The following is a 55,974-nucleotide window of genomic DNA, read 5'->3' on the forward strand; positions in this document are numbered from 1 at the left end:
TTCTTCGGAGGATGGTATGGTCTATCATGGTCCTTGCCTTTCTTATGGCAAGGAGCCCCTTGATATCCGCCAAGATAACTGAGGGGGCTCCTTTTTTATTCCCCCACGTATCTTGTCAAATATCTCTGCTTTTTCCATCAATTTTTTTGGCCACGCTCAGAGGATGCTCTTTCCAGAACATCTGGATGACAATTCCATAAAAAGAACTGATCGTCGGCATCGATACCCCCTCAAACAAACTAAAACAAGTGATATTATAGCACTCATTCAGATGAACAACAATTCTTCGTCACATCATCAAACAATGTCCCGCTAAACCAGTCCAATCATTGCCACCAAGTCACCTAGAGCACCAAGAAAAGCTTGGGGGTAAAGGCATAAATGCGGGGACACAATACCAATAAAGAGCCTATTGGTTTATGTCCCCGCATTTATCCTAAATAAAACAGCCCTGCTGCCGAAAGGCAACAGGGCTGTTGGTTGTGCTTGAAATTAACTTCTTAAATAAGGATTAGAAGTTAACGTTCAGGTTGAAGGCCAGGATCTGCTTGGCATCGTCTTCCAAGGTGCCGTTAACCTTCGGCTTGGCATAGGAGTAGACGGTGTCCAGGTTGGTTCTGGCGGCCAGCTGATAGCGAGAAGAGATGTTAGCATAGGTGATGCTCTTTACGTAGTCGGTGCCAATCTTCTCGTCAGGCTGGCCGTAGCCAACATTCATGTGGACGCTGAGGGGATCCATGACCTTGGCACGAACATAGCCTTGTACCAGACGGGAACCGGCACTGGCAGTAGCGCTATGGCTAATTCTGAAGATTTGGTTGTTAGAACGATACAGCGGGGTAAATCCAGCAGTAAAGAAGCCATTGGTTTCCGGCATGAAGATACCATTGGAGCGACCAGCGCCATTAGCATAGGCATCATTGGTAAGGTTGGATACCTGGACTTTGTCGTCATAGCCCTTGGCATAGGCCAGAATCAGGCCAGCGTTGACGGTTTCAGTTACTTTCATGCCGATATCAGTAAAGACCTGGAGACCGCGGTACTTTTCGCCACCGGAAATGTCTTCTTCGCCAGTGAAGTAGTTGGCTTCAAAGTTGATGTTGACCGGGTCGAGCTTGAAGTTGGCCTGGGTCCCAACAGCGTAAGTGCTAGATTTAGTTGTATTGGTAGGGGAGCCACCGTCGCGCAAGAGACCGCCGAAAACTACGGCATTGTACATATCGGTCTTGTGGCGAACAGCCAAAGTATAGAAGTCGAGATCGTCATCTTTGGCAACATCGTTCTCCTCTAATTTGAAGTAGGCAAATTCTACCGGAACCGCACCTTTAAGGGTAAATACGGCACCCCCAGCAACATGGTCAGCAACAATAGCATTGCCAATACGGTAGTACATTCTACCAGCTTTGATGTTGAACATCCCTTTATCAACATTGAGCCATGCTTCTGGTCTTGTGCTGGTGCTGGGTGTGCCTTTACTTTCATCCCAGGTTCCGGTTGAAAAATCCTGACGGAAGTGGACGGAAACGCCCTCAGCCGCAGCGATGTTGCCAAAGAGCCGCAGGCGCTGGTTGAAGGTTGAGGTGCTTTTTGCGTCTGTATCAAACCCGGGGCCATCGGTGTAATAACCACGTACCCGCATCTGGCCGGAGAGGCTCAGGCGCTGCTCTGCAAGAACTGGTGTTGCTACCGCGATCGCCAGCAGGACGATCAAAAGACTAACTAATCTGCTCATTGGTGTTACCTCCTAAGGTAAAGTTTGTGCCGAATCCAATTCGGCGGCTTAAGTTCTGCTCAACTTAAAGTGTTCCGCTCATGTCATCACACTTTTCATTTGGGTGAAACGAAGTCTGAGGATTAAATTAACAGCAGTATCTGTGCCAAACTTCGGGTGTTTTGCCTATGTTGACCTAACTTACCATTTTTTAAATGCTTATCGGTTTTAATGTTGCGCCGGAACAGATGGTGCCGCGGGGCCTTTGTGGTTGCCGTGCAACATGTTGCTGTAGGTTTTTTGCCACAGCGCGTATTCATCGGCCTTAAATGCGGATGTTTTTTTTCAATGTGTCGGCTCGTCCCTGGTTAGCAGTGGATACGTCTTGGAGTTCCTGGTGCTTACGGATGCCTGCGTCTATGCGTATGCGAGTCGTAACGGGTTGAGCGGTTGCCGATCTGACAACGCTGGTTAGTATAGTTATCTTTCTTTTAATGTCGATAAAAATTAGGTATCTGTTCAGCACCGGGCCTTTGAATCCTATGTCAAGGGACGCTTTTCGTCATCCATGACCGCTTTTTGTCGCCGTCCATGGCGACAAAAACCCTTGCCACAGGATCCAAAGGCCCTGCGCAAGAATAGAGCTGAATAGTTACAAAATTAGAAGGATAAATGACTATAGCCGGGGGATAAAAAGCCCCGCTGTCAGCGAACAGCGGGGCTTTTTAGGTTTGTATCAAGATTCAACTAAAGATCGGCTATTAGAAGCGGACGATCAGGTTGAAGGCCAGCACCTGCTTGGCATCATCTTCCTGTGCAGCAACCCGTGCCTTGGGCTTGTAATAACCGTAAACACCACGCAGGTTGGTGTTGGCGGCCAGTTGGTAGTTGGCTGAAGCCACACCGTAGGTCATGCTCTTGAAGTTGGACTCACCCTTTTCGTCAGGTTTGGCGTAACCAACCATGGCGCGCACACTAAGGGCATCGATGATGCGGGCATGCACGTAACCCTGAACGGCACGGGAACCGGCATTGCGGTCACCGTCTTCAGCAATACGGAAAATGGCGTTATCGCTGTCGGCCCAGGAATCATAATCGGTTTCAAAAAAGCCGTAGGTTTCAGGCAGAAAGCTACCGTCATCGGTAAAGCTGGTGACCTGAGTTTTGTCGTCATAGCCCTTGGCATAGGCCAGTACCAGGCCCGCACTGATCTGCTCGCTTAAGGCCGTGCCGACATCGGTAAAGAGTTGCAGACCGCGATACTTTTCTTTGGTGCCAGTGTTCAGATTGTTGTTATCATCTTCGCCGGTGAAGTAGTTTAGCTCAAAATTCACACTGACCGGATCAAGGTTGAAGTTGGTCTGGACGCCTGCAACATATTTTTTTGATCCATCGTTGCTGCCGGAGGTGCCGCCATCACGCAGGAAGCCACCAAAAACAACGGCATTGTACAGGTCGGTGCCATGCTTGACGGCCAGGGTGTAGAGATCGACATCGTCATCTTTGCTGGCATTGTTTTCTTCAAGTTTGAAATAACCAAACTCAACTGGAATAGCGCCATTCATGGTGGCGACAAAGCCGGTTCCAAGGGTATCAATAGCGATGGCGTTGCCGATGCCATAGTACATTTTACCAGCCTTCAGGTTGAACATCCCCTTGTCAACATTCAGCCAGGCCAGGGGGCGAGTTTCCGTTGATGAGGTCTCCCATTTACCGTTGGAGAAGTTCTGACGGAAGTGAACGGAGACGCCATCAGCTACGGCGATTTTGCCCAGGATGCGCAGGCGCTGATCAAAGTAGGACTCACTGCTGTCATTGCTGTTTTTGTCAAAGTTGGTGTTGTCAATGTAGTATCCACGGACGCGCATGTAGCCGGACAGGCTCAGGCGATCTTCCGCAAGTACCGGTGTTGCCACCGCGATCGTCAGCAGGACGATCAGTAAACTTACTAATCTGCTCATTGGTTTTACCTCCTAAGGTATTAGTTGTGCCGAAGCCATTTCGGCGGTTTCAAATTCTGCTCAACTTAAATTCTTGCTATTTAACATTCCATGGCACTTTTCATTTGGGTGAAGCTGGTATGAGATTAACAGCAGCATCTGTGCCAAACTGCTGGTGTTTTGTTCGGTTCTGCTTAACTTGTCAATGTAGCGTTGTTTATAGTTTTTAATCCGGCACCACCGCAGCGCTCTGAATTATTCATTTGTGGTTACTGTGCAACAGTGGGCTGTAGGTTTTTTGCTACAAAGGGCTTTTATTTGCCAACTGACCCTCTGCGCAAATGGTAACAGGCACAGCCGCTGTCCGTCTTTCAACGCAGGTTAGTATAGTGATCGCGGTTTTAATGTCAATAAAAAGTAGGGATTAAATCTGGATGCAGTATGCGGTATGCAGGATTTAACGGAGAGGCGCAGGAGAGGGGCTGGGTCAAGGCCAAACCTGATTCAAAGGCATGTTGCCGCGATGAACATCTATGAACATCTGTGACAAACTGAGGGTAAAACCTTTACTGCTGGAATCTCTGGTTGTGATTGAATTTTTTAACGCAGAGACGCAAGAGAAGGAGAGGTGGAGAGAAAAACAGTGATTTACCCCAGATTTTTTGCCCTTCTTGGAGTTCTTGGAGTCTGGGCGGCAATTTTTTTTAGAATCCGCCACCAAGGCTCCAAGTACACCAAGAAAAACAAAGGCTTGGGGTAAAAGCAAAGCCTGAAGACTATTTTCTGCGTTAGCGGTGGGTTGTATTACTTTTCGCGGACGCGATAGATGTTGTGGGCTTCGGTGTCGGCGCGGTGGGCGCTTAGATCCGCGGCGACGGCATCAATTTTTTTGTTGAGCACTTCGAATTTGAAGTCGACCAGATCAAAACGTTCGGTGGTGCGTTTGTCGAGATTGTCGATGGCTTGACGCAAGCCGACGTGCCCTTCCAAAATCAAGTCAAACTTGCTGTTCATATCTTCATGGATAATTTCCAAATGCTCTTTTTCCATGTTGTGCCCCTCCACAGGTCAGGTTGTGAAAGGGCGATTTTAGCCGAAGGTAAGATATATTCCAACCGGAAAAACTTATAAATAATTTAACGCAGAAGAGTCAGAGTGAGGGGTAAAAATCTGCCCCTTCTCAGTTGTCGGAAAAGTCCTTTCGGTCCAGCCCTGACTGTCTGACAATTGACTGGAATGTCCCGTAGGGAATCTCTTTTTTGGGGTGTGGCACAATGACAATCCTATTATCAGAACGCAATTGTACCTGACTACCCCTTTGCGATACCTGCTGAAATCCGTGTTTGAGAAGAATCGCAATTATTGCCTTTGATGAGTACATATCAGGCATTGATGACAGTTTCTCCGATGAGCGCATCACCAACATGCAGATAATGCTGGTCGCCGACTTCATTTTCAAAGTAAAGGGCCACCGCTTCCTTGAGATTTGATACCGCCTCGTCGATAGTTGAGCCGAAACTTGACACATCAACATTCAGGCATTGTGATACGAAATATTTGCCCTCCTGAAAAACAACATATTTGAGATGGCGCATCGTATTACCTCCCTGGAACGGTTTTATGGTCAACATCTTTAAACTTCTTTTTTCGAACGCAGATAAAGGCTTGCCGCGATGAACATCTATGACAAGCTGAGGGTAAAACCTTTACTGCTTGAATCTCTGGTTGTGATTGAATTTGTCATACCTTGATAGACCTTGATAGATGTTGATTGCGGCAAAAAAATGGTTTTTCTCAGCGTTTCTCCATCTCAGCGTTAATCGATTGAGTTTTGTCAGGTTTCGCGGACGCGATAGATCGTGTGGGCTTCGGTGTCGGCGCGGTGGGCGCTAAGGTCCGTGGCGATGGCGTCGATTTTTGAGCCGAGGCTTTTCTCAACGCCATCGATTCGGTCACTGAGGCTTTTTTCGACTCCGTCGATTCTTTTCTCAACGCTGTCGATTCGGTCACTTAGGCGTTGATCAACATTGTCGATCTTTTTGTTGAGGGCTTCGAATTTAGGGTCGACCAGATCAAAGCGCTCGGTCGTGCGCTTGTCCAGATCGTCGATGGCCTGACGCAATCCGACATGGCCTTCAAGGATCAGGTCGAATTTGCCGTTCATATCTTCAAGAATGATTTGTAAATGCTCCTTTTCCATGTTGTGTCCCTCCGTTGATCAGGTTGTTAGCTTGTGATTTTACGTGAAGGAGACCTGTCTGCCAACCGGAAAAACTTATGAGAGGTTTAATGCAGAGGCGTAAGAGAAGGAGAGATGAAGAGAAAGACCCTGAATTTTTGCCCTTCTTGGAGTTCTTGGTGTCTTGGCGGCAATTTTTTTAGAATCAGCCACCAAGGCTCCAAGTACACCAAGAAAAACAAAGGCTTGGGGTAAAAGCAAAAACCTGATTCAAAGGCATGTTGCCGCGATGAACATCTATGACAATCTGAGGGTAAAATCTTTACTGCCAGGATCTTTGGTTGTGATTGCATTTATTAGATTTTGATCGATGTTGATTGCGGCAAAAAACAGGTTTTTCTCTGTGGCTCTGCGGTAGAACCTTTATCGCAGAACCACAGAGACTTACTGTGCTTCCCGCTCCTTGCAGGTCTTGGTGTAGCTGTCGAGCAGGCGTCGAATCATTTTCTGGTAATGGGTGTGATTTTTCTGCGCTTCGTGTTTAAAAAAATCGACACTCTCACGGCTCAGGGCGAGGGTGACTTTGACCGTATCCTCTTTAAATGACAGCTCTGCGGGGGATGGCAGGAAGTCGGAAACAATCCTTACCGGGCCAATCGGTTCATCAGTGTAGACTATTTTCTTGCTCATAAATTTGCTTCCCCTTTCTCCAGTATCCTGCTCCGATAATTCGAATGCGCTGATGCCGGTAGGTAAATCGCACCGTCATGATGCCGTTACTGGTTTGGCCAAAGCAGTAATACCTTTTTTCGTTGGCACTGTGTGCCACATCTTCAGCAATGATACGGTGTTCATCCATGAAGGCATGTTGTGCCTCACGAAAAGAAACTCCATGCTTTTGTTGATTGAGCAGATCCTTGTCCGGATCCCATTCAAAAGAGACTTTGTGCATATGATGATCGTATCATGGATATGGAGTTTACGCCATACGTCGATATGGCTAAGAAAGCATTTTAACTTAGAGGCGTGGAAGGTTTTACTTAACCCAACCATTTTGCCCCTCTTGGAGTTCTTGGTGTCTTGGTGGCAATTTTTTAGAATCAGCCACCAAGGCTCCAAGTACACCAAGAAAAACAAAGGCTTGGGGTAAAAGCAAAAACCTGATTCAAAGGCATGTTGCCGCGATGAACATCTATGAACATCTATGACAAACTGAGGGTAAAACCTTTACTGCTGGAATCTCTGGTTGTGATTGAATTTATCAGACCTTGATAGATGTGGCGTGGAAGGTTTTACTTAACCCAACCATTTCGCCTCTCTTAGTGCTCTTGGTGCCTTGGTGGCAATGGATTGATTGTGATCTTGAATCAGCCACCAAGGCACTAAGTACACCAAGAAAAACAAAGGCTTGGGGTAAAAACAAAAACCTGATTCAAAGGCATGTTGCCGCGATGAACATCTATGAACATCTATGACAAACTGAGGGTAAAACCTTTACTGCTGGAATCTCTGGTTGTGATTGAATTTATCAGACCTTGATAGATGTTGATTGCGGCAAAAAATGGTTTTTCTCTGCGTTTCAGCGTTAATCGATGGAATTTTGTCAGGTTTCGCGGACGCGATAGATCGTGTGGGCTTCGGTGTCAGCGCGGTGAGCGCTTAGATCCGCGGCAACGGCGTCGATTTTTTCGCTAAGCCGGCTCTCGACATTGTCAATTTTTACGCCCAGGGCATCAATCCGCACATTGCACAGGGCAATGTCTTCTTTGAGTTCAGCCCTGAAGGTATCGATCTTGCGGTCGAGGGTATTGTAGCCTTCAATCACCAGATCAAACTTACTGTCGATCGATTCCAGTATTACTTCCAGGTGTTCTTTTTCCATGCGGTGCCCCACCTTAGTTCAGGTTGTGAGAAGGTGATTTTAATCAAAGGAGCAATATCTGCCAACCGGAAAAACTTATGAGAGGCTTAACGCAGAGAGCGAAAGATTTAACCACTAATCTGAATTCGTTTTATGCTGCTCCAGCAGAACTGCAACGGCATGTGCCAGTGGTGCGAGATCCTGATGGATGGTTTCCCAGACAATGTCGAGGTCGACACCAAAATATTCGTGAATCAGCTTATTGCGCATGGCGCTCATTTCGCTCCATGGAATATCTGGATGTTGCTGACGGATCTCTTGAGGAATTTTTCGGGTTGCTTCACCGATAATTTCGAGACTACGAATGACAGCATGGCTGGTTTTTCGGTCATTGACAAAGTTGTCATAGGGCAATTCGCTAACGAATTCGAGAATATCGCTGATGGCAAGGGCAATGTCTTCGAGGTAGTCGCGGATATCACGCGTGGCGCACATGGCGGGTTTCTTTCAATATCTGTTTGCCGATGTGGGGTTTGAGGGCTTTACGGGTAACCAGGTCGACTTTGCGGCCAAGAAGTTCTTCCAGCCGTTGTTCAAGCCGCAGAAAAGCGACAAATCCAATGGGTTTGGTAAATTCAACGAGAATATCGACATCACTGTCAGGGCGCTGGTCACCCCGAGCGAACGATCCAAACAGAGCCAGGCCGGCAACCGCATGTTGCTGTTGTAGTTCCGGCAAATGCTGGTGGAGGAGATCAGTAATATCTTCGCAGGTTTTGGTCTCTTTTATGTTCATTTTATATTTATAACATGGGGTAGCCTATGCCGTCAGCAGGTAAATGAGAGAGTCAAAAAATCCAAAGGGGTTTTGTCTCCGTCTCTCCCTCTCCTGCGTCTCTCTGTTAGAGCATTTGACTGCGCCCCTCCGTTAGGTTTTTTTTTCAGTGCCCACACTGGCAGATTTCGGTCAGCACACCGCCGGTGACTTTCGGGTGCAAAAAGGCGATGAGGCTGTTGTGGGCGCCTTTTCTTGGGGCTTCGTCGATGAGGCGGACGCCGTCGGCTTTCAGGCGTTGCAGGGTGGCGATAATATCATCAACCTCGTAGGCCATGTGGTGGATCCCTTCGCCGTTTTTGGTGAGAAATTTTGCGACGGGGGAATCGTCAGCGGTGGCTTCAAGCAGCTCGATGCGGCTTTCCCCGACGAGGAAAAAAGCGACCTTGACCTTCTGCTCCTCGACGACCTCGGTGCCTTCAAAGGTCATGCCGAGCTGATCACGGTAGAAGGGGATGGAGGTGTCGAGACTGTTGACGGCGATACCGATGTGGTTGATTTTGGTTAACATAAAAGCTCCTTAAACTTTGATAGCCACCAAGGCTCCAAGGGCACCAAGATAAGCAGGACATGGATTTTTAAAGCGAAAATCTTTGTATGCCGGACTTAAAAAGCAAGGTGTTGAAATTGATTAAATACCCCAATTTGATCTCTGTCATTTTCATGTAGCTGAGTATTTGGGCCTGCCAGATCGGATTGAATTTCTCAACAGCCTTAATCTCAATGATGACGCAGTTATCTACAAGGAGGTCAATTCGAAAACCCTCATCAAATGTCAGGTTTCGATACTTCACTGGAATCGCTTTCTGTCGTAAAACCTGATGGCCTCGTGATTCAAGTTCATAGCTCAGGCAGGTTTCATAGATTTTTTCCAGCAAACCTGGGCCAAGATCTTGTCGTACTTTAAAGGCAGCATCGACGATAGCTTTGCCGATTTGATCAGTGCTCTGCATTGCCCCCCCCCCATCTATAGTTTGGATTAAATAATTGCGGTAAAGAACAATTTGCCACCAAGACACCAAGGTCACCAAGAAAAGCAACAGGTTAAATTGTTAGAGGCAAAAGCTTTTGATTTTAAGCATAATTATTGTCTCTCTTGGAGTTCTTGGTGTCTTGGCGGCTATTTTTTAATGTCTTTTAAATGCCTCCAGTAACCGCTGCGCTGCTGCTCCGGGGGTGGTGGTGCCGGTGCTGACGGCGGTTTGTAGGGGGTCGATTAAGGGGGCGACCTTTTTGTCGGTCATAAACAGGCTTTTCAGTTCATCCATGACCTGGGCCCACATCCAGTCGCTGGCCTGGAGGCGGCGCTTCTGTTCGAATTCGCCATGCTCGCGCATGGTGTCGACAAACTCGAGAACGGTCTGCCAGGTTTCAGTGATCCCCTGGTGTTTAAGGGCGCTGCACAGCAGCACCGGGACAATCCAGTTGCGGCTCTTGGGTTTAAGCAGGTGCAGGGCGTTCTGGTACTGCTTGCGGGCCAGTTCGGCGCGCGGGCGGTTGTCCCCTTCAGCTTTGTTGATGATGATCGCGTCGGCGATTTCCATCACCCCTTTTTTGATCCCCTGGAGTTCATCACCGGCGCCGGTAATCTGCAGCAGCAGGAAGAAATCGACCATCGAGGCGACGGTGATTTCCGACTGACCGACGCCGACGGTTTCAACGATGATGACATCAAAGCCGGCGGCTTCGCACAGGAGCATGGCCTCGCGGGTTTTGCGCGCGACGCCGCCGAGGGTGTCGCCGGCCGGGGAGGGGCGAATAAAGGCATTGTGTTCGCGGGCGAGCTCTTCCATGCGGGTTTTGTCGCCGAGGATCGAACCACCGGAGAGCTGGGATGAGGGGTCAACAGCCAAAATGGCGACTTTCCGGCCGCGACCAATCAGGTTCATTCCCAGGGCTTCGATAAAGGTGCTCTTGCCGACGCCGGGTACCCCGGAGATGCCGACCCGGATGCTGTTGCCGGTATGCGGCAGCAGTGAGTCAAGCAGCTCAGTGGCCTTGGCCCCATGGTCAGGATTGCGGCTCTCGATCAGGGTAATGGCCTTGGCAAGGGAGCGGATATTGCCGGAACGTACGCCGGCGGCGAGGTGAGTGGTATTAGTCGGCATAAAACCTTTTTTTGGCCACCAAGACTCCAGGGACACCAAGAAAGTCTGAAATCTTTTTTGTTAAAGGCTAAAAGGCCTGTTTAAGCTAAGATTTTGGTTATGTTTTTCTTTGAGCACCTGGTGTCTGGTGCAGTTTTCTGGTTGTAATTGATTTATTTGAGCCACCAAGACTCCAGGGACACCAAGAAAGTCTGAATACTTTATGATTAAAGGCACAAAGCTTTAAGCCCAGATTTTTTCTTTGTCCCTCTTGGAGTTCTTGGAGCCTTGGTGGCTAATTGTTATTTCCCTTCAATCGCATCCAGGGTTTGCATCCCGGATAAGGTAATCGGGGTGCCGGGGCCGAAGATTTTGGCGGCGCCGGCGGCGTACAGGGCGTCGTAGTCCTGGCGCGGGATGACGCCGCCGCAGACGATGGTGATATCATCGGCGCCGAGTTTTTTCAGCTCAGCGGCCAGTTGCGGCACCAGGGTCTTGTGGCCGGCGGCGAGGCTGGAGACGCCGACGACATGGACGTCGTTTTCCACTGCCATCTTGGCAGCTTCGTCCGGGGTCTGGAACAGAGGGCCGACATCGACATCAAAACCGGCATCGGCGTAGGCGGTGGCCACCACCTTGGCACCCCGGTCGTGGCCGTCCTGCCCCATCTTGGCGATGAGGATGCGCGGCCGCCGTCCTTCTTTGGCGGCAAAGTCGTCGACCCGTTTTTTCAATGCGGCAAAATCACTGTCTTCACTCACAATCGATCCATAGGCTCCGGAAACTAGTCTGATTTCGGCCCGGTGGCGGCCATAGACCTTTTCCATGGCATCCGAGATTTCCCCGACACTGGCACGCAGGCGGGCAGCGTTGACGCAGAGCTCGAGCAGGTTACCGGTTTTATTTTCCGCTGCCGCGGTGATGGCGTCAAGGGCGCTTTGGCAGGCGGCTTCGTCGCGTTCGGCGCGCATCTTGTTGAGGCGGGCGATCTGGCTGTCGCGCACCGCCGCGTTATCGACATCGAGGGTATCGATGGGGTCTTCCTTGGCGAGTTTGTACTTGTTGACCCCGACGATGACGTCGCGGCCGCTGTCAATAGCGGCCTGCTTTTTGGCGGCCGATTCTTCGATGCGCAGTTTCGGCATGCCGGTTTCAATCGCTTTGGTCATGCCGCCAAGTTCTTCAACTTCATTGATAATGGTGCGCGCTTCTTCGATCAGGGCGTTAGTCAGGGACTCCACATAGTAGGAGCCGCCCAGGGGGTCGACAACATTGCAGATGCCGGTCTCTTCCTGGATCACCAGCTGGGTGTTGCGGGCGATGCGCGCGCTGTGGTCGGTCGGCAGGGCGATGGCTTCGTCCAGGGCGTTGGTGTGCAGGGACTGGGTGCCGCCTAAGACTGCTGCCATGGCTTCGATGGTGGTGCGCACCACGTTGTTGTAGGGGTCCTGCTCGGTCAGGCTCCAGCCGCTGGTCTGACAGTGGGTGCGCAGCATCGAGGATTTGGGGTTTTTGGGATGGAATTGCGCCATCAGCTCGGCCCACAAGAAGCGCGCCGCCCGCAGTTTTGAGGCTTCCATGAAGAAGTTCATACCGATGGCAAAGAAGAATGACAGGCGCGGAGCAAAGGCGTCAATATCAAGCCCTTTGGCAATGGCAGTGCGCACGTACTCGAGACCGTCGGCGAGGGTAAAGGCCAGCTCGAGGGCGTTGTTGGCCCCGGCTTCCTGGATGTGATAGCCGGAAATGGAGATGGAGTTGAACTTGGGCATGTACTTGCTGGTGTACTCGATGATGTCACCGATGATGCGCATGGAGGGTTCGGGCGGATAGATATAGGTGTTGCGCACCATGAACTCTTTAAGGATATCGTTCTGAATGGTGCCGGCCAGCTGCTGCGGGGTGACCCCCTGCTCCTCGGCGGCGATGATGTAGTTGGCCATGATCGGCAGCACCGCACCGTTCATGGTCATGGAGACCGATACCTTGTCCAGCGGGATGTCGCCGAACAGGATCTTCATGTCCTCGACCGAGTCGATGGCGACCCCGGCCTTGCCGACATCACCGACAACGCGCGGATGGTCGGAGTCGTAGCCGCGGTGGGTGGCCAGGTCAAAAGCGACCGACAGCCCCTGCTGGCCGGCGGCGAGATTGCGCTTGTAGAAGGCGTTGGACTCCTCCGCGGTGGAAAAACCGGCGTACTGGCGCACCGTCCAGGGCCGCCCGGCATACATGGTTGCCATCGGTCCGCGGATGAAGGGAGCAAGACCGGGCAGGGTATCGGTGTGGGGAAGATTGGCGGTGTCAGCGGCAGTATACAGAGGCTTGACGTCGATACCTTCCGGTGTCTGCCAGGTCAGGGCGGAAAGGTTGTCGGCTTTGAGCTCTTTTTTTGCCTGAGCTTCCCAGTCCGCAACCGTCTTCTTTTCACAATGGCTCATGGTTTTGGGCATCCTTCCTTAAAAATGGAATGTTCTGGGCACAATCTTTTTTAGCCACCAAGGCTCCAAGACCACCAAGAGAAACAAAAAGACTGATTTGTTAAAGGCAAGAACTTTTGTTTTTAATCCTATTTTCTTTGATCTTCTTGGAGCTCTTGGTGTCTTGGTGGCTATTTTTTTAACGGGTCACCACCGCAAGAACCTGAACGGTCTCGCCATCCTTGGCGAGCAGTCGGTGTTTGACGGTGGAATCGAAATAAACGGCATCCCCTTCTTCAAGGGAAAAACGCTCGTCATTGAGAATAATCTCGGCATTGCCCTTTAAAATCAGCAAAAACTCCTCCCCCTCGTGATTATAGAGGGTCTCCTCCTGGGCGCGCTCGGTGACGGTGAGGACAAAGGGCTCCATCTTTTTGTTGCGCTTGCGGTAGGAGAGGGTCTCGTAGGTGTAGCCGTGACTGGTGCCGTCCTTGGAGATAACGCGACTGACAATGCGTCGCTCGCCGCGGCGGACAATCTCGTAGCGGTTAGTCTCTTCCCCTTCCTCAAAGAAATGACTCATCTTGATATCGAAAAAACGGGCGATTTTCGACAGGGTGGCGATGGGAGGGGAAACATTGTTGTTTTCGATCTGGGAAATCAGTGCCGGTGAAAACCCGGTTTCAGTGGCGACATCCTGCAGGGTCAGCTTGCGCTGCTTGCGCAGGGTTTTGATTTTCTGGCCGATGTTGAAGTCCATGGGTTTCCTTGCAGTTGCGGCAATATAAAGCTGTTTTGTTCCCGTTTCCTATAGCGAACATGGTCAAAAATGTCAACCGGAATAACTTTATTCACAGTAAAAACAATGAAAGAATTATGCCCCTCCTGAAACGCCGAACCTGCCGATTGTACCGGCGATGTTCTCGATCTTTTGGGGGTGCTGTCAGGGGTTGAGGGGAATATTGTCGAACGGGTTTGATTTAAGTCTGCCTTAAATATAGGCCCGTTGCCAATTGCTCCGGCAGCCCCTTGTGTTTTTTTGCTTGACAATCGTGGAACAGGGATTATTATTACCCGTTGTTAGCACTCGATTGGGTTGAGTGCTAACAAGAGGAAAGGAAGGGTCGGACGCAACATCATGCCCGATTCCGGCTTTGTTGACAACTGTTGCGGATAAAATTTTCCGCGGATTGAAGCTTGAAAGGAGAACACAACGTATGAACATCAGACCAATGCAGGATCGTATCATCGTCGAGCGTGTCGAAGAAGAAACCAAAACAGCCGGGGGCATCATCATCCCTGACACGGTTTCCAAAGAAAAACCCCAGGAAGGTAAAGTTGTAGCTGCCGGTAAGGGGAAAGTGACCCCCGAAGGCAAGGTGCTGCCCCTCGATGTTAAAGTCGGTGACCGGGTGCTGTTCGGCAAGTATGCCGGTAGCGAAATCAAGGTTGACGGCAAGGAATATCTGATTATGCGTGAGGACGACATCCTAGGCGTTCTTGGTTGATTTAACGCTTCGTGGCAAAGATGATTGACGATCAGCAATCAATACAACTAAATAACTAATCAAATGGAGGATATAAGAAATTATGGCTAAACAATTGTTATTTTCACAAGAAGCTCGTGCCAAGATTCTGGACGGCGTCGCTGTTCTGGCTGACGCGGTTAAGGTAACCCTCGGTCCCAAGGGGCGTAACGTCGTGATCGACAAGTCCTATGGTGCTCCGTTGATCACCAAGGACGGTGTGACCGTGGCCAAGGAAATCGAACTCGAAGACAAGTTCGAAAATATGGGCGCTCAGCTGGTCAAGGAAGTCGCTTCCAAAACCTCCGATGTCGCCGGTGACGGAACCACCACCGCAACAGTGCTGGCCCAGGCGATTTATCGCGAAGGGGTCAAGCTGGTGACCGCCGGTCATAACCCGATGGAGCTCAAGCGCGGCATTGACAAGGCGGTGACTGCTGCGGTTGAAGAACTGCAGAAGATCTCCAAGCCGGTCAAAGACCACAAGGAAATTGCCCAGGTTGGTACGATCTCCGCCAACAGCGACGAAACCATCGGCAACATCATTGCCGAAGCTATGGAAAAAGTCGGCAAAGAGGGCGTTATCACGGTTGAAGAAGCTAAGTCGATGGAAACCTCGCTGGAGACGGTTGAGGGGATGCAGTTCGACCGTGGTTATCTTTCCCCTTACTTTGTTTCTGATGCCGAGCGCATGGAATCTGTCCTTGATGATCCCTTGATTCTGATCCACGACAAGAAAATCAGCAACATGAAGGATCTGCTGCCGGTTCTTGAGCCGGTCGCCAAGCAGGGTCGTCCGCTGTTGATTATTTCTGAAGATGTCGATGGCGAAGCGCTGGCCACTCTGGTGGTGAACAAGCTGCGTGGCACCATCAACGTCTGTGCCGTTAAGGCTCCCGGCTTTGGTGACCGTCGTAAAGCGATGCTCGAAGATATCGCGGTGCTGACCGGTGGCCAGGTGATTGCCGAAGAAGTCGGCTTCAAGCTCGAAAATGCGACCATCGATATGCTCGGAACCGCTAAGCGGGTCGTTATCGACAAGGATAACACCACCATTATTGATGGTGCCGGCGACGAGGTTTCCATTGAGGGACGCGTCAAGGTCATCCGTGGCCAGATTGAAGAGACCAGCAGCGATTACGATCGCGAAAAACTGCAGGAACGTCTGGCCAAGTTGGTTGGTGGCGTTGCCGTGGTCAAGGTCGGTGCGGCTACCGAAACCGAGATGAAAGAAAAGAAAGCCCGGGTTGAAGATGCCCTGCATGCGACTCGCGCTGCGGTGGAAGAAGGGATTGTCCCTGGCGGTGGGGTTGCTCTGGTTCGTTGCCTGCCGGCCCTGAAGAAGCTCAAAGTTGATGGCGAGCAGAAGTTCGGGGTTGATCTGGTGATCCGCGCCCTTGAAGCTCCCCTGCGTCAGATCGCGATCAATGCTGGAGTTGAGGGTGCCATTGTTGCCGATAAGGTGCTCAACGGTAAAGGTGCTTTCGGTTTCAATGCTGCCAGCGGTGAATACTGCGACATGATCGAGGCCGGCATCATTGATCCGACCAAGGTAACCCGCAGCGCCCTGCAGAATGCCGGTTCCGTTGCCGGTCTGATGCTGACCACTGAAGCGATGATTGCCGACAAGCCGGAAGATAAAGATGCGATGCCGGCAATGCCTGGCGGCATGGGCGGTATGGGTGGCATGGGTGGTATGGGCGGCATGATGTAAGCCCAAAAGCCTCACCTGACGTTAAGCAAAAACACCAAAGCCCCCGTCGAGAACGAACCCTCGGCGGGGGCTTTGTGTTGTCACTGATTATCTAAAAACTTTTAGCCACCAAGGCTCCAAGGACACCAAGAGAAGCAAAAGCTGGTTTTTGGTTAAATCAATAAACTGATTTGTTTGGTTTATCTTGGAGACCTTGGTGGCTTGGTGGCTATTTTCTGGTCATGATTTTTTTGCCACCAAGACTCCAAGTGAAGCAGGCTGACTAAATTGTTGTGGGCTAAAAATTTTGATTTTAAACAACAATTTTTTCTCTTCTTGGTGCTCTTTGTGTCTTGGTGGCCAACAGATTATGTATGCTTTGATGTGAGATTTTCAGCGCAACAGCATCCTGATCGATTCTTCCCGGCGCATGGGGGGGACGGTCAGGCTTGAATCGCCCTCCTGAGCAAAACAGAGGACCTCTACCAGTGGTTCGTCTTTGCCCTGGCCGTAGGATGCGACAATGGCGGCCGCACGCTCCAGGGTGGTCTGCTCAGCGTCACCACAGAGTACGCCCAAGGGACCACTGAAATTGCGGCAGCGCAGCAGTCGTCTGGACTCTGTCAAAAAAGCTTCCAGCGCCTGATTGTCTTCCTTGTTTCTGCCCACTACCAGTTTGGTGGTGGGATTAAGGCGGAACTGGCGACCAATCTTGAGCAGTTCGACATCGCTGACATCGGCGTCGCCATGATGGCTGAGCAGATCCCGCAGTTGATTGGAAAACCCCCGTTCCGTCAGTAAGCAGCCCCCGGCAACGGCAGGAAGCTCTTGCAACCCCCATTCTCCGGCCAAGGCTTGCTGACGTTTGCGCGAGCGCCCCTGGATATTGAGCAGTTGCCGGCGATCAACCAGGCCGTTTTCTTCCATCACTGTTGGCGGCAGCAGGCGCGCACTTAAGGGACGCAAAATCCGCTCAGGAAAACCTGAGTGTTTAGCTACCGCCTTCAGGGCGGTAGCGTTCTGGCTCATGGGACGCTGACCTAAGACCTCACCGGAAAAGAGAAAATCAAAGCCACCTTCCTGCATTTTTTCCCCGGCGAGACGGAACATCATGGCATGGCAGTCGATGCACGGGTTCATATGGCGCCCGTAGCCATATTGGGGCTGCTTGAGCATTTCCAGATGAATGATACTGATGTCGGCAATGATCAGCGGGTGACCAATGGCTGCGGCGGTTTTGCGCGCTTTATCGGCCCCAAAAAAGGGGGTGACAAAGGATATGCCGGTCACCTCGATCCCCTGACGCATCAGGACCATGGCAGCGAGGGTGCTGTCGAGTCCTCCCGACATGAGGCCCAGTGCTTTGGTCATTGATTTGTTCTCCTGTGTGGTAAATGAAAAACCCCGCCGGTTAAGGGGCAGGGTTGGTTGTTGGTGGTCGTGGGTAGTGGGTAGTGGGTAGTGGGTAGTGGGTAGTGGGGGGTCAGGATTGTTTGTCCTGTTCTTTTTCTTCTTCCTTGATCTCTTTTTTCTTCCGGTCGGCGACGTCTTCGATGTCCCCTTCTTCGATGTCCTCGTCGCTGTCGTTCACCCCTTTTTTGAAATTGCGCAGCCCTTTGCCCAGAGCGCTGCCGACCTGTGGCAGTTTGCCGGCACCGAAGATGATCATTACCAGTACCAGGATGATGAGCAGTTCCTGTGTTCCCAGTCCGAACATGGCGTTCCTCCTTGTAGATACAACCGTTGCTCTTGCAGTGATTCAGACCCATGACGTTACACCGGCTGAAGGAAAAAAACAATCACCCATAGCAAGCAGGAACCGATTTCTTTTGCTGCTGCTGGGTGCTTAAGGTATTTTGTGTCAGGGTGTTTTCAGCTTGGACCATGATGGGAGTGAATATGATGAAGCGTCAACTGATTGAAGTGGTTTATCCTGATGGAACCAGTGGTCAGGTCAGTAACGATGTGCTTGATGTATTGATTGCTACCGGGAAAATACTGAAATTTCGCCGTGCCGCCGGCTGGGTCGATATTATTCGTGATCAGGCGTACTTGCGTGACTACCGCAACGGCGGAGGCTTCAGCGGTCAGGATCGGCGTACGCCGTGGCAAACAGCAGGGACGGACCTGAATGATTAAGCGCGAGCCCGTCCCTGGCGGTCTGGTTTAACCGATGCGCTCGAGACGTTCCTGCTCGGTTTTACATTCGATGCACAGGGTCGTCACCGGGCGGGCGCGTAGACGCTCCGGACTGATTTCAACATCGCAGCTTTCGCAGTGGCCGTAGCTGCCGTCGTCGATACGCTCTAAGGCCTGACGAATCTTGCTGATTAATTTCCGTTCGCGGTCACGAATGCGCAGCTCAAAATTGCGGTCCGATTCAAGCGATGCGCGATCGGTCGGGTCGGCAAAGTTGACATTTTCCTCATTCATTTCCGATACGGTTTTGCCGGCTTCCTGCAGCAGTTCCTCGAGCTGAAGGTTCAGCAGCTCCCTGAATTCCCCCAATGTTTGCTTGTCCATAGATGTCCCCTTGTTGTTCCTTTTGCGGACCGGCTCGGCAGCCGTTAAAAGGTTACGGTTAACGATGGTTAAAAAATACTTCGCAGTTGTACCGCGATGACCAGCAACAGGACGGCGACAGCGAGCCAGGCAGAGAAGATATCGCTGCATTTGCGCGGCGGATCAGCCGCCAGTTCACGGGCTTCATTGCTTAAGGTTGGTTGCGGCACCAGGTCAATCAGCCGGCGAACCAGTTCGTCGAAACGGTCGTAGCTGTTGGAGATGATCATAAAGCTGTTTTCGGTGGTCAGGCTGATAAAAACGCGTTTGCGAACCCTGACCGCGTCGACCGAGGTCAACTCGCTGAAGAGGAGCTGTTTTTTGCCGAGGGTTCGTTCCATCAGGATATGATCGTTGTGCAGATGCACCCGCCGGCGGCTGCTCTCAATGAAAATTAACAGGGCTGGAGCGATAAAAGCAGCAAGCAGATAGAGACGACCCGCCGGCAGTTGTACTGCCATGCCGATGAGCAGCAATGCCACGCCAAGGACAACGGTGATTGCCATGGGGATCAGAAAACCTTTGCGGATTCTGTAGGTGGTACTACTATTCATAGGGTGTTCCCTTGTGCCGGGAGAATCAACCGGCATTGCGCTCAAAGGTACCGCTTTTGCCGCCGGTCTTTTTCAACAAGCAAATCTGCCCGATTACCATCTCCTTGTCAATTGCTTTACACATATCGTAGATCGTTAGCCCCGCTACCGAGGCTGCCGTGAGAGCTTCCATCTCGATTCCAGTCTGGCCGGTGACCCTGGCACTGGCTCTAATGGTAACAATGCCGGCTGCTGGATCGCTGGTGAAATCGACCTCAACCGAGGTCAGGGGCAGGGGGTGACACAGGGGAATCAGGTGTGCGGTCTGCTTGGCGGCCATGATGCCGGCCAGGCGGGCGACTGCAAAGACATCCCCTTTTTGAATTGACTGGTCAAGAATCCGCTGCAGGGTTTGGGGTTTCATCCGCACTTCTGCCCCGGCAACAGCCTGGCGGTGGGTGGCCGGCTTGGCGGTAATGTCGACCATGATCGCCTTGCCGTCATGATCAAAATGGGTCAGTTGATCGCTCATCTGGTCTCCTCAAATAAAAATGATGTCGAGGGCCTCGCTGACCTGGTCGATGCCGGTCAGGGTGATCCCCTCGGGTACCTCGAGATTTTTGATGCTTTTGCGTGGCAGGACGCATTCAGAAAAACCCAGCCGCGCAGCTTCCTTGACCCGCAATTCCGGCTGGGTGACGGCTCGCACCTCACCGGTCAGGCCGACCTCGCCGAAGATCACCAGTTTGGGGTTGATGATGCGGTTGAGGTGACTGGATGCCAGCACTGCCATCGCCGCCAGATCGATGGCCGGTTCATCAAGACGTACGCCGCCGGCGACATTGAGAAAAATATCCTGCCCGGCCAGGGACATCTCGACTTTTTTTTCGAGGATGGCAATCAACAGGGCAATACGTTTGTGGTCGATGCCGATGGCGGTGCGCTGGGGGGTGCCAAAGGAACTGGCCGAGACCAGCGCCTGCAGCTCAACCAGGATCGGTCGACTGCCTTCAAGGGCGGGCACCACAACGCTACCGGCGCTTTTATCGGGACGTTCAGCAAGGAACAATTCCGACGGATTGGTAACTTCACGTAACCCTTGTCCGCGCATCTCAAAGACACCAATCTCGTTGGTTGAACCGAAGCGGTTTTTTACCGTGCGCAGAATGCGGTAGGGATAACCCGGATCGCCCTCAAAATAGAGGACGGTATCGACGATATGTTCCAGCACGCGCGGTCCGGCGATGGCGCCGTCTTTGGTGACATGGCCAACGATAAAGGTCGGTAGTCCCAGGCTCTTGGCCTGGATCATCAGTTGGCCGGAACATTCCCGCACCTGGCTGACGCTACCGGGGGCAGAATCGAGGTTGCTGGTAAAGATGGTCTGGATCGAGTCGATGACCAGAAAGGCCGGTTTGAGTTCAACAATGCGTTGTTTGATCTGCTCGAGCGAGGTCTCAGCCAGCAGGTAAAGATGCTCTGTAGCGATGTCGAGACGGTCAGCGCGCATTTTGACCTGACGCACCGATTCTTCAGCGGTAACGTACAGAGCAATGCCGTTGGCGGCAAGGTGAGCAAATGCCTGCAACAGCAGGGTCGATTTACCGATACCGGGATCGCCACCGACCAGGATCAGGGAGCCGGGCACGATACCGCCACCTAAGGTGCGATCAAGTTCACCCAGGCCGGTACGCAACCGGTCTTCGGAGCGACAATCCACCGTGGCCAGCTGGATCGGACGCCCCGGTTCAGCCAAGGCACGGCTGTGAGAGGTCACCGGCAGCGACTGCTCTTCGACCAGACTGTTCCATTGTTGGCAGTCAGGGCAGCGTCCGTGCCATTTGGGACTCTGATAGCCGCAGTGCTGACAGCTGTAAACAGTTTTCGCGCGTGCCACAATAACTCCCGGTGCGGGTGCCTGCCAAAAGGAGTCGCCATCCTATTCTTAATGACCTGAAGGTGTCAATTGATGGGTGTTGATCTTGTCTGATTGTTTGTGTGACTCTTTCTTTCCTGAGAGGAGTGAACCTATAATGTTCATTTGTGGTTAAACCCTTCACTCGCACGATGATTCGGGCTCATCAAACATTGACCACAAAGGCACAGAGGCACTGGGACGTTCATAAAAAAACCAGTGTTCTCAGTTCTCCCCGTGTCTCTGTGTCTCCAGTGAGCGAAGCGAGCGGGTGGTGACATAATTTAGAATCTGTTCAGCACCGGGCCTTTGAATCCTATGTCAAGGGACACTTTTCGTCATCCATGACCGCTATCCGGAAGAGCAGCTGCGTGAGCAGTGTTATAGTGAGAATCTGTGGGCGGCGAAATAAGCGTTATTTCACACAAAAAGCCTGTAGCCAGGTGACCGTTGTGTGGTAACCTGACCAACTTTGTCAGAAGGTACTTTGTATCTATTCAGCACCGGATCCAAAGGCCCGGTGCTGAATAGATACCTTTTTTATTTAGGTGGATGATGTGAAGAATGATCAAACAGCCGCGCTGACCGAAGTCAGTCGCCCCTCCCGCTATACCGGGGGCGAGTTGGGAAGTATATGTAAGCCCGACGAACAGGTTGACGTGCGCATGGCGCTGGCGTTCCCCGATGTCTACGATGTCGGCATGAGCCATATCGGTTTTCCGATCCTTTATACTATCCTTAATCAGCTTGAGGGGGTTGCCGCCGAGCGGGTGTTTTCCCCCTGGACCGACATGGAATCCTGGCTGCGTGAACAGGATCAGCCCCTCTGCTCCCTGGAATCCCAACGGCCACTGGCACAGTTTGACATCATCGGTTTTACCCTGCAGTACGAGCTCAGTTATACCAACCTGCTGACCATACTCGACCTGGCCGGTGTGCCGCGTCGCCGCGAGCAGCGAGGTGAGGACGCCCCGCTGGTGGTGGTGGGCGGGCCCTGTGCTTTTAACCCGGAACCGCTGGCCGATTTTTTCGATGTGGCGCTGATCGGTGACGGAGAAGAAGCGGTGGTTGAGCTGGTCGAACTGGTCCGTAACCGTCGGCATTCCGGCTGGTCAAAAACGCGTCTTTTAAGTGAACTGGCGCGCCTCGAAGGATTTTATGTTCCTGCCTTTTATCAGGTTGATTACTTAAAAGACGGGCGGGTGAGCTCCATCGTTCCGATCACTGATGAGTTTCCGTCGCGGGTGCGTCGCCGTTTTCTTGCTGATCTTGATAACGCGGTGTTTCCGACCAACCCCATCGTTCCTTTTCTGCAGACGGTGCACAACCGTGTGGCGGTGGAAATAGCCCGTGGCTGCACCCGTGGCTGCCGTTTCTGTCAGGCCGGTTATATCTATCGCCCGGTGCGCGAGCGTGAACCGGAGACCATCCGTCGGTTGATCAATGAATCCCTCGACCAGTCGGGCTTTGAGGAAGTTTCCCTGTTGTCCCTGTCCACCGGTGATTACAGTTGCATTGAGCCCTTGCTGCAGCGCCTGATGCGCGAGCATGCCGGGGAACAGGTGGCGGTCTCTTTGCCCAGTTTGCGGGTCGGTACCCTGACCCCGGAGCTGATGGATGAGATTAAAAAAGTCCGCAAAACCGGCTTCACCCTGGCCCCCGAGGCCGGCAGTGAGCGCTTGCGTCAGGTCATCAATAAAGGGATCCGGGAAGAGGATTTGCTGACCGCCACCGCCCAGGCCTACCAGGCCGGTTGGCGCTTGATCAAACTCTATTTTATGCAGGGGTTGCCGACGGAAACCGATGCCGACCTTGAAGCGATTATCGCTCTGGCGGCGGCGGTTAAACGAAGCGGCAAGGGCACCGGCGGCAATGATGTCAATGTGGCGGTATCAACCTTTGTCCCCAAGCCTCATACCCCGTTTCAGTGGGAGGCGCAGATCGGCCTTGATGAGACCCGCCGCCGCCAGTCGTTGCTGCGGGATGGGTTGCGGCAGAAAAAACTGCGCTTTAAGTATCATGAAGCGGAGCTGTCTTTCCTCGAAGGGGTCTTTGCCCGGGGTGATCGGCGCCTGGGCCGGGTGATTGAGGTCGCGACCGATCTGGGCTGCCGTTTTGATGGCTGGCGCGAACATTTCAACTTTGGCCGTTGGCAGCAGGCCTTTGCCACCTGTCAGCTGGAGCCGGAGTGGTATCTGCGTCGGCGTGATGAGGATGAAGTGCTGCCCTGGGACCATATCGACTGTGGACTGCCCAAGGATTTCTTCAGTGCCGAGCGACGTAAGGCGCTGGAGTTGGCACCAACCCTTGATTGCCGCGATGGTGATTGTCACGCTTGCGGGGTCTGCGACTTTGAGCAACTGCGCATGCGTTTTGCGCGTGGCGCGGCGCTTGAGTCGGCTGCTGCGAGGGTCGAGGTTGCCACCCCCCGGGAGGAACCGGAGCGTTTTACCCGGGTTCGCTTGACCTTGAGCAAGCTGGGGAGGGCGCGCATGATCGGGCATCTGGAATATCTCAAGATGTTTCAGCGGGCGCTGCGCCGGGCCCGCTTGCCGCTGCGTTTTTCGCAAGGATTTCACCCGACCCCGAAGGTTTCTTACCTGGAAGCACTACCCCTTGGGGTTGCCAGCCAGGCCGAGCTGATTGATCTGGAACTGTTCTACCCTGTCCCGATTGACCAGATTGTGAGTGATATCAATGTTCAGCTTCCCGAAGGGTTCAGAATTATTGATGGTGCTGTTATCCCCTGGAAGGCGCCGTCACCCTCGGCGGCGGTGGCTTCCAGTCGTTATCTGGTGCCGTTGCCGGAGCGCCCACCGGAGGACCTTGAACAGCGGATCAACAACCTGCTGGCAGCGTCACAGCAACTGGTGACGCGGATGAAAAAAGGTGAACCCCTTGCGGTAGATGTGCGGGAGTCACTGGTCGCCATCGCCCTGACCCCGGAGGGGCTGGAGATTGAGTTGACCAAAGGTGGGCCGCTGCTCGTTGCGGCTTGGTTGCTCGACCTGGAGGTGGAGCAGGTGCGCCGCCTGGGAGTGGTGAAAACGGGGAATAAGCTGAGAGACTGAAATACTGAATTCAGAATATAGAATATAGAATATAGAATATAGAATACTACAAGTCAGGAGCGAGTATGACCAAGGAGCTGGTAATCAATACCACCTCCCACGAAACCCGGGTCGCATTGTTGGAAGGGGGGCATATTGCCGAACTTTATATCGAGCGGGAGCGGGAACGGGGGATGGTGGGAAATATCTACAAAGGGCGGGTGATCCGGGTATTGCCGGGGATGCAGGCGGCCTTTGTCGATATCGGGCTGGAGAAGGCGGCATTTTTGTATGTTGCCGATGTTTTCGATGAAATTGAGCAGGTTGAACGCCACATCGATGGGGATGAGATGGTTGCCGGACAGAGTGACGGGGAAACCTCTTCGCCACTGCCCCCTATTGAGGATCTGCTCAAAGAAGGGCAGGAGCTGCTGGTGCAGGTGTCGAAAGAGCCGATCGGCACCAAAGGCGCCCGTATTACCTCCCATGTGTCCCTGCCCGGGCGGCATCTGGTGTATATGCCGACGGTGGATCATATCGGAATTTCGCGCCGGATTGAGTGTGAAGCCGAGCGTGAGCGCCTGCGCAAGGTGGTTGAAGAGATGCGTGAGCCGGGGACCGGCTTTATTGTCCGGACCGTGTCGGAGGGCAAAAGTGCCGATGATCTGCGTCAGGACATGGAGTTTCTGGTCGGCCTGTGGAAGAACATCAGTCGCGGGGTTGACAGTGTCAGTGCGCCGGAACTGATCCACTCGGATCTGGATGTCACCAGCAAGGTATTGCGTGATATCCTCACCGAAGAGGTACAGCGTATCGTGGTTGACGACCTCGATGAGTACAACAAGATTCTTCGTTTTCTGCGTACTTTCATGCCGCGCATCAACTATCGTGTTGATCTGTACGAAGCAGAAGAGCCGATCTTTGATGCCTACGGACTGGAAGTTGAGATTTCACGCGCCTTGGGGCGCAAGGTCTGGCTGAAAAGTGGCGGCTCGATTATCATTGAACAGACGGAAGCGTTAACCGCCATCGATGTCAATACCGGCCGCTATGTCGGCAAGCACAATCTTGAAGATACCATCCTTAAAACCAATCTCGAGGCGTTAAAAGAGATCGCTTTTCAGCTGCGTCTGCGCAACATTGGCGGCCTGATCATTATCGATTTTATCGATATGGAAAAAGAGGCCCACCGCGAGAAGGTGCATGCGGCGCTGGAAGAGGCGCTAAAAGGGGATAAAAACAAAACCAACATCCTGAAGATTTCGGAACTGGGGCTGGTAGAGATGACCCGCAAGCGGGTGCGTGAGAGTATTGGTCGCACCCTCTGTGAGCCCTGCCCTTATTGTGAGGGAAAGGGGTATGTCAAGGGGAAGCTGACCATTATTTATGAAATTCTGCGGGAACTGCATCGTGAGCTTGCTGATCTGCCGACCGGCCCGGTGACCCTGCTTGCTCATCCACGCATCGCCGGCCTGCTGGTGGATGAGGAGCGCAGCGGTATTGATGTGCTTGAAAAGCGCTTCAAGCGCTCGGTCCAGATCAATCCCCACCCGGAGTTTCATATTGAGCAGTATGAGATTCAGCTGGGTTGATGCTGTTGTTGTGGCGATTAAATATTGAAACGTAGGGGCAGGGTCACCCTGCCCTGGGAGCGAAAACCGCGCCCCTACACCACCGCATAATTCCGCTATTTGTACACCGGCTTTGATTTAAACGAGACATTCCCTTTTTGACAACAGGGTTGATGATGGCACGTAAACCGCGACTGCATTTTCCCGGCGCTATCTACCATGTGAGCCTGCGCGCCAATGGTGCTCAGCAGGTCTGTACCGATGTCGCTGATTACACCCGGTTGTTGCTGCTGATACAGGAGGGGATAGAAAAGTTCGGCCACCGGGTTCACGCCTACGTGCTGCTGCCGACGGAAGTTCGGCTGGTGGTGGAGGTTGATGACGTGCCCCTGGCGCGGATAATGCAGCAGCTGGGATTTCGCTACACCCGTTGGTTTAATGATCGTCATCAGCAGCAGGGGCATCTGTTTCAGGGGCGCTACAAGGCGATTTTGATCGATCCGGAGCGCTATCTGCTGTCTTTGGTGCGTGATCTGCATCTGGCGGCGGTGACCGGCGCGGTTGATAGTGATCCGATGGGTTATCCGTGGAGCAGCCATCGTGCCTATTGTGGCCGGGAGCAGGTGCTGTGGCTGACCCGGACCCTGGTATTCTCTCACTTTGAAGAAACCGGCATCCGCGCCCTGATGCGTTTTCATGCCTATGTCAATGAGGGTCTGGTTGAACCGGCAGGGTTGAGTTTTTATTGCGGTGGGGACTATGATCCGCGGATCCTGGGAGATAAAGATTATGCCCGCAGTGCCCTCAAGCTGGCACGCCAGATCTGCCCTCCGGAGGTTGAGCCGGAACGGTTGCTGGCACTGGTGCTGAGGGATTTTGGTCTGACCGAAGCAGAGCTGGCGGCGGCCGGCAAGAACCGTCAATGCGCGCAGGCACGGGCCTTTTTAGGCTGGCTGTGTCTGGAAACGGCCGGTATGACCCTGACCGCTCTGGGTCAGCGGCTGGGCCGCGACGTCTCCTCATTAAGTTCGGCGATCCGCCGTTTGCAACTGGCAGCAAAAACAGATACACAGCTGCTCGAGCGTTATCAATACTTGTATGAAAAATCCCTGAAGCCATAGCCCTGCACAGCACTCTATCGTTCAGCTTTCTTCCTCCTCCATCAGTTCTTCATCTGCTTCTCTGAAGTCGAGCAGGATCATGCCGCTGAACATACTGCCGCGATAAATTTCGAGCCGCAATAAGCGACCGCTGCGATCAACCGAGCCCTTGTCCCCTTCAATCGGGGTCGCCAGATCGGGCCACTCTTCCCCATGTCCGGCCAGGGTGAACCGATAATCGGGCAGGGGTTCAATCCGGACGTGGGAACTGATCGGCAAAATGGTGCCCGGGATGACCTCCAGCTGGTTGCCGTCGATGATCATGGGGATCTTTGTGAGATCGGCGGCAATCTCTATCGGGCGCGGGTGGAGCAGGGCCAGACGGTTGTTGCCGTAGTGGATGCGATAGCCCTCCCCTTCGGGCTGCAGGGAAATCAGCGGATTGACCACGCTGATGCTGGTCTGGGGATTGACGGGCAGAGGAAAGTCATAGAGGTTGCGGTTCATCTGGTTCAGATCAAGGTGGATGCGTCCCTGCGCCAACGTCATTTGAGCATCTTCGCGGATAACCCGGGCAACGGCCTGGGGGGTCAGTTCAAAATCCCGGCTGAAGGTGATACCGAGCTGGTTCATCAAGGCTTCGAGGGCCAGCAGGTGATAGTAGGTGCGGAGACTTACCGGGTGGGTTTTGCTGGCTTCAAAGGAGAGGGCCGGCTTGCCGTGGCGCAGGGCAAACCAGCTTAAGGACTGACGGGTTGCAGCGTCATGCTCCAGGGTGGCAGTACGCATATTCTTGATTTCAAAAAGGTCGTCGGCGCCAAGGACCTGGGGTTCAATGTGGGCGGCAACAGCCGCAGCCAGCCGCTGCAGCTCGCCGAAACGGGTGCCGGGCAGGCGTTCCTGGTCGATCACAACCGACTGTCCCCAGCTGTCAGGATTCTTCAGTCGGCTGATCCGTTCGGGGTGGTAGAAACCACTGCCGTCATGGAGGTTGACGAGTAAGTCGACCTGCTGATCCAGCACCATCTCCTTGATTCTGGCGATGCTGTCATAAAGGGGATCGCTGCGCTCGATGTGGGCAAACTTCAGATTCATCTCGCCGCGCTCGCGCAGCAGGATAGCCCGGGGGTGAAGATCAGGGACAACCCACAGCTGGCCGGATGTGATCTGATAGCGGGTGATCAGGGTTGCCGCCGCATGGATACCACCGGGCTCATCGCCATCGATGCCGGCGGTGACCAGCAGGGTCGGCCCGGGGGCAACCCCGGAGTTGCGGACAAAGGAAAAATCTGCCGAAGCCGGTGCCGTGCAGATAAGGATGAGCATGAGGGCGCACAGCAGGTGGTGCATATCGGCTGCGACAGGTGAAGTTAACGGGCGCATGGACGATTCCTTCGTAAGTAAGCGGGGAACGAAGGTCTATCCTAGAGAAGGGAGCGGGTCCCTGTAAAGATGATTTATCATCACCCGGAGAGATCGACAGGTGCTCGACCTCTCCGGGCTGTTGGCTTGCTGCCTTAAGGCGTTATTGCAGCCCAGGCCGGGATGACATTGATGGTAATGTCAAAAATCGGAATGGCGAGCAGATAGGTGAACACAACCGCAATAATAATGCTGAGGATATTCAAACCAAAACCGCTTTTGGCCATCTGCGGAATGGTGACATAGCCGGAACCGAACACAATGGCATTCGGTGGTGTCGCAACCGGTAGCATAAAGGCGCAACTTGCAGCGACCGCGGCCGGAATCAGCAACAGCATCGGGTTCTGTCCCAGTCCGATGGCAATGGCAGCGAGGATCGGCATGACCATGGCTGCTGTTGCCGTGTTGGACGTCAGTTCGGTGAGAAAAATAATCAACGCGGTCACCGCGATAACCAGCACCAGAACCGGTGCATTTTCCAGCAAGGTTACCTGCTGACCGATCCATTCCGCCAGTTTGGTGACCTTAAAGCCCTCCGCCAACGCGAGACCGCCACCAAAAAGCACCAGAACCCCCCAGGGCATTTTGCTCGCCCAATGCCAGTCCATGACAAAGATATTTTTCTTTAAATTGATGGGGATCAGAAACAGAACCAGAGCGCCGGTCATGGCGATGGCCGCATCGGTGATCATGGCCGGATCGGGAAACAGAAAACCAAGTTGTTTGCGAAAAATCCAGGAGAGCGCGGTCAACCCAAAAACCAGCGCTGTCCAGCGTTCCCCGGCATTCATGCTGCCCATTTTGCGCAATTCTTCGGTGATCAGATCGCGACCGCCGGGAACTTTTTTCAATTTCATCGGATTGGCAACCCGGGTCAGCCACAACCAGCACAGCGGCAGCATGATAACAACCAGGGGGACGCCAAAGCTCATCCAGGTGGCAAAAGTGATTTCATAGCCGTAGGTCTTGTTCAGATAACCGGCCAGAACCGTATTCGGGGGGGTGCCGATCAGGGTCGCGACGCCGCCGATAGATGCAGCATAGGCGATACCGAGCATCAGGTTGAGGCCAAAGTTAAAGTTGCCTTGGGAAAAATCGATGGTTTTGTCGAGCCCCTCTTTTTTTCCCTCGTCGATCACATGGGCAATGATCGCCAGGCCGATCGGCATCATCATGACGGTGGTGGCGGTATTGGAAACAAAAGCCGAGAGGGCGGCGGTGGCGACCATGAAACCGAAGATCAGTCGGGGTGGTGAAAAGCCGACGACCTTAACGATATTCATGGCAATCCGTCGATGCAGGTTCCAGCGCTGCATCGCCAGAGCGATGATAAATCCACCCATAAACAGATAGATGAGATGGCTGGCGTAAGGGGCGGTGGCCTTGCCCGTCGCCATAATCCCCATCAGCGGAAACAAAGCGATCGGTAACAAACTGGTGGCGGGTATCGGCAATGATTCACACATCCACCAGGTGGCCATCAAAAAAGCGATTGCGGCCATTTTCTGGGCGGTTGGTTCCATCCCCGCCGGGGTTGGAATAATCAACATCAGCGCAAACAACAATGGTCCCAGCCAAAGGCCGATCATCTGGCGGCGGTTGTATTCACGGGGGTCCCCTTCTTCAATCCCCCCCGGTCCCGATTTAAGCCGAGAAGAATGCTCAGCCGGGGCTTCTTCCAGCTCATCAGCAAGGTCAGCATCGCGCTCCAGTTGGTTCTTGCTGAACAGCAGATGTTCTTTAGTCAGGCGCCTGGCCATCGCTTTCGGACTGAAAACAAACAGGGATTTGGTTTCATCGTGCATTCGCCAGAGGCGATCCCATACAGGTGCGATCATTGATTGAACTCCTTTGTGGCAGGTTAAGGGCGCGAAAAAGCGCTCAGATAAAATTTGAAAAGCCATCCACCTTCAGCAAAAGCGGCGCCAACGCTGTCAGTAGAACAATAGATTAGTTTGAATCTGGAGCTAAATGACTGATATTGAATAAGTTAAAAAATAATGGGAACGGCTATGCCGGTGGCTGGATAACGCTGTTAGGCACCAGTGATCATAGCTGCCCCGAGGTGGATTTGCGCAATATATGGCTAAATTTAGCCATAAGTGGTTGGCGCCGAGTGTGCAGGGTAAAGTTAAAACGTTAGTTGAAAAATGGACCAGGTATCTGATCAGCATAAGGGCCGAAGGTCCGGTGGTGATTTCGACAGCTTGGGGGCTGAGCCTTTGGTAGGTGGCGATACCTGTGAAAAAAAGTTGTAGATTCGTAATCAGCTGCGCGCGGGGAAGTTTTTGCCGGCAAATTTCTTGACAGGGTCCTGGTGTATGGTTATAGTCCTGCGTTGCGGCGCAATTCCTGCGTTTGCAGTATGAAGACTTTTCAAGAGGAGAATGTCAACAATGTATGCGGTGATCAAGACCGGAGGAAAACAGTACAAAGTTTCCGAAGGCGACCTGTTCAAGGTCGAAATGATCGATGGCGCGGTGGGTGATACCATCGAGCTCGATCAAGTCCTCATGGTCGGTGGCGCAGAGGTTAAACTCGGAACACCTCTCGTACCAGGTGCCAAGGTTAAGGCACAGATCGTTGCCCAGGAAAAAGACAAGAAGATTCTGGTCTTTAAATCCAAGCGACGTGGAGGTAATCGTAAGAAATACGGCCACCGTCAACCCATTACCCGGCTTAAAGTCGCGGCGATTGAAGCTTAAGGAGGCGATCTCATGGCTCATAAGAAAGCTGCCGGTAGTTCGAGAAACGGCCGGGACAGTGCAGGTAAAAGGCTCGGTGTCAAGCGCTTTGGCGGCCAGCAGGTAAGCGCCGGTTCAATCCTGGTGCGTCAGCGTGGTACCACCTTCCACCCCGGCAACAATGTCGGTTGTGGTAAAGACTATACCCTGTTTGCTCTTGTTGACGGGGTGGTGACGTTTGAAACAAAAGCCAAAGGACGGAAACAGATCAGCGTTTACGCGGCCTGATCCTTTTGCGTGATCACTGGTTCTGAAAAACCCGGTACTGCCTGTCAGTTGCCGGGTTTTTCAGTTTGAGCACAGGTCTTCGGGTGCGGGTTAAGGCGATATGAAGTTTGTTGATCAGGTAAAAATTGACGTCAAGGCCGGCGATGGCGGACGCGGTTGTCTGTCGTTCCGGCGCGAGAAGTTTATCCCCAGAGGTGGCCCTGATGGCGGCGATGGCGGTCGTGGTGGCGACGTGGTATTTATTGTCGACAGTGGCCTTTCGACCCTGCTTGATTACCGCTATATGCGTCATTACCGGGCGCAGAACGGCGCGCCGGGGATGGGAAAAAACATGCACGGCAAGAGTGGTGAACGGCTGGAGCTGAGGGTGCCGCCGGGAACCCTGATCTACGATGACGCCAGCGGAGAAATCCTGGCTGATTTGACCGATGAAAATACCGAATTGCTGCTGCTTAAGGGTGGCCAGGGGGGGCGTGGTAATGCCCGTTTTGCCACCAGCACGAATCGTGCCCCGCGACATGCCCAGCCGGGCATCGCCGGCGAGGAAAAAACCCTGCGGCTGGAACTGAAACTCCTTGCTGATGTTGGCCTGGTCGGTCTGCCCAATGCCGGCAAGTCGACCCTGATTTCAGCCATTTCTGCCGCCCGCCCGAAGATTGCCGATTATCCATTTACCACCCTGATTCCCAATCTGGGGGTTGTGCGTTATGGTGGTTACAAGACACTGGTAGTGGCCGATATCCCCGGCCTGATCGCCGGCGCCAGTCAGGGGCAGGGGCTGGGTACCCGCTTTTTGCGCCACGTTGAGCGCACCGATCTGTTTCTGCATCTGGTTGATCTGTCCTGTATGCAAAGTGGGGATGCCTTCGATAATTTCCAGATGATCAATAACGAGTTGCGCCGGCATGATGAATCCCTGGCCTTAAAGCCGCAGCTGGTGGTGTTGACCAAGATCGATGTGCCCGAGGTGCGTGAGGGGATCGATGAATACCGGCAGCATTTTGAAGCCCTGGGCTATCCGGTGCTGGCCATTTCGGCGGTGACTGGTGAGGGAGTCAAGGAGCTGGTTCATGCCCTTGGCCGCGAACTGGAGCGACTGCGCCGCGGCGCAGAGGATGAAGAGGATGAGTGATTCTGATCCTTCACTGCTTGTTGCGGGTAGATCTTTTCAAGTAACTCTGATGAATTGATATAGAATTAAACCTTATGCGAAATGCTTTGTTTGCCCATGTAAAGCGGGTTGTCATCAAGATTGGCAGTGGCGTTATTTCTAATGCCGCCGGTCTTGAGAATGATCGGGTGGCGTCTATCTCCGAGGATATCTGCCGGTTGCTCAAATGTGGTCTCGAGGTCGTGGTGGTCTCATCCGGGGCGGTAGCCGCCGGCAAGGGGTCTCTCGGGATTGTTGGGCGACCGCAGACGATCCCGCAGAAACAGGCGGCAGCGGCCATTGGCCAGACCCGGATCATGCGCGAGTATCGCGAAACCTTTCAGGCTCACGATTATAATGTTGCCCAGGTGCTGCTGACCCGCGACGATCTCTCGAATCGCCGCCGTTATTTAAATGCCCGCAATACCGTCATGACCCTGCTGGAGTATGGGGTCACCCCGATCGTTAATGAAAACGATACGGTGGTGGTGGAGGAAATCCGCTTTGGAGATAACGACAACCTCTCCGCCCTGGTTGCCAGTCTGGTCGAGGCCGATCTGCTGGTAATCCTCTCTGACGTTGACGGTTTTTACGATCGTGATCCCTCGGCCGATCCGCTGGCGCGGCTGATTCCGCTGGTTGAGCGGGTGACTCCGGAGATCGAAGCCATGGGTGGCGACTCCCACGGGGTGCTTGGTACCGGCGGCATGAGGAGTAAGCTCAAGGCGGCCAAGCGGGCGGCATTAAGCGGTATCGGCACCCTGATCGTCAACGGTCGCACCCCTCATATTGTTACCCGGGTTTTTGCCTGCGAAGAGGTTGGTACTTACGTGTTGCCGGCCCAGTGCAAGTTGACGGCAAAAAAACACTGGATCGCTTTTTCCAAAAAGCCGCGGGGCAAGCTGCTGATCGATGCCGGCGGCAAGCGTGCTGTTCTCTATCGTGGCAAGAGCCTGTTGCCGTCGGGCATCATTGGTGTTGATGGTGGTTTTGAGCGCGGTGATGCGGTGCGCCTGTGTGACCAGGAGGGTAAGGAGTTTGCCCGTGGCATTACCAGTTATTCGTTGGCTGAAATCTTGCGGATTATGGGGAAGCAGTGTTCCCAGATCGAACAGGTTCTCGGCTATAAGTATCGTGATGAGGTGATCTGTCGCGATGATCTGGTGGTGACGGCAGATCAGGAAGAGGAGGATAGACAATGACAATTGCAGAGCAGATGCGTACTCTGGCGGTGGCGGCACGGCAAGCTTCACGGCGCATGGCGACCCTGTCGACCAGCACAAAAAATCAGTTACTGGTGACCATGGCAACAAGCCTGGAAACTCATCAGCAGTGGCTTCAGCAGGAAAACAACAAGGATCTGGAGCGCGCCGGACAAACCGGCATGGCGGCTGCCATGGTTGATCGTTTAACCTTGACCAGTGAGCGCATTGTTGCCATGGCCGACGGTTTGCGCGAAGTTGCCGCCCTGCCTGATCCGGTTGGCGAAATTACCGGCATGTGGCTGCGACCCAATGGGATTCAGGTCGGTCGCCAGCGGATTCCGCTGGGGGTGATCGGAATCATCTATGAATCGCGCCCTAACGTCACTGCCGATGCCGCCGGACTCTGTCTGAAAAGCGGTAACGCAGTTATTCTGCGCGGCGGCTCCGAAGCCCTGGCGTCCAACCAGGCGATCGGCAAGTTGCTGCAGCAATGTCTGGCTGAACAGGGGCTGCCTGAGGCCGCCTTGCAGGTGGTGACGACCAGTGACCGCAACGCCGTGACCGCATTGCTCACGCTCGAAGAACAGATTGATCTGATTATCCCGCGTGGCGGGGAGGGGTTGATTCGTTTTGTTGCTGAACATTCACGGATTCCAGTGATTAAACACTATAAAGGGGTCTGCCACGTCTATGTTGATGGTGAGGCGGACCTGACCATGGCCGAAGAGATCTGTCTTAACGCCAAGGTCCAACGTCCGGGGGTGTGTAACGCCATGGAGACCCTGCTGGTGCATCGGGACAGTGCGGCGGTTTTCGTCCCGCAGATTGTCGCGGCCATGCGTCAGGCCGGGGTTGAGGTGCGTGGTTGTGACAAAGCCCGACAGCTGGTTGCCGATCTGGTTCCGGCGACGGAGGAAGACTGGTACGCAGAGTATCTTGATCTGATCCTGGCGTTGCGGGTAGTGGACGACTTTGATCAGGCCCGTGACCATATCGAAGCCTACGGTTCGTTGCATACCGAAGTGATCGTCACCACCAATTATCAACGTTCCCGGCAGTTTTTGCGTGAAATCAATTCCAGCGTGGTGATGGTCAATGCCTCCTCGCGCTTTTCCGACGGTAATCAATTGGGGCTGGGGGCGGAGATCGGTATTTCCACCACCAAGCTTCACTCCTTCGGGCCGATGGGACTTGAGGATCTGACGACGCGTAAATTCGTGGTGTTGGGTCAGGGACAGGTGCGCCCATAACCATGCGTATCGGTCTGCTCGGGGGCACCTTTAACCCTATCCACAACGGTCACCTGCACATCGCCCAGGAGGTGCGCAAGAGCTGTCAGCTTGATCAGGTCTGGTTCCTGCCGACCTGGCAGCCTCCCCACAAGGAGGTTGCGGCAGATGTTTCCTTCGCCCAGCGGCTGGCCATGGTTGAGGCGGCGCTGGCCGATCAGCCTGATTTCGTTGTTTGCGACCTGGAAGGACAGCGCAAAGGGACCAGCTTTTCGGTGGAAACCCTGTTGCAGCTGCGGCGGGAATATCCGCACCATGAGTTTTTCTTTATCATGGGACTCGACTCCTTTCGCGAAATCAGCCTGTGGCACCGTTACCAGGAATTATTCGAACTGGCGCATATTGTTGTGACGGCCCGACCGGGCTTTGCCGGTACCCTTCAGGAGATGCTCCCGGTTGCTATCGCCGATCGCTTCTGCTATGATTCCCAATCCAAAAAGCTGCGGTTTGACAAGGGTTTTTCCCTCATTCTGGTTGACCATACCAGTTATGACATATCCTCTACCCGGATCCGTCAATGGGTTGCGCAGCAGCGCAGCATTGATGGGGTCGTACCGCCGGCCGTGAGCTCTTATATTGCCACTCACCAACTCTATATTTAGCTGATAAAAAGGGAAAGAATTTGCAAGCCAGAGAAATAGCATTTGCTGCTGTCGACTACGCCCGCGACAAAAAAGGGGACAACCTGATTCTGCTCGACCTGCGTGGTCGCTCCACCCTGACCGATTATCTGTTGCTGGTTTCCGGTCGCTCCGATCGTCAAGTCCTGGCCATCGCTGAAAACATTCATACTGAATTCAAGCGTCAGCATCAGCTCTACCCCCTGTCAATTGAGGGGATGGACAAGGGACGCTGGGTTCTGCTTGATTATGGCGATGTGACAATCCACGTATTTCAACAACCGATCCGTGAGTTTTATGATCTCGAAGGGTTGTGGAGCGAGGCTCCGGAAGTTGACCTGGAGCAGGATGTCTGACCGTGAAATTGCGCCTGATCTGTGTCGGCAAGCTTAATGCCTGGCAGCGTGCCGCCGCCGCCGATTACAGTGAACGTCTGCAACATTATCTCGGTTTTGAATTGGTCGAACTCAAGGAGGAAAAAGGAGGGCGCAAAGATTCGCCGGCGGTATTGCTCAAACGGGAAGGGGAGCGCATCCTGGCCAGGGTGGGGAGCACAGAACAGGTTGTGGTGCTGGATGAGGGGGGACGCCAGTTCGACTCTGAAGGCTTAGCGGCGTTACTGGAAGCAGCGATGCTGCACGCAGGCCGGGACTGGTGCCTGATTATCGGTGGGGCTTGCGGGATTGACCCGGAGGTGCGCAAACGTGCTGATCTATGCCTGTCCCTTTCAAAAATGACCTTTACCCATCAGATGGCGCGTATTTTTTTGTTGGAACAACTGTACCGTAGCGTTACCATCATTCGACATGAGCCTTATCATAATCCCTGACCACATCAGCTTGATCCTGAACTGGACAGGGCAGCATAGAGGAACAAGGTGCAAAGTAAAGAAAATCTGGAAAAAATAAAGCAGGAATTACTCCGCTTACGCAAAGAAATTATCGACAGTGCGCGCAAGGCCCGGGCCGAATCTCTGACCCTGGGTAATGACGGGGTTGCCGATATTGGTGATATGTCGGCGAACAGTTATTCTCAGGATGTGTTGATGAGCCTCAGCCAGACCCAGTTGGGGCGCATCCGCGATATTGATGCCGCCCTGGAGCGGATTGAACAGGGGGCCTATGGTATCTGTATCGCCTGTGAAGAGGAAATTGCCCCACGCCGGCTTGAGGTTCGCCCTTTTTCCCGTTACTGTATTGACTGCAAAGAAGAATTTGAAAAGTTTGGTGAATAATTTGACCCTGTTGCCGATGGTAGCTGGTCCAGCCAGGAGATGGTCATGATTCTAGTCGCTTTTTTTGTGCTGCTGTTTATTGTCTTTGCTTTGGGTTTTCTCTACTTCTGGGGGATCAATCCTGGTGATATCACCGTTTATCTGACCAGTGACACCAGCTATACCGTGCCGGGCGCCATTATGCTGATGGCGGTTCTGCTGATCGGTTTGCTGATCGGTAATCTGGTCCATATTGCCAGCGCTTTTCTTCTGTCATTCAAGGGGTGGAAGAAAGGGCGTGATCTGCGTAGAGGTGAAGAGATCAGTACTATCTATCGCAGTGGCGTAGGCCGTTTGTTGTCCGGCGACCTGAAAAAGGCGCGGACTCTGCTCAAAAAGGCGCTGGATCGTGATCCACGGCGGGTTGACAGTCATCTGGCCCTGGCCAGTGTTGCCCTGCAGGAAGGCAATACCCAGGAAGGGATCGACCTGTTACAGAAAGCCCGCAAGCTCGACCCGAAGGGGATTGAGGTGCTGTTCAAGCTGGCGACCACCTACGAGGATCAGGAGCAGCACCCTGAAGCCATGGCGATCTACAAGGAGCTGTTGGCGAGCGATGCCGACAATCGCAAGGCCATGCGGGCCCTGCGCGACATCATGAGCAAGCTCGGTCAGTGGGATGACGCTCTGGGACTGCAAAAACGCATTCTCAAAGCGACGTCCGCCGGTCCCAAGGTTGAGTTGGAAAAGCAGACCATGTTGCAATTACGTTATGAAGTGGCACGTCAGGCCCTGGAACAGGGGGAACTCGACCAGGCGATTGATACCTGTCGCGATATCATCAAGCAGGATGCCGCCTGTACCCCGGCGCGGGTCACCCTTGGCGATGCCTACCGGCAAGCCGACCGGATTGCTGACGCTGTCAAGGTCTATCAGGAAGGATATCGCGCCCTGCAGAAAAGTGTCTTTCTGGCGCGCCTTGAAGATCTCTATATCAATGCCGAAGATCCTGCCGCGCTGCTGGCTTTTTATCGCAGTCAGATGGAGCGGGATCCGCAGGATCTGCTCCTCAAGCTTTACCTCGGACGTTTGTGCCTGCGTCTGGAAATGGTCGATGAGGCGATGCAGCATCTGACCGATGTGGAGGCCACCGGCATCGATTTTACCAAGCTCCATCTGCTTCTGGCGGAAGGTCAGCGGCGGCGTAATCGTATCGATGAGGCCATAACGGAATACCAGAAAGCCTTGAAAATCGACAGTCATTTGTTGCTCGGCTTTGTCTGCGATGCCTGCGGTGCCTTCTTCAGCGAATGGCATAGTCGTTGTCCGCAGTGTAAAAGCTGGGATACCCTGATTCTGCCTGAACGCAAGCAAATTCAAGAGGCGCGCATTGCCGATTATCCGCAGATGATCCCCCATGGGGCCCGGGAGGCGGTATGACACCAACGCTGGTCGCTCTGGTTATTCTCGATGGTTGGGGAAAGAATGACAGCTGTGTCGGTAATGCTGTCTGTCAAGCGCGCACCCCGGTGATGGATCGTTTGGTGGCGCAGTGGCCTCATGCTCACTTAAGCGCTTCCGGGCGGGATGTCGGGTTGCCGGACGGGCAGATGGGTAACTCCGAGGTCGGCCACCTGAATATCGGGGCCGGTCGTATTGTCTATCAGGATCTGACCCGCATCAGTCTGGCGATTGAGGACGGCAGTTTTTTTAGCAACCCGGCCTTGTCAGCCGTCTGCGCCCAGACCGCACATTCAGGTAAAAAGCTTCACTTGCTGGGTCTGGTGTCGGATGGCGGGGTTCATTCCCACATCAGCCATATTGATGCCCTGGTGAACATGGCAGGGCAGGCCGGTGTCACCCAGATCTGTATCCACGCTTTCATGGATGGGCGTGATACCCCGCCGTCGAGTGGACGGGGTTTTCTGGCGGATCTTGAACAACGTCTACAACAGCTGGGAGCCGGTAGAATTGCTACGGTGACCGGACGTTATTGGGCCATGGATCGTGACAATCGCTGGGATCGGGTTGAGCGCGCTTACCGGGCCATGGTGGAAGGTGTCGGCACCCAGGTAGACAGCGCCGAGGCTGCCATGGAGCAGGCCTATGCGGCAGGGCAGACCGATGAATTTGTTGAACCCTGTATTATTGGTGCTCCGGCAACCATCGATGATGGTGACGGGGTGATCTTTTTTAACTTTCGAGCGGACCGCGCCCGGGAGATTACCCGCGCCCTGACCTCTGTCAACTTCGATAGTTTTGAACGCCGCAAGGTGCCGCAACTCGCCAGTTATGTTTGCCTTACCGAGTATGACGAGACCTTCAATCTGCCGGTTGCGTTTGCCACCGAAAGTTATCCCGCTATCCTGGCCGATGTGCTTGCCAACGCCGGTTTGAGGCAGTTGCGCATTGCCGAAACGGAAAAATATGCCCATGTCACCTTTTTCTTCAATGGTGGCGTTGAGCGCGCCTGGCCCGGGGAGGACCGGGTGCTGATTCCCTCCCCCCAAGAGGTGGCAACCTACGACCAGAAACCGTCGATGAGCGCGTTCGAATTGACGGATGAGATGCTCAAACGGGTGGCGACCGGCAATTATCAGTTTATTGTGCTGAACTTTGCTAACTGTGACATGGTTGGCCACACCGGGGTTCTGTCTGCAGCGATTGAGGCCGTTGAAACGGTCGATACCTGTCTCGGCCGGGTTGTCGATGCCGTTACCGCCGCCGGTGGAGCCTTACTGATTACTGCCGATCACGGCAATTGTGAGCAGATGACAGACGCCGGCGGCCAATCTCATACCGCTCACACCAGCAATCGGGTGCCGTTGGTTCTGGTTGACCCGCAACGTCCCAAACAGCCTTTAGCTGACGGGATTCTCGCCGATCTGGCTCCGACCGTAATCGAGTTGCTGGGGTTAGAGCAGCCACCTGCGATGACTGGTCGATCTCTGCTGGTTGATGCATAGGATAAATTTGTCTGATTCCCCGCAGCTTGTAGCGGGGAAGAACATTGCAGGAGCTGGAGGGGGGGATGAAGCTCACTGTTTGTTGGAACTGGCTGGGCCACCTGCTGCCGCCCGCCTGTTCACTGTGTGGCGGCGCTTTTTCGCACCTGGCGGAAGAGCCTTTTTGCCCTGGCTGTATGGCAACCATCATCTGTTTGCCGCAGGCCCGGTGTTCGTGCTGCGCCCTTCCCTTTGCTTCTTCCTCTGCTTTATCTCCTCATCTTTGTGGCCGTTGTGTTCAGCAACTACCAGCCTATGCCGTCACCTATGCTGCAGCCCTTTATCAGGGGCCGTTACGTAGCGTCATCGGTCGTTTCAAGTTTCAGCAGCATCCCAACCTGGATCGCCCCCTTGCCGGATTGCTGCTGAAGTATCTGCCGGCGCAACTGGATGTTGATCTGCTCGTTCCGGTTCCCCTGCACCCTTTTCGTCTGCGCGAACGCACCTACAATCAGGCGTTGCTGTTAGCCCGTGAGCTTGGTCGCGTGCGCCGCCTGCCGACGGCACATGATGTGCTGGGCAAGTGCCGCAGCACTAGCCCGCAGCAGAGTCTGTCGGCAGCGCAGCGGCGCGTCAATCTGCGTGGAGCTTTTGTTCTGAACCGGGATGTCAGAGGAAAAAAAATTCTTCTGGTTGATGATGTCATGACGACCGGAGTGACTGTCGATTTGTGCAGTCAAGTGCTGCTTGCCGGAGGGGCCGCTCGGGTTGATGTAGCGGTTGTGGCGCGGGCTCCGTTGGGATAGAGCAGGAACCCTGAAAATTTGAAAAAGATTTATGGTGTTGGCGATCAATTCAGAAGTGATATAGTGACAAGGCTGAGCAAATAATCATCTAACCTTTTCGGGCTGCCTGATGACCTCAGAACTCTATCGCCTCATCGCACACTATCCCCTGGAAAAACTCCTGCAGTTTGTTCCGGCCGGGGTCTTTGTTGTCACCCCGGATCAGAAGATTGTCTACTGGAGTGAAGAAGCGGAACGGATCACCGGCTATAGCGCGGCTGACGTGATCGGTCGTTCCTGCCTGGAATTCCATGGAGATTCCTGCTGCCATGACTGTGCCCTGTTTGACCAGGCAGTAAGCAAGCCGCTCCTGGAAAAAAAATGCGTCTTAATCAGTAAACAAGGCCGTCGATTGATAATAAGTAAAAATGCTGACCTGCTGCGTGTCGCAGACGGGACCGTGATCGGTGGTATCGAGGCGTTTGTCGATCGCACCGGGCTTAAGGAGTTGGAGATTGAACGTGATTCCTTGCGTTCGGTGCTCAACGGCATGACGGATCCGATTTATATTTGTGACCGTAATTATCGACTGCTTTTTTTCAACCGGGCGATGGACAGGCTGATCGGCAAAATGACCGATCGACCCTGTTATGAGGTATTGTATGGCCGTGCTGATGTCTGCCCCGACTGTCCCATGGCGGAGGTGTTTGACGGGGAGCTGTGCCGACAGGAAACCCACCTGATTGGAACCGGACGCACCTACGAGGTGCTTCATTCCGCCTGTCATTTCCATCAGCAGCCCCAGTGCAAGCTCGGGGTCTGTCGCGATATTACCGAGCGCCTGGCCATCAGACAGCGCCTGCAGCAGGTAAATCGCGAGCTCGATGCTTTTGTTTCCATGGTTTCCCACGACTTGCGTTCCCCCCTGACGCCTTTGATCGGCTACGCTGATTTGCTGCACGAACGTTACAGTTCGGTGCTCGACGATCTCGGTCGCGAGTCGGTCAGTGAGATTCGCTCGACCGCAGAAGGGATGAAGGACCTGCTCGAAGATCTGTTGTGCCTGGCACGCGTTGGTCAGGTACCGGTTCCGGCCGAACCGATTGCTACCCTTCGAGTCGTGGCCGATGTGGTTGCTGAACTCGGCGAATTTATTCAGCGCCGCCAGGCCCGCATCGACATCGGCTGTTTGCCGGATGTGCTGATTCCGGAAACGTTTCTTGCCGATCTTTTTCGTAACCTGATTACCAACGCATTGAAATACGGAGTGGGTAACGAGGATTCGCGGATTGAAATCTTCGGGCATGTCGTTGGGAGTCGGGTTGAACTGCTGGTGCGTGATCATGGTGCGGGGGTGACAGCATCAGAACGAGAGAAAATTTTTGAGCCTTTTGCTCGTGGCGAGGTTGCACATAAATGCAGCGGAACCGGTATCGGTCTGGCGACTGTGGCGAAAATTGCCCGGGTCTATCATGGGCGGGTCTGGGTTGAGGAAACCTCCGGTGGTGGGGCAACCTTCGTGGTTGAGCTGCCGAACCCGCAGTCGGAATGTTGAGCTAACAGGTTTGTGTTTCATCCAAATAAAAAGACCGCTGCTTTAACTGCAGCGGTCTTTTTGCATCAAGCGGCTTGAGGCAGGGTGCCGGCACTACTCGCGCACGAAGGTGTCGATGTCGGTTTCGTGAACCATCCCCATCAGTCGGGCATATTCTGACTCGATAATAATATAGTGGTTTTCAGTGGATTTGGCATTTTCTTCAAAGATCGAGCGAACAGCAGGATCTTCGATTTTAGCTGCCATGGCGCGCAGGCTTTCAGCAAGGCGCTTTTCCTTGTCCATGGCCAGTTCCATTGCCTTGCGGTCATCAAACTTCTGCAGCAGGGCCTTGTCGAGATCGGACAGCCACTCACTGTTTTTCTCAGGCGGGGCGGCGATAAACTCATCGAAGGGGGGGAGCATGTCGCTGCAGTTGGTGCATTTGTCAAAGAAGTGCTTGGCGTGCTCACGCTCTTCTCTGGCCAGTAGTTCGAAGGTGGCGATGGCATCCTTGTCCTTCATCTGCTTGGCGGCAATCTGGTAGAAGTTCATGGCGTTTTTTTCCGTCTTGACCGAACTGACCAAGGCGCTTTTGACTTCGGCTTCGTTAAGCATGGGTAGCTCCTCCTGTGTAATGAACTGAATAAAATACCAGTTAGTTTCCATCCGGACTTTCCAGATGGATATAAATACAGTTTGCGTCCTAAGGATTAATTTGCCGCTGCCGGTGGAACGTAGGTCCGTTGAGCAAGTTCCTGGTCGATCATCATCAGTCCGCGGCCATCTCCTTGAACTCTTTTTAGCTTGGCGATAATGTGATTGGCGGTGGCTTCCTCTTCAATCTGTTCCGTGACAAACCACTGCAGGAAAATCTGCGCGGCATGGTTTTTTTCCTGCTGCGCCAGATCCATCAGGGCATTGATACGCTTGGTAACGATCTGTTCGTGCTCGAGGGCGACCTCAAAGACTTCCAACGGCGAAGCGTAATCACGATGGGGGGAGTCCATCCCTTGCAGAACAACACGATTGCCCGTTTCACAGATAAAATCAAACATTTTTTCTGCATGAGTCATCTCTTCCTGAAACTGGATATTCATCCAGTTGGCCATGCCGGGAAGATCTCCTGACTCAAAATAGGCCTGCATCGACTTGTAGATGAAGGCAGAATAGTGTTCAAACTGGATCTGGTCGTTAATTGCATTAACGAGGCTGTCACTGAGCATTGATTGATCTCCTTGTCATTATCGATATTGAGGTTAACGCCCAGTATAGACGAAGTTGCCACGCTACTGCAAAGTTTGATTTGGCACAATAACAGATTCCTGGCTCTGATATCACTAAAAAACTAACGTATCTATTCAGCACCGGATCGTCGGTTCCTGTGTCAAGGGACACTTTTCGTCATCCCTGACCGCTTGTGGTCGCCGTCCATGGCGACAAACACCCTGGCCACAGAAACCCCGACCCGGCGCAAGGACAGTGGTGTATAGTTACAAACGAACAATGGATGTGACTTTAGGACCGGCCAATCCATAGTTGTCAGGCCCGCTATGGATCAGGTATGCTGCAGGTCCTTGATGCATTCCTCCTGCCAGGACAAACCGATGAAGATTAGCTCCGCCGAGTTTATCAAGAGCGCGACCAGGCCCGCGCATTACCCTGATCCCCAATTGCCTGAAATTGCCTTTGCCGGGCGCAGTAATGTCGGCAAAAGCACCCTGATCAATGTGCTGCTGAACCGCAAGAATCTGGTGCGCACATCGGCGACCCCGGGGCGAACCCAGTTGATCAATTTTTTCAATGTCAACCAGCGGTTTGTTCTGGTCGATTTGCCCGGCTACGGTTTTGCCAAGGTGCCGGTGGCAGTCAAAAAGGCCTGGGGGCCCATGATCAGAACCTACCTGGAGATCCGCGACTGTCTCGCGGCAACGGTATTTATTATCGATATCCGCCGCACCCCTGGTGAGGAAGATCTGGATCTGCTCGACTGGCTTGAAGAATTCGGTGTGCCGACGATTCCGGTGCTTTCCAAAATCGACAAGGTCAGTCGTTCTCAGCGTCGTCAACATGTCGAGCGGATAGCTGCGGTAACCGGTTTGCCGGTGGACGCTTTTAGTCTGTTCTCAGCCTTAAGCCGTGAAGGTATCGAGGATATTCGTGAACGGATTGATCTGGTTCTTGAACAACAATCCACGGATGAAACATCAGTGGATGGTAAGAGCAGATGAGCAAACCGACGCGGGTTCACCTGTTGCGTCATGGCCAGGTCGAAGGTTTTGAGGAAAAACGGTACAACGGTCAGGCCGATACCCCGCTGACTGTCCTCGGGCGCCGCCAATCCGCCGGTTTTGCCGGGCGTTTTCAGTATCGCCGGTTGGCTGCCATCTACGCCAGTGATCTGCAGCGATGCCGCTTTGCCGCGGACCAGATCGCTCTGTTTCAGCGGGCCCAACCGGTTTATCGAAGTGAATTGCGCGAACTTTGTGCCGGTGACTGGGAGGGAATCCCATGGGAGGTGCTGCAGCGCGATGCCGCCCAGTTGTGGCAGGCGCGGCTGCGTGATATCGTCCATATCGCTCCGCCTGGTGGTGAGAGTTTCTACTCCCTGGCCGAGCGCGTGCGGCCTGAGTTACAGCAGATAATTTCCTCACATCCGGGAGGTGAAATTGTTATAGTGTCCCATGGCGGGGTGAATCGTTTGATTCTTCTTGACGCTTTGGGGGCGCCGCTCGACAGTCTGGTGCGGATCGAGCAGGATTACGCCTGTCACAATATTATCGACTATTATCCGGACGGTCGCACCAGCGTATCCTTGCTCAACGGCAAGTAATTTTCATCTGGATAGACACCAACCAAGGGAGATCAAACCATGAAGTCAATTCATGTCATCGGCGCGGGTATGGCGGGACAGGAAGGTTTTACCGCCCAGGCGTTAGAGCTGATCGCTGCCGGCGATATTCTTTTTGGCGCGCCCCGCCTGCTGGCCCTGTTTCCCGACTATCGGGGAGAAAAACAGCAGATCGATGATGGGTCAATGGCGGCGATGATTGAGCGTCTGCGTCATTTTGACGGCAATGCCGTGGTGCTGGCTTCGGGGGACCCGCTTTTTTTCGGTGTCGGGCGCTACCTGTTGCGCAATCTGCCCGAAACCTTGATCGATTTTCTGCCCAATGTAACGTCGGTTCAGTACGCCTTTGCCAAGATTCGTGAGCCCTGGGACGATGCCATTTTTGTTTCCACCCATAGCCGTGATGTTAAAAGTGTTGTGGATCGGGTGGTCGCCAACGATAAGGCCGCTATCCTGACCGACGAACAGGTCACACCCAAGATGATTGCCGCTGACCTGGCCGGACGTGCTCGTTTTGGTTATCGGGTCTACCTGTGCGAGAATCTTGGAACAACGCAAGAGCGGATACGTCTGACCAGCGTCAAGGGGTTGCTGGATCTGGATGTTGCCGCGCTGAATGTGTTGATTCTGATCCGTGAATACGAAGATGAAGAGCGACAGTCGCTGCCGGCCTTCGGTATTCCGGATGATCAGTTTTTAAGTGTCAAAAAAACCATGACCCGCGAAGAGGTGCGGGTCGTGACCCTGGCCAAGCTGCGCCTGCGCCATGATATGTGTCTGTGGGATATCGGCGCCGGTTCCGGCTCCATCAGTATCGAGGCTGACTACCTGCTGCCCCAGGGGCGGGTGTTCGCAATTGAACGCAATGATGAAAGCCTGGGTTTCCTGCGCGAGAACTTGCGTCGTTTTAACGCCCGTAACGTCACCCTGGTGACCGGCAGCGCGCCCGATTGTCTGGACGCCTTGCCCGATCCCGATCGGGTGTTTATCGGCGGCAGTGGTGGTCACCTTTGGGAGATCCTTGAGCAGGTTGACCAGCGCCTGGCGATTGGCGGATTGATTGTCCTCAATGCCGTCACCCTTGATACCCTGACAGCTACCAATGACTATTTCGATAATGCCGGCTATCAGGTCGAAGTGGTGGCACTGAACATTGCCCGCACTCGCCCGGACACCAATTACAAGATGTTTGAGGCCTATAATCCTGTCTATATTATTACTGGAATGAAACAATAAGTCCGATTGTGAGTGCCAAGGATAACCTGTCAGGTGATACTGTCCTCCCCTGGAGTGTCGGGCAGCGCCCGCTGATGCTGGCACCGATGCAGGGGCTGACCAACTCGGCCTTGCGGCGGCTGTATCTGCAGAAATATCAGCCGGATCTGGTCTTTACCGAGTTTGTCCGGGTGCAGGCTCAGACCAGAAAAAGGGTCGCTAAAAATGAGTTAAGCGATATGCAGGATCATAGCGCGGTCGCGCCGCTGGTGGTGCAACTGATCGGTAATGACCCTGAGGCCCTGGCTGATGCTGCGCTACTGTTGCAGGCGCAGGGAATACAGCACATCAACTTGAACCTGGGGTGTCCCTACGGGCGGATGACCACCGGCGCCACCGGTGGCGAACTGCTGCGCCAGCCGCAGCGGCTGGCCTTGATGCTGAAGGCGTTGCGGCGTGTTTGCCGGGGCAGTTTTTCGGTAAAATGCCGTGCCGGTTACGAGGACTTGCTTCAGTGGCAGAGTCTGCTTCCGCTGTTTGAAGAGTCCGCTGTCGATTTCATTGTCCTTCATCCCCGGACGGTAGCGCAGCGCTACAATGGTACTGCTGATCACCGGATCAGTGCCGCCATGGCGGCAGCAACCTCTCTACCGGTCATTGCCAACGGCGATATCAACTCGCCCCAAGCGGCACGGACGTTGTTGACCCGGACCGGTGTCGCCGGACTGATGATCGGTCGTGGCGCCCTGGCCGACCCGATGATTTTTCAGCGGATCCGCGGCACCGCACCCCTTGAGGTTGATCCCGCGCAGCGGAGGCGGGATCTCGGGCTCTTTATCGGCGACTTGTGGCCTGACTATCTGCAGAAATTTTGTGGTGAACGCCAGGCGCTGATGAAGATCAAGGACGTGCTGAATTTTATTCCCGATGTCGATCTGCAGCGGGATCTCGGCAAGCTTAAGCGAACAACATCCGGCGCGGCCTTTCTCGCCAGACTGCAGCATACCTTTCCGGTTTAGCCAATCCCTGATTATCTTTTTTTAAAAATCCCTCAAAAATAGTGTCATTGTAGTGGTTTAGCCTCCCCCTGTCCACAACAAATCAACAGGTATCTGACAAGATGTAGTATTAACTTTCTGACTCATCTACTAGATATAGTGTTTTAGTCATTGTCTTGGTGTTGTTGCCTGTGCTAGCCTCTGCTACTGTGATTTTTCCAGTTGTACGCATCGATAAGGGGGGATGCCCCTTGTTGATAACCGCTGTTTTTATTGACGGGTGACCTTGGGTCACGACTGTTGGGAGAGAGGGTATGCTGACATATATTCGTAAGCGCGATGGGCGTTTGGCCCCTTACGACGAAAACAAGATCACCCAGGCGATTTGCAATGCGGTTAAAGCCGTGGGGGGGAGCGATTTTGAAAAGCCGGCGGAAATTACCCGTCAGGTCGGTGGTATCCTCGCTGTTCTTTATAAGGACAACAACCTCCCTTCCGTTGAGAATGTCCAGGATCTGGTCGAGAAAATCCTGATTGAAAACGGCCATGCCCAGACCGCCAAAGCCTACATCCTCTATCGTAAACAGCGTGAAGGCTTGCGGCGCACCCAGGAATTTATGGAAGAGTCGATCGCTTCGATCGATTCCTATCTGGTGCGGGAGGACTGGCGGGTCAACGAAAATGCCAATATGGGCTATTCCCTGCAGGGGCTCAATAATCATATCGCTGCCAATATTACCAGTAACTACTGGCTCAATAAAATTTACCCCGAGGATATTGCTCGCGCTCATCGTGAAGGCGATTTTCACATTCACGATCTGGGAATGCTGTCGGTTTATTGCTGTGGCTGGGATCTGAAGGATCTGCTCCTGAAAGGTTTCTGTGGTGCTTACGGCAAGGTTCAGAGTGATCCGCCCAAACATTTCCGTACTGCCCTTGGTCAGGTGGTCAATTTCTTTTATACCCTGCAGGGAGAAGCGGCGGGGGCCCAGGCCTTTGCCGGCTTTGATACCCTGCTGGCACCCTTTATTGCCTATGACCAGTTGAGCTACAAGGAAATCCGTCAGTGCCTGCAGGAGTTTGTTTTTAATATGAACGTGCCGACCCGGGTTGGCTTCCAGACCCCCTTTACCAACATCACCATGGATATGATGGTGCCTGCCAATATGGCCGCTGAAGCGGTGGTGATCGGTGGCCGTCTGATGGATCGCTGTTATGGTGAGTTCCAGGCGGAGATGGATCTGTTCAATCAGGCCTTCTGCGAGGTGATGATGGAAGGAGATGCCTCGGGAAGGATCTTCTCGTTTCCGATTCCGACCTACAACATCACCAAAGATCTCGACTGGGATAGTGATCGACTGCGCCCGGTGTTTGAAATGACTGCCAAGTACGGCATCCCTTATTTCAGCAATTTTGTTAACTCCGACATGGATCCGGAGGATGCCCGTTCCATGTGCTGTCGTTTGCGCTTGGATAACCGCGAACTGCGTCGCCGCGGCGGTGGCCTATTCGGCTCCAATCCGATGACCGGATCGATCGGGGTGGTGACCGTCAATCTGCCGCGCGCTGCCTATCTGGCTGCAACCACGGCCGACTTTTTCAGTCGCATCAGCGAGTTGATGGACAGCGCCTTCCGTTCCCTGGAGATCAAACGTAAACAACTTGAACGTTTTACCGAAGAGGGCCTCTATCCTTACAGCAAGTTTTATCTGGATTCAATCCGCCAGCGTAGCGGCAACTACTGGGATAACCACTTTTCCACTATCGGACTGATCGGCATGCATGAAGCTTGTCTTAACCTGATTGGCGCAGGGATCGACAGTGTCGCAGGGCAGGCACTGGCCAAAGAGACCCTGGATTTTATGCGCCGGCAGCTCGAGGCCTTTCAGGATAAAACCGGCCATCTGTACAATCTTGAGGCAACCCCGGCCGAAGGAACCAGCTTCCGTCTTGCCAGTGGGGACCGCAAGCGCTTCCCCGATATTCATTGTGCCGGCACCAGCGAACCCTATTACACCAACTCAACCCAGCTGCCGGTGGGTACTACAGAAGATATCTTTGCTGCCCTGACCCATCAGGATGACTTGCAGACCCGCTATACCGGGGGTACGGTTTTTCACGGCTTTCTTGGTGAGCGGCTTGAGGACTGGCGCAGCGCGCGTCTGCTGGTCAGGCGGATCGCGGAAAATTTCCATTTGCCCTATTTTACCTTGAGCCCGACTTTTACTATTTGTCCTGTCCATGGATATATCAGTGGTGAGCACTTTGCCTGTCCCCATGAACATGTTGAGCGGGCCGCCTGATTGGTGGCGTCGCAAAAACTCACCAACGGCTGCGTTGCCACCATTGTCTCACTGCTTCGACGTACGTAAGTACGCCTCATTGTTCAACAATGGCGCGCCTTGCCTTTGGCGCTTTTTGCTTAGCCACCCAACCTGATGCTTTTTGCGAAAGCATCCACATGACCCTGAAATAATAACAGGAGGAAATAATGGCAACCAGATGTGATTCAAAGACCGAAGTATATTCGCGGGTGTGTGGATTTTTCCGCCCGGTGCAGCAATGGAATCGGGGTAAAAAGGAAGAGTTCAAGGATCGCTCCGAATATATTGTCGCACCGACCGAGTTGAAGCGCTGAAACCGATTTCTATTAAAGGGTTCCAGGGTACCAGCCTGCTCGATTTTCCCGGGCGGGTAGCGTCCCTGGTGTTTACCGGTGGCTGTAACCTGACCTGCCCCTTTTGTCATAATGGCGGGCTGGTGTTAGAACCTGACGGCTACCCGGATATCCCTCTAGACGAGTTGCTGGCAGATCTCAAGGCACGCAGGAACTTCATCGATGGGGTCGTTGTATCGGGCGGAGAACCGACCATCGAAGCCGGTCTGCCGGCATTTTTAGCTGAGCTTAAAAGGCTGGATCTGCAGGTCAAGCTCGACACCAACGGGCTTTTACCCAAGGTCATTGCCCATCTGCTCGAACATCATCTGCTGGATTATATTGCCGTTGATATTAAAACGTCCCCCGAGCGCTATTCCGAACTGCACAGCGTCGCGGTTGATCCCGCCGGTCTTATCGCAACCGTCGAGTTGCTGAGCCAGGTTGCGATTGAGGTTGAATATCGCACCACTTGTATCCCCGGGTTGGTAACCCGGCAGGAGATTGACGCGATCGGAGACCTGCTGCGCGGAGCACCCCTGTGGGTGTTGCAGCAGTATGTTGCCGAGCATGCCATGGATACAGACTGGCAAGGGCTGGAAAAATACCCGCCGGAGCAGTTGCAGCAGTTCGCTGCCGGTGCGCAAGAGTATGTGCAGCAGGTGCAGGTGCGCGGAATCTAAAAACGCCGGATCATCGCAACGCAGTTGGTAACTGTTCAGCACCCGGTTGGGAATCCTATGTCAAGGGACGCGATTGTTTCCCGTTGGGTCATCCATGACCGCTTTGTGTCGCCGTCCATGGCGACACAAAGCCTTGCCGGAGGATCCAAAGACCCTGCGCGAAGGACTGCAGCTGAATAATTACTGCAGTTTATGACAGAACAAGCACCTAAAGGTGGTGGGGTGATTCTCCGAGAAGGGGACCATCTCTTCGTTGTGACAATCAGTACAGGATGCTTCTGCGGCTTTTCGCCCCTCTTTTGCTGCGATCTCATAAAAAGACTCATGGGTTTCGTCCCGCGGAACCGGGGCCGTTGTCTCTTCCGGAGCCATCCACAAAAAAGTGACGATGGCTATCGCTCCGAGTAGAAGAAAAATATCGCGTTTTTTCATAACTTGACTCCGATTTCAAGGTCGTTTAAACGAAAGCGTTTTAGACGTCTTCATTCTGTTTTAATAAACAGCAAATAAATGAACAACATCACCGCGACGGCACCACCAATGACGATAATATAAAGCCCTCCACCTTCAAGCCCTTCAGTGCCGGTGCCTTTGGCCAATGTCAATGAAATGGTAAGGATAAAGCCGCCGAGGCCGGCAACAACGGCAGAAATGGCGCGCCAGCCGATCATATAGGTAATGAGAATGACAGCAATAAAAATGCCGATGAACCAGGGACTGCTGTGCAGATCGCCGACGTTCCAGGCGTTGAGTTGCTCAATGAGCCGATCCGTACGAAATTTTTCAAAAAAATCAGCGATCGTTTCCCCGTTCATCGAATCCTCCACGAAGATGTGCTGAAAAGCCTGCTAATACTAGCAGATCGTTGCCTTGCAAAAAAGCACTAATGTCAGATCGCAGTGGTGTCACCCGCAGTCTTGACTTTGACCATCTCCTTCTCTACCATGACCCGTCACGTCAGAGCCCTGGAAGGCGCTGTTTTTTCGAGATGAATTGTCGGTGGAGACTGTGGTGCTGGGTAAGGCAATAGGTATTTTTGATTCCGGGGTCGGCGGTTTGACCGTCTTTAAAGAGGTAGCTGACCTGCTGCCGCGCGAAAACCTCATCTATCTGGGGGACACAGCACGGGTTCCCTACGGCAGCAAAAGTGTCAAGACGGTTCAGCGCTATGCGCTGGAGGCAGCTGAGTTTCTTGTAGATCGTGGCGTAAAACTGCTGGTTGTTGCTTGTAACACCGCATCAGCAGTGGCTCTGGAGCAACTGCGCGAGCGTTTTCAGTTGCCGGTCATCGGTGTTATTGAGCCAGGTGCCCGGCGTGCTTGTGCCAGTCGTAACCGCCGCATCGGCGTTATCGGTACCGAGGGTACCATCAACAGTGGACGCTATCCCCAGGCGATCAGTGCCCTGGTGCCTGATGCCCGGATCTTTTCGATTGCGTGTCCGCTGTTTGTTCCCCTGGCCGAGGAGGGGTGGGCTGAACACGAGATTGCCCGACTCACCGCCCTTGAGTATCTGCAACCGCTGCTTAAGGCGCAGATTGACACCCTGGTTCTTGGTTGTACCCATTACCCGCTGTTACATAATACCTTGCGTGGTATCTTCGGCGCTGATGTTCTGCTGGTTGATTCAGCTGAGGAGACAGCCAAAACCGTTCAGCAGTTATTTTGCCGGCAGGGACTTGAAAATCCCGATAGCGGTGGCCGTCGCGAATTTTATGTGACCGACGTACCAACCCGTTTTGAGCGGGTAGGCCAGGCCTTTTTGGGCGCAGAACTGGGACGGGTTGTTCAGGTCGAGATTGGTTAAGGCGAGTAAACAGGGAAGGACGATTGATGAAACGAGTGGTTTTCATCCTGGCCGCAGTGCTGATCACCGGCATTGCTCTCGGGTATATCCTCGGCTGGTTTTTTCAGGCCGCCAGAGATGAAGAGGCGCCGGTTCCCGAATTAATCGAGGAAACCCTGGCAGAGCGGGAAGTCACCCTGTACTTTGCCGATCCTCGGGGGCGTTACCTGGCCAGGGAGACGACCATCATCAGTGGTTGTGAGGATGATCGTGATTGTGTCCGTGCTCTGCTTGAACAGCTGATCAACGGACCAAGGGGTGACAATGTGCGAGTGCTGCCGGCGGCGACGCGGATCGAAGGGGTGGAGCTGGAAAATGATCTGGTGCGGATCAATTTTTCACGCCATTTAGTCGATCATCATCCCGGTGGCAGTATCACCGAGCTGCTGTCAATCTATAGTCTGATCAACAGTTTGAGCGAAAGTTTCCCCTACCTGCGGCAGATGCAGATTCTGGTGGAAGGGGAGGTGCGCCAGACGTTGAAAGGGCACGTGCGGATTGATCACCCGGTCTACGCGGATTACACCTTGACCGAACCTCCGCGCATCGATGGCGGCGATAACCCGCCAACGCATGATGAAAAAGACTATCGCGAGATTGAACGGTTGATCGAGGAGGCTACCATCGATGCGAATTGAACGGTTCTCCCGTTTTAACACTACTTTTGTCGCCATTGATTGTGCTCAAATAGTCCTCAGCCGACTTCTTCTTGCTCAGCCGCCAGAGGTTGCAGTATAAATAGAAAAATTCGAATGCTGCGGCACATCAAGGAGCCAGGATGATCGTCGGCTACAATCACAATGTCAGTTACCGTGGGAAGACTTTCCATGTGCAGACCGAAGACAGCGGTCCGCTGCGCCCGCAGCTGGTGACCTTGCTGTACTTGGGGGGCACCATTATCTCGTCCAAAAAGACTGTCTACGCCGACATTATCAAGGTCGATCATCTCGACAAGGTGGTTGAAGAATTGGCCAAGGAGCAGCATAAAGGAATGCTGCGTGGCTTGACCCGTGGCGAGTTTGATCAGCGCATAGCTGAATTGGGAATCGCCCTGGAACCGGCACCGGTCAAAGCCGAAGAGGCGGTTAGACCGGTTGCGCAAACACTGGACGACCCCGGTGAAAGAGTTACCGAAGAGACTGCAGCTGGATCGGCGGACCACAGTAGCGCGGCGATTGTTGCTGAACCCGGCATCGACAAGTTCAAAAAGTCCAAACCCACCGAACCTTCCCTCGAACAGTTGATTTATGCCTATCTGACCGCCGGACAAAAGGGATCCTGATCGCCTGTGGCCTATTAATTGCCATAAGATCGCCACAATGTTAACGAGTCAACAGAGCACCAGGACAAGTTGGTCGATGGGTTGCCGACTACTAACGCCACAACCCACGTTTTTGGTTGCGTGCTTTATCCTCTGCCGCCAGAAACTGATCTTTTAATTCAAATTCAGCCCGGCGAAAGACTGCCGCCAGCCCTTCTTCCACCAGCAACTGATTAAGCAGACGGCCATCAGGCAGGTAGACGTACGCCAGGGTTCGCTCGTACTGATCCGTTCGTTCCCGGTCGAATTCCAGGCGAACGATCTGGTTGCGGCTGTGGCGAATTACAAATTGGCCGGCCTGGCGTGCGACTGTGCGCAGTGTTGCCGGCGAAATCTTGAACCGGTGCCGATAAAAGCGATCACGATCGGACGCTTCTGCTTCCGGCGCATCAATTCCCAGCAGGCGGACGCGTCCAATATGTTCCACCTCGATGGTGTCGCCATCGTAGACCCAGGTCACCCGCCCGGAAACCGCCTCGGCCTGCCGGCAGGCGCACAGCTGGACCAGCAGAAGCAGAACGAGAAGGATACGACCAGGCACTAACGTCCCCACAGCAGACGGGCAAAAAAGCCGGTGAACAATCCCCAGATCAGCCAGCTTATGATGATCAGCCCTGGCATCAGCAAGCCGAGATTAATCCCGCCGATCCCCTGATTCTGTAGTTGCGGATAAATATAGACCATATCGACCAGAGCTGGAATCATGGCGACCCATAGACTTTTGCGAATCCAGTAACGTCTGCTCCGGGGTGATGCCACGGTCAGAAAGAACAGCAGCCCCCACAGACCGCCGGCAAATAGCGGGGCATATAATGTCGGCAGGGCGATACTGCGGGAAAAGCTGATGCCGAGCAGGCGGATAACCCCCCATTCACCGCCGAGCCATAAAAACAGACTGCTGAACAGAGCTCCCAGCAGGCCGGCAACAAAACAGACGGCAAATAACGCGCTGGCTTTCGGCATGGGCTCTCCTTATTGACAGTGAGGTAGGCACCAATCGGTTTCGTGCCGTGGAAAAACCGGCGAGCTAGATGTCAGAACCAGAACCTGCTGCGGGTCAAGTAGATCACTTGATGCCTTAAGTAACAGGGTCGAATCAACTCTCCGGATAAAGGGATGGCAACTCGGGTCAGCTCTGTCAGATTCTCCCGCAGGTTCTGGTCCTTGTTTGCCAGTGATATCGACAGAATCAGATAAAGTACATAAAGCGGTGGTCAAGTTCCTTTTCCAGACCCATCTGCTGTCCCTGGTCGCACATGTCCTTGAGGGTGATGGATTCAAAATAATCACCAAGGATCTTGCTCCCTTCGGCCCAGATATGCTGGGTCAGACACTGGTTGTCAAATTCACAGCAAGGTTGTGATTCGCCATCCTTGCGCCGCCCTTTGACACAATTAACCAACATCAGTTCACCCTCTGCTGCCAGCACGATTTCTTTCACGGTAATGTTTTCCGGTGGTTTGGCCAGGCTGTAACCGCCCTGCGGACCGCGCCGACTTTTCAGCAGGCCGGCTTTTTTCAGATCCTGAAAGATCTGCTCCAGATAGCGTGGCGAAATATTCTGGCGCCGGGAAATATCCTTGATCTGGGCCGGCATGGAACCGGCGTGGTAGGCCATATCAAACAGGGCGCGAACACCATAGCGGCTTTTGGTCGATAATTTCATTATTTATACCTCCGTCATTGAATTATTGAGACTATAAAAATCTTCAGTGATGTTGTCAAGAATAAAAGCTCGTTTTTAGTGTGGGATTGTTGGCAGGCAAACGCAGGTAAACAGACCAGTTGGATGTAGTAACCGTTTCAGCTCCGCCGAATGCCCTCCGGCGTCAGGGTGATTTTGCCCTCTTTATAAAGGGAGCCGACAGCTTTTTTAAACAGTTTTTTGCTGATGCCGAGGCGACTGCGGATCATTTCGGGTGGGCTGGCGTCAGTCAGGGGGAGCAGGTCCTGCTGTTCCAGTTGTTTCAGTAACATTGTGCAGGCAAGGTCAATGCCTGCGGTTCCTGCCGGCTGCAGACTGATGTCGAGCTTGCCGTCATCACGGATTTTAGCCACATAGCCGATGCGTTTGTCACCACGTTTCATGCCGGGCAGCAGGTCATCACGGTAAATCACCCCGGTATAGAGATGATTGACGATCACTTTGGCGCCCAGGTCGGTAAATTGCCAGACGATCAGATCAACCTCGTCCCCCCGGCTTAAGTCACAGTTTTCTTCGCGCAGATATTTCTCCAGCCGGGCTGAAGCAATGGGGCGCTGCTGATCATCGTGGCAGATGCGCACC

61 protein-coding genes (1 of these 61 only partly in view) are annotated in these 55,974 nt (G+C 53.5%); 29 read left to right on the forward strand and 32 right to left on the reverse strand.

Going from position 1 to position 55,974, the window contains the following annotated elements:
• Window positions 1-511 precede the first annotated feature (511 nt).
• The 16 genes from ICT70_RS10680 to ICT70_RS10755 all read right to left on the reverse strand — a co-directional run bounded on the left by ICT70_RS10680 (window position 512) and on the right by ICT70_RS10755 (window position 13,793).
• A complete protein-coding gene (locus ICT70_RS10680; RefSeq protein WP_191156419.1) occupies window positions 512-1,732 on the reverse strand; it encodes a porin in 1,221 nt (406 codons plus the stop codon).
• Between the two features lie 740 nt (window positions 1,733-2,472).
• On the reverse strand, window positions 2,473-3,672 hold the full coding sequence (locus ICT70_RS10685; protein WP_191156421.1) for a porin: 1,200 nt from the start codon (window positions 3,670-3,672) through the stop codon (window positions 2,473-2,475).
• Window positions 3,673-4,455: 783 nt separating this feature from the next.
• The gene (locus ICT70_RS10690) at window positions 4,456-4,701 is read right to left on the reverse strand and encodes a hypothetical protein (RefSeq protein WP_191156423.1); all 246 of its coding nucleotides are present in this window, start codon (window positions 4,699-4,701) and stop codon (window positions 4,456-4,458) included.
• Between the two features lie 130 nt (window positions 4,702-4,831).
• Window positions 4,832-5,104: a type II toxin-antitoxin system HicA family toxin gene (locus tag ICT70_RS15265; protein ID WP_420488583.1), complete on the reverse strand. Its 273-nt coding sequence runs from the start codon at window positions 5,102-5,104 to the stop codon at window positions 4,832-4,834.
• Window positions 5,034-5,246 (reverse strand): type II toxin-antitoxin system HicB family antitoxin, encoded by a 213-nt coding sequence (locus ICT70_RS10700; RefSeq protein WP_191156425.1) that lies wholly within the window; start codon window positions 5,244-5,246, stop codon window positions 5,034-5,036. The genes ICT70_RS15265 and ICT70_RS10700 overlap by 71 nt, the downstream gene beginning before the upstream one ends.
• Window positions 5,247-5,485: 239 nt before the next feature.
• Window positions 5,486-5,851 carry a hypothetical protein gene (locus tag ICT70_RS10705; protein WP_191156427.1) on the reverse strand — a complete coding sequence of 122 codons (366 nt, stop codon included), beginning with the start codon at window positions 5,849-5,851 and terminating at the stop codon, window positions 5,486-5,488.
• Between the two features lie 423 nt (window positions 5,852-6,274).
• Complete coding sequence (locus ICT70_RS10710) at window positions 6,275-6,520, reverse strand: CopG family transcriptional regulator (protein WP_191156428.1); 246 nt, start codon at window positions 6,518-6,520, stop codon at window positions 6,275-6,277.
• Window positions 6,495-6,782, reverse strand: coding sequence for a BrnT family toxin (locus ICT70_RS10715; RefSeq protein ID WP_191156430.1), 288 nt, complete (start codon window positions 6,780-6,782; stop codon window positions 6,495-6,497). Before ICT70_RS10715 ends, ICT70_RS10710 begins: the two co-directional genes overlap by 26 nt.
• A 651-nt stretch (window positions 6,783-7,433) precedes the next feature.
• Window positions 7,434-7,712, reverse strand: a complete 279-nt coding sequence (locus tag ICT70_RS10720) for a hypothetical protein (protein WP_191156432.1) — start codon at window positions 7,710-7,712, stop codon at window positions 7,434-7,436.
• A 114-nt stretch (window positions 7,713-7,826) separates the two neighbouring features.
• Window positions 7,827-8,186, reverse strand: a complete 360-nt coding sequence (locus tag ICT70_RS10725) for a HepT-like ribonuclease domain-containing protein (RefSeq protein WP_191156434.1) — start codon at window positions 8,184-8,186, stop codon at window positions 7,827-7,829.
• Window positions 8,170-8,487 carry a type VII toxin-antitoxin system MntA family adenylyltransferase antitoxin gene (gene mntA / locus ICT70_RS10730; protein ID WP_191156436.1) on the reverse strand — a complete coding sequence of 106 codons (318 nt, stop codon included), beginning with the start codon at window positions 8,485-8,487 and terminating at the stop codon, window positions 8,170-8,172. Before mntA ends, ICT70_RS10725 begins: the two co-directional genes overlap by 17 nt.
• 145 nt (window positions 8,488-8,632) lie before the next feature.
• Entirely contained in the window at window positions 8,633-9,037 is a 405-nt protein-coding gene (mce, locus tag ICT70_RS10735; RefSeq protein ID WP_191156438.1) for a methylmalonyl-CoA epimerase, read from the reverse strand.
• A gap of 67 nt (window positions 9,038-9,104) precedes the next feature.
• Window positions 9,105-9,545 (reverse strand): GxxExxY protein, encoded by a 441-nt coding sequence (locus ICT70_RS10740; RefSeq protein WP_337906849.1) that lies wholly within the window; start codon window positions 9,543-9,545, stop codon window positions 9,105-9,107.
• A gap of 108 nt (window positions 9,546-9,653) precedes the next feature.
• Window positions 9,654-10,634, reverse strand: a complete 981-nt coding sequence (gene meaB / locus ICT70_RS10745) for a methylmalonyl Co-A mutase-associated GTPase MeaB (RefSeq protein ID WP_191156442.1) — start codon at window positions 10,632-10,634, stop codon at window positions 9,654-9,656.
• Window positions 10,635-10,915: 281 nt separating this feature from the next.
• Window positions 10,916-13,054, reverse strand: a complete 2,139-nt coding sequence (gene scpA, locus ICT70_RS10750; RefSeq protein WP_191156444.1) for a methylmalonyl-CoA mutase — start codon at window positions 13,052-13,054, stop codon at window positions 10,916-10,918.
• Between the two features lie 178 nt (window positions 13,055-13,232).
• Entirely contained in the window at window positions 13,233-13,793 is a 561-nt protein-coding gene (locus ICT70_RS10755) for a helix-turn-helix domain-containing protein (RefSeq protein ID WP_191156446.1), read from the reverse strand.
• Between the two features lie 457 nt (window positions 13,794-14,250).
• On the opposite strand from ICT70_RS10755, the gene groES reads away from it, so the two are divergent.
• Both groES and groL read left to right on the forward strand, forming a co-directional pair.
• Window positions 14,251-14,541 (forward strand): co-chaperone GroES, encoded by a 291-nt coding sequence (gene groES, locus ICT70_RS10760; protein WP_191156449.1) that lies wholly within the window; start codon window positions 14,251-14,253, stop codon window positions 14,539-14,541.
• An 82-nt stretch (window positions 14,542-14,623) separates the two neighbouring features.
• Window positions 14,624-16,273 carry a chaperonin GroEL gene (groL, locus tag ICT70_RS10765; RefSeq protein WP_191156451.1) on the forward strand — a complete coding sequence of 550 codons (1,650 nt, stop codon included), beginning with the start codon at window positions 14,624-14,626 and terminating at the stop codon, window positions 16,271-16,273.
• A 372-nt stretch (window positions 16,274-16,645) separates the two neighbouring features.
• On the opposite strand, the gene ICT70_RS10770 is transcribed toward groL, so the two are convergent.
• Together ICT70_RS10770 and ICT70_RS10775 are read right to left on the reverse strand one after the other, a co-directional pair.
• Complete coding sequence (locus ICT70_RS10770; protein WP_191156453.1) at window positions 16,646-17,623, reverse strand: thiamine biosynthesis protein; 978 nt, start codon at window positions 17,621-17,623, stop codon at window positions 16,646-16,648.
• Between the two features lie 112 nt (window positions 17,624-17,735).
• On the reverse strand, window positions 17,736-17,969 hold the full coding sequence (locus ICT70_RS10775; RefSeq protein ID WP_191156455.1) for a twin-arginine translocase TatA/TatE family subunit: 234 nt from the start codon (window positions 17,967-17,969) through the stop codon (window positions 17,736-17,738).
• 182 nt (window positions 17,970-18,151) lie between these two features.
• Here ICT70_RS10775 and ICT70_RS10780 point away from each other — a divergent pair, with 182 nt between their 5' ends.
• Window positions 18,152-18,391, forward strand: coding sequence for a GSU3473 family protein (locus ICT70_RS10780; protein WP_191156457.1), 240 nt, complete (start codon window positions 18,152-18,154; stop codon window positions 18,389-18,391).
• A gap of 27 nt (window positions 18,392-18,418) precedes the next feature.
• On the opposite strand, the gene dksA is transcribed toward ICT70_RS10780, so the two are convergent.
• From dksA to radA, 4 genes are all read right to left on the reverse strand, one after another.
• Window positions 18,419-18,775, reverse strand: coding sequence for an RNA polymerase-binding protein DksA (dksA, locus tag ICT70_RS10785; protein ID WP_191156459.1), 357 nt, complete (start codon window positions 18,773-18,775; stop codon window positions 18,419-18,421).
• A 68-nt stretch (window positions 18,776-18,843) separates the two neighbouring features.
• Window positions 18,844-19,368, reverse strand: a complete 525-nt coding sequence (locus ICT70_RS10790) for a hypothetical protein (protein WP_191156461.1) — start codon at window positions 19,366-19,368, stop codon at window positions 18,844-18,846.
• Window positions 19,369-19,393: 25 nt separating this feature from the next.
• Window positions 19,394-19,879 (reverse strand): cyclic pyranopterin monophosphate synthase MoaC, encoded by a 486-nt coding sequence (moaC, locus tag ICT70_RS10795; protein WP_191156463.1) that lies wholly within the window; start codon window positions 19,877-19,879, stop codon window positions 19,394-19,396.
• A gap of 9 nt (window positions 19,880-19,888) precedes the next feature.
• Window positions 19,889-21,244 carry a DNA repair protein RadA gene (gene radA, locus ICT70_RS10800; protein WP_191156465.1) on the reverse strand — a complete coding sequence of 452 codons (1,356 nt, stop codon included), beginning with the start codon at window positions 21,242-21,244 and terminating at the stop codon, window positions 19,889-19,891.
• 575 nt (window positions 21,245-21,819) lie between these two features.
• On the opposite strand from radA, the gene ICT70_RS10805 reads away from it, so the two are divergent.
• The 3 genes from ICT70_RS10805 to ICT70_RS10815 all read left to right on the forward strand — a co-directional run bounded on the left by ICT70_RS10805 (window position 21,820) and on the right by ICT70_RS10815 (window position 27,004).
• Window positions 21,820-24,333: a TIGR03960 family B12-binding radical SAM protein gene (locus ICT70_RS10805; protein ID WP_337906850.1), complete on the forward strand. Its 2,514-nt coding sequence runs from the start codon at window positions 21,820-21,822 to the stop codon at window positions 24,331-24,333.
• A gap of 65 nt (window positions 24,334-24,398) precedes the next feature.
• On the forward strand, window positions 24,399-25,904 hold the full coding sequence (locus tag ICT70_RS10810) for an Rne/Rng family ribonuclease (protein ID WP_191156467.1): 1,506 nt from the start codon (window positions 24,399-24,401) through the stop codon (window positions 25,902-25,904).
• A 152-nt stretch (window positions 25,905-26,056) separates the two neighbouring features.
• On the forward strand, window positions 26,057-27,004 hold the full coding sequence (locus ICT70_RS10815) for a helix-turn-helix domain-containing protein (RefSeq protein WP_191156469.1): 948 nt from the start codon (window positions 26,057-26,059) through the stop codon (window positions 27,002-27,004).
• 21 nt (window positions 27,005-27,025) lie between these two features.
• Here ICT70_RS10815 and ICT70_RS10820 read toward each other — a convergent pair whose 3' ends face one another.
• Together ICT70_RS10820 and ICT70_RS10825 are read right to left on the reverse strand one after the other, a co-directional pair.
• Entirely contained in the window at window positions 27,026-28,366 is a 1,341-nt protein-coding gene (locus ICT70_RS10820; protein ID WP_191156471.1) for a M99 family carboxypeptidase catalytic domain-containing protein, read from the reverse strand.
• Between the two features lie 134 nt (window positions 28,367-28,500).
• Window positions 28,501-30,243, reverse strand: coding sequence for an SLC13 family permease (locus ICT70_RS10825; RefSeq protein WP_191156479.1), 1,743 nt, complete (start codon window positions 30,241-30,243; stop codon window positions 28,501-28,503).
• Between the two features lie 558 nt (window positions 30,244-30,801).
• Between ICT70_RS10825 and rplU the strand changes: the two genes are divergently transcribed.
• From rplU to ICT70_RS10890, 13 genes are all read left to right on the forward strand, one after another.
• Window positions 30,802-31,110 (forward strand): 50S ribosomal protein L21, encoded by a 309-nt coding sequence (gene rplU / locus ICT70_RS10830; RefSeq protein WP_191156623.1) that lies wholly within the window; start codon window positions 30,802-30,804, stop codon window positions 31,108-31,110.
• Between the two features lie 12 nt (window positions 31,111-31,122).
• A complete protein-coding gene (gene rpmA / locus ICT70_RS10835; protein ID WP_191156482.1) occupies window positions 31,123-31,377 on the forward strand; it encodes a 50S ribosomal protein L27 in 255 nt (84 codons plus the stop codon).
• Window positions 31,378-31,477: 100 nt separating this feature from the next.
• Complete coding sequence (gene obgE / locus ICT70_RS10840; protein ID WP_191156484.1) at window positions 31,478-32,509, forward strand: GTPase ObgE; 1,032 nt, start codon at window positions 31,478-31,480, stop codon at window positions 32,507-32,509.
• A 74-nt stretch (window positions 32,510-32,583) separates the two neighbouring features.
• Window positions 32,584-33,729: a glutamate 5-kinase gene (gene proB / locus ICT70_RS10845; protein WP_191156486.1), complete on the forward strand. Its 1,146-nt coding sequence runs from the start codon at window positions 32,584-32,586 to the stop codon at window positions 33,727-33,729.
• Window positions 33,726-34,982 carry a glutamate-5-semialdehyde dehydrogenase gene (locus tag ICT70_RS10850; protein WP_191156488.1) on the forward strand — a complete coding sequence of 419 codons (1,257 nt, stop codon included), beginning with the start codon at window positions 33,726-33,728 and terminating at the stop codon, window positions 34,980-34,982. Before proB ends, ICT70_RS10850 begins: the two co-directional genes overlap by 4 nt.
• A 2-nt stretch (window positions 34,983-34,984) precedes the next feature.
• Window positions 34,985-35,623 carry a nicotinate-nucleotide adenylyltransferase gene (gene nadD / locus ICT70_RS10855; RefSeq protein WP_191156490.1) on the forward strand — a complete coding sequence of 213 codons (639 nt, stop codon included), beginning with the start codon at window positions 34,985-34,987 and terminating at the stop codon, window positions 35,621-35,623.
• A 20-nt stretch (window positions 35,624-35,643) separates the two neighbouring features.
• Window positions 35,644-35,997: a ribosome silencing factor gene (gene rsfS, locus ICT70_RS10860; protein ID WP_191156500.1), complete on the forward strand. Its 354-nt coding sequence runs from the start codon at window positions 35,644-35,646 to the stop codon at window positions 35,995-35,997.
• Between the two features lie 2 nt (window positions 35,998-35,999).
• Complete coding sequence (gene rlmH, locus ICT70_RS10865; RefSeq protein WP_191156502.1) at window positions 36,000-36,470, forward strand: 23S rRNA (pseudouridine(1915)-N(3))-methyltransferase RlmH; 471 nt, start codon at window positions 36,000-36,002, stop codon at window positions 36,468-36,470.
• Between the two features lie 48 nt (window positions 36,471-36,518).
• Window positions 36,519-36,875 carry a TraR/DksA C4-type zinc finger protein gene (locus ICT70_RS15185; RefSeq protein ID WP_191156504.1) on the forward strand — a complete coding sequence of 119 codons (357 nt, stop codon included), beginning with the start codon at window positions 36,519-36,521 and terminating at the stop codon, window positions 36,873-36,875.
• Between the two features lie 45 nt (window positions 36,876-36,920).
• Entirely contained in the window at window positions 36,921-38,294 is a 1,374-nt protein-coding gene (locus tag ICT70_RS10875; RefSeq protein ID WP_191156506.1) for a tetratricopeptide repeat protein, read from the forward strand.
• Window positions 38,291-39,820, forward strand: a complete 1,530-nt coding sequence (gpmI, locus tag ICT70_RS10880) for a 2,3-bisphosphoglycerate-independent phosphoglycerate mutase (RefSeq protein ID WP_191156507.1) — start codon at window positions 38,291-38,293, stop codon at window positions 39,818-39,820. Before ICT70_RS10875 ends, gpmI begins: the two co-directional genes overlap by 4 nt.
• A 65-nt stretch (window positions 39,821-39,885) precedes the next feature.
• Window positions 39,886-40,605 carry a ComF family protein gene (locus ICT70_RS10885; RefSeq protein ID WP_191156510.1) on the forward strand — a complete coding sequence of 240 codons (720 nt, stop codon included), beginning with the start codon at window positions 39,886-39,888 and terminating at the stop codon, window positions 40,603-40,605.
• Between the two features lie 109 nt (window positions 40,606-40,714).
• Window positions 40,715-42,139 (forward strand): PAS domain-containing sensor histidine kinase, encoded by a 1,425-nt coding sequence (locus ICT70_RS10890; RefSeq protein ID WP_191156512.1) that lies wholly within the window; start codon window positions 40,715-40,717, stop codon window positions 42,137-42,139.
• A gap of 93 nt (window positions 42,140-42,232) precedes the next feature.
• Here ICT70_RS10890 and ICT70_RS10895 read toward each other — a convergent pair whose 3' ends face one another.
• Window positions 42,233-42,787: a ferritin-like domain-containing protein gene (locus ICT70_RS10895; RefSeq protein ID WP_224746986.1), complete on the reverse strand. Its 555-nt coding sequence runs from the start codon at window positions 42,785-42,787 to the stop codon at window positions 42,233-42,235.
• Between the two features lie 44 nt (window positions 42,788-42,831).
• Window positions 42,832-43,344, reverse strand: a complete 513-nt coding sequence (locus ICT70_RS10900; RefSeq protein WP_191156516.1) for a ferritin — start codon at window positions 43,342-43,344, stop codon at window positions 42,832-42,834.
• A gap of 381 nt (window positions 43,345-43,725) precedes the next feature.
• Here ICT70_RS10900 and yihA point away from each other — a divergent pair, with 381 nt between their 5' ends.
• The 7 genes from yihA (at window position 43,726) to ICT70_RS10935 (ending at window position 50,521) form a co-directional block, all read left to right on the forward strand.
• The gene (gene yihA / locus ICT70_RS10905) at window positions 43,726-44,349 is read left to right on the forward strand and encodes a ribosome biogenesis GTP-binding protein YihA/YsxC (protein ID WP_191156518.1); all 624 of its coding nucleotides are present in this window, start codon (window positions 43,726-43,728) and stop codon (window positions 44,347-44,349) included.
• Entirely contained in the window at window positions 44,346-44,951 is a 606-nt protein-coding gene (locus ICT70_RS10910; RefSeq protein WP_191156520.1) for a histidine phosphatase family protein, read from the forward strand. Before yihA ends, ICT70_RS10910 begins: the two co-directional genes overlap by 4 nt.
• A gap of 39 nt (window positions 44,952-44,990) precedes the next feature.
• Complete coding sequence (gene cbiE, locus ICT70_RS10915) at window positions 44,991-46,205, forward strand: precorrin-6y C5,15-methyltransferase (decarboxylating) subunit CbiE (protein ID WP_191156522.1); 1,215 nt, start codon at window positions 44,991-44,993, stop codon at window positions 46,203-46,205.
• 8 nt (window positions 46,206-46,213) lie between these two features.
• Window positions 46,214-47,203, forward strand: a complete 990-nt coding sequence (locus ICT70_RS10920; RefSeq protein WP_337906851.1) for a tRNA dihydrouridine synthase — start codon at window positions 46,214-46,216, stop codon at window positions 47,201-47,203.
• Window positions 47,204-47,496: 293 nt separating this feature from the next.
• Window positions 47,497-49,485: a ribonucleoside triphosphate reductase gene (locus ICT70_RS10925; protein WP_191156524.1), complete on the forward strand. Its 1,989-nt coding sequence runs from the start codon at window positions 47,497-47,499 to the stop codon at window positions 49,483-49,485.
• 188 nt (window positions 49,486-49,673) lie between these two features.
• A complete protein-coding gene (gene nrdD / locus ICT70_RS10930) occupies window positions 49,674-49,820 on the forward strand; it encodes an anaerobic ribonucleoside-triphosphate reductase (protein ID WP_191156526.1) in 147 nt (48 codons plus the stop codon).
• Between the two features lie 11 nt (window positions 49,821-49,831).
• Entirely contained in the window at window positions 49,832-50,521 is a 690-nt protein-coding gene (locus ICT70_RS10935; protein ID WP_337906852.1) for an anaerobic ribonucleoside-triphosphate reductase activating protein, read from the forward strand.
• A 180-nt stretch (window positions 50,522-50,701) separates the two neighbouring features.
• Here the strand turns inward: ICT70_RS10935 and ICT70_RS10940 are convergent, their stop codons facing one another.
• Window positions 50,702-50,953 (reverse strand): cytochrome c, encoded by a 252-nt coding sequence (locus ICT70_RS10940; RefSeq protein ID WP_191156528.1) that lies wholly within the window; start codon window positions 50,951-50,953, stop codon window positions 50,702-50,704.
• 50 nt (window positions 50,954-51,003) lie between these two features.
• A complete protein-coding gene (locus ICT70_RS10945) occupies window positions 51,004-51,336 on the reverse strand; it encodes a hypothetical protein (RefSeq protein ID WP_191156530.1) in 333 nt (110 codons plus the stop codon).
• Window positions 51,337-51,532: 196 nt separating this feature from the next.
• On the opposite strand from ICT70_RS10945, the gene murI reads away from it, so the two are divergent.
• From murI to ICT70_RS10960, 3 genes are all read left to right on the forward strand, one after another.
• Complete coding sequence (gene murI / locus ICT70_RS10950) at window positions 51,533-52,327, forward strand: glutamate racemase (protein WP_191156532.1); 795 nt, start codon at window positions 51,533-51,535, stop codon at window positions 52,325-52,327.
• Window positions 52,328-52,353: 26 nt separating this feature from the next.
• A complete protein-coding gene (locus ICT70_RS10955; RefSeq protein ID WP_191156533.1) occupies window positions 52,354-53,004 on the forward strand; it encodes a GerMN domain-containing protein in 651 nt (216 codons plus the stop codon).
• A 140-nt stretch (window positions 53,005-53,144) separates the two neighbouring features.
• Window positions 53,145-53,648, forward strand: coding sequence for a hypothetical protein (locus ICT70_RS10960; protein ID WP_191156534.1), 504 nt, complete (start codon window positions 53,145-53,147; stop codon window positions 53,646-53,648).
• 91 nt (window positions 53,649-53,739) lie between these two features.
• Here ICT70_RS10960 and ICT70_RS10965 read toward each other — a convergent pair whose 3' ends face one another.
• The 4 genes from ICT70_RS10965 to ICT70_RS10980 all read right to left on the reverse strand — a co-directional run.
• Window positions 53,740-54,228 (reverse strand): thermonuclease family protein, encoded by a 489-nt coding sequence (locus ICT70_RS10965; RefSeq protein ID WP_191156535.1) that lies wholly within the window; start codon window positions 54,226-54,228, stop codon window positions 53,740-53,742.
• Window positions 54,228-54,650: a hypothetical protein gene (locus ICT70_RS10970; protein WP_191156536.1), complete on the reverse strand. Its 423-nt coding sequence runs from the start codon at window positions 54,648-54,650 to the stop codon at window positions 54,228-54,230. The genes ICT70_RS10965 and ICT70_RS10970 overlap by 1 nt, the downstream gene beginning before the upstream one ends.
• A gap of 226 nt (window positions 54,651-54,876) precedes the next feature.
• Complete coding sequence (locus tag ICT70_RS10975; protein ID WP_191156537.1) at window positions 54,877-55,353, reverse strand: RrF2 family transcriptional regulator; 477 nt, start codon at window positions 55,351-55,353, stop codon at window positions 54,877-54,879.
• Window positions 55,354-55,490: 137 nt separating this feature from the next.
• Window positions 55,491-55,974, reverse strand: the 3' portion of a protein-coding gene (locus tag ICT70_RS10980; protein ID WP_191156538.1) for a CvfB family protein. 338 nt of this gene lie beyond the right edge of the window; only the last 484 of its 822 coding nucleotides appear in the window; its start codon lies beyond the right edge, outside the window — the gene reads right to left on this strand; it ends in the stop codon at window positions 55,491-55,493.

This window comes from Pelovirga terrestris, assembly GCF_014773365.1.
GTDB lineage: Bacteria > Desulfobacterota > Desulfuromonadia > Desulfuromonadales > Geopsychrobacteraceae > Pelovirga > Pelovirga terrestris.

Bases quoted from the DNA above. Each gene is read 5' to 3' on its own strand.
- ICT70_RS10680 (WP_191156419.1), bottom strand. From the start codon at position 1,732: ATGAGCAGATTAGTTAGTCTTTTGATCGTCCTGCTGGCGATCGCGGTA.
- ICT70_RS10685 (WP_191156421.1), bottom strand. From the start codon at position 3,672: ATGAGCAGATTAGTAAGTTTACTGATCGTCCTGCTGACGATCGCGGTG.
- ICT70_RS10690 (WP_191156423.1), bottom strand. From the start codon at position 4,701: ATGGAAAAAGAGCATTTGGAAATTATCCATGAAGATATGAACAGCAAG.
- ICT70_RS15265 (WP_420488583.1), bottom strand. From the start codon at position 5,104: ATGAAGTCGGCGACCAGCATTATCTGCATGTTGGTGATGCGCTCATCG.
- ICT70_RS10700 (WP_191156425.1), bottom strand. From the start codon at position 5,246: ATGCGCCATCTCAAATATGTTGTTTTTCAGGAGGGCAAATATTTCGTA.
- ICT70_RS10705 (WP_191156427.1), bottom strand. From the start codon at position 5,851: ATGGAAAAGGAGCATTTACAAATCATTCTTGAAGATATGAACGGCAAA.
- ICT70_RS10710 (WP_191156428.1), bottom strand. From the start codon at position 6,520: ATGAGCAAGAAAATAGTCTACACTGATGAACCGATTGGCCCGGTAAGG.
- ICT70_RS10715 (WP_191156430.1), bottom strand. From the start codon at position 6,782: ATGCACAAAGTCTCTTTTGAATGGGATCCGGACAAGGATCTGCTCAAT.
- ICT70_RS10720 (WP_191156432.1), bottom strand. From the start codon at position 7,712: ATGGAAAAAGAACACCTGGAAGTAATACTGGAATCGATCGACAGTAAG.
- ICT70_RS10725 (WP_191156434.1), bottom strand. From the start codon at position 8,186: ATGTGCGCCACGCGTGATATCCGCGACTACCTCGAAGACATTGCCCTT.
- mntA (WP_191156436.1), bottom strand. From the start codon at position 8,487: ATGAACATAAAAGAGACCAAAACCTGCGAAGATATTACTGATCTCCTC.
- mce (WP_191156438.1), bottom strand. From the start codon at position 9,037: ATGTTAACCAAAATCAACCACATCGGTATCGCCGTCAACAGTCTCGAC.
- meaB (WP_191156442.1), bottom strand. From the start codon at position 10,634: ATGCCGACTAATACCACTCACCTCGCCGCCGGCGTACGTTCCGGCAAT.
- scpA (WP_191156444.1), bottom strand. From the start codon at position 13,054: ATGAGCCATTGTGAAAAGAAGACGGTTGCGGACTGGGAAGCTCAGGCA.
- ICT70_RS10755 (WP_191156446.1), bottom strand. From the start codon at position 13,793: ATGGACTTCAACATCGGCCAGAAAATCAAAACCCTGCGCAAGCAGCGC.
- groES (WP_191156449.1), top strand. From the start codon at position 14,251: ATGAACATCAGACCAATGCAGGATCGTATCATCGTCGAGCGTGTCGAA.
- groL (WP_191156451.1), top strand. From the start codon at position 14,624: ATGGCTAAACAATTGTTATTTTCACAAGAAGCTCGTGCCAAGATTCTG.
- ICT70_RS10770 (WP_191156453.1), bottom strand. From the start codon at position 17,623: ATGACCAAAGCACTGGGCCTCATGTCGGGAGGACTCGACAGCACCCTC.
- ICT70_RS10775 (WP_191156455.1), bottom strand. From the start codon at position 17,969: ATGTTCGGACTGGGAACACAGGAACTGCTCATCATCCTGGTACTGGTA.
- ICT70_RS10780 (WP_191156457.1), top strand. From the start codon at position 18,152: ATGATGAAGCGTCAACTGATTGAAGTGGTTTATCCTGATGGAACCAGT.
- dksA (WP_191156459.1), bottom strand. From the start codon at position 18,775: ATGGACAAGCAAACATTGGGGGAATTCAGGGAGCTGCTGAACCTTCAG.
- ICT70_RS10790 (WP_191156461.1), bottom strand. From the start codon at position 19,368: ATGAATAGTAGTACCACCTACAGAATCCGCAAAGGTTTTCTGATCCCC.
- moaC (WP_191156463.1), bottom strand. From the start codon at position 19,879: ATGAGCGATCAACTGACCCATTTTGATCATGACGGCAAGGCGATCATG.
- ICT70_RS10810 (WP_191156467.1), top strand. From the start codon at position 24,399: ATGACCAAGGAGCTGGTAATCAATACCACCTCCCACGAAACCCGGGTC.
- ICT70_RS10815 (WP_191156469.1), top strand. From the start codon at position 26,057: ATGATGGCACGTAAACCGCGACTGCATTTTCCCGGCGCTATCTACCAT.
- ICT70_RS10820 (WP_191156471.1), bottom strand. From the start codon at position 28,366: ATGCGCCCGTTAACTTCACCTGTCGCAGCCGATATGCACCACCTGCTG.
- ICT70_RS10825 (WP_191156479.1), bottom strand. From the start codon at position 30,243: ATGATCGCACCTGTATGGGATCGCCTCTGGCGAATGCACGATGAAACC.
- rplU (WP_191156623.1), top strand. From the start codon at position 30,802: ATGTATGCGGTGATCAAGACCGGAGGAAAACAGTACAAAGTTTCCGAA.
- rpmA (WP_191156482.1), top strand. From the start codon at position 31,123: ATGGCTCATAAGAAAGCTGCCGGTAGTTCGAGAAACGGCCGGGACAGT.
- obgE (WP_191156484.1), top strand. From the start codon at position 31,478: ATGAAGTTTGTTGATCAGGTAAAAATTGACGTCAAGGCCGGCGATGGC.
- proB (WP_191156486.1), top strand. From the start codon at position 32,584: ATGCGAAATGCTTTGTTTGCCCATGTAAAGCGGGTTGTCATCAAGATT.
- ICT70_RS10850 (WP_191156488.1), top strand. From the start codon at position 33,726: ATGACAATTGCAGAGCAGATGCGTACTCTGGCGGTGGCGGCACGGCAA.
- nadD (WP_191156490.1), top strand. From the start codon at position 34,985: ATGCGTATCGGTCTGCTCGGGGGCACCTTTAACCCTATCCACAACGGT.
- ICT70_RS10875 (WP_191156506.1), top strand. From the start codon at position 36,921: ATGATTCTAGTCGCTTTTTTTGTGCTGCTGTTTATTGTCTTTGCTTTG.
- gpmI (WP_191156507.1), top strand. From the start codon at position 38,291: ATGACACCAACGCTGGTCGCTCTGGTTATTCTCGATGGTTGGGGAAAG.
- ICT70_RS10885 (WP_191156510.1), top strand. From the start codon at position 39,886: ATGAAGCTCACTGTTTGTTGGAACTGGCTGGGCCACCTGCTGCCGCCC.
- ICT70_RS10890 (WP_191156512.1), top strand. From the start codon at position 40,715: ATGACCTCAGAACTCTATCGCCTCATCGCACACTATCCCCTGGAAAAA.
- ICT70_RS10895 (WP_224746986.1), bottom strand. From the start codon at position 42,787: ATGGAAACTAACTGGTATTTTATTCAGTTCATTACACAGGAGGAGCTA.
- ICT70_RS10900 (WP_191156516.1), bottom strand. From the start codon at position 43,344: ATGCTCAGTGACAGCCTCGTTAATGCAATTAACGACCAGATCCAGTTT.
- yihA (WP_191156518.1), top strand. From the start codon at position 43,726: ATGAAGATTAGCTCCGCCGAGTTTATCAAGAGCGCGACCAGGCCCGCG.
- ICT70_RS10910 (WP_191156520.1), top strand. From the start codon at position 44,346: ATGAGCAAACCGACGCGGGTTCACCTGTTGCGTCATGGCCAGGTCGAA.
- cbiE (WP_191156522.1), top strand. From the start codon at position 44,991: ATGAAGTCAATTCATGTCATCGGCGCGGGTATGGCGGGACAGGAAGGT.
- ICT70_RS10925 (WP_191156524.1), top strand. From the start codon at position 47,497: ATGCTGACATATATTCGTAAGCGCGATGGGCGTTTGGCCCCTTACGAC.
- nrdD (WP_191156526.1), top strand. From the start codon at position 49,674: ATGGCAACCAGATGTGATTCAAAGACCGAAGTATATTCGCGGGTGTGT.
- ICT70_RS10940 (WP_191156528.1), bottom strand. From the start codon at position 50,953: ATGAAAAAACGCGATATTTTTCTTCTACTCGGAGCGATAGCCATCGTC.
- ICT70_RS10945 (WP_191156530.1), bottom strand. From the start codon at position 51,336: ATGAACGGGGAAACGATCGCTGATTTTTTTGAAAAATTTCGTACGGAT.
- ICT70_RS10955 (WP_191156533.1), top strand. From the start codon at position 52,354: ATGAAACGAGTGGTTTTCATCCTGGCCGCAGTGCTGATCACCGGCATT.
- ICT70_RS10960 (WP_191156534.1), top strand. From the start codon at position 53,145: ATGATCGTCGGCTACAATCACAATGTCAGTTACCGTGGGAAGACTTTC.
- ICT70_RS10970 (WP_191156536.1), bottom strand. From the start codon at position 54,650: ATGCCGAAAGCCAGCGCGTTATTTGCCGTCTGTTTTGTTGCCGGCCTG.
- ICT70_RS10975 (WP_191156537.1), bottom strand. From the start codon at position 55,353: ATGAAATTATCGACCAAAAGCCGCTATGGTGTTCGCGCCCTGTTTGAT.